This window comes from Thermoplasmata archaeon, from assembly GCA_035622275.1.
Classification (GTDB): domain Archaea; phylum Thermoplasmatota; class Thermoplasmata; order Lutacidiplasmatales; family UBA184; genus Lutacidiplasma.
This window is the reverse complement of sequence record DASPVQ010000015.1, coordinates 1-55510: the sequence shown is the minus strand read 5'-3', so window position 1 is coordinate 55510 and position 55510 is coordinate 1. Positions and strand designations below refer to the sequence as shown.

The window sequence follows — 55510 nt, the reverse complement described above, 5'->3', positions numbered from 1 at the left end:
GCGCGGTCTGGCGCACGATCTCGACCGCCCGCTCGCGATCGGCGCTCGGGAGGAACGGCAGCGTGTGGTCGCGTTGCGAGTAGGAGCCCATGCCGCCAGTGTTGCCGCCGCGATCGCCCTCCAGGGCGCGCTTGTAATCCTGGACCGCCGGCATCGGGTAGACGCCGTCGTCGGTCACGAACGCCATCTGGCTGAACTCCTCGCCCTCGAGCTTCTCCTCGAGCAGGACCCGGCCTCCCTGGATCAGAATCGACTTCGCGTACGTCGCGCCCTCGCGCGGCTCCGTGAAGTCCGCGCCCTGGACCCAGACCCCCTTGCCGCCGGTGAGGCCACTCGGTTTCACGACGAGCGGGGCCCCGAACTCCGCCACCGCCCGATCGACCTCCTCGACGCTCGCCGGAGCGATCCAGCGCGGCGAGACCGCGAGGTCGTGGCGTCGCAGCAGCTCGCGACAGAACAGCTTCGAGGTCTCGATCTGCGCGCCGTCCCGGGACGGCCCGACGGTCGGGATCTCCGCCGAGCGAAGCGCGTCGGCGACTCCCCGCGCGAGCGGGGCCTCGGGACCGATGACCGCGACCTCGGTCCGCTGCGCCCGCGCGAACGTCACGACCCGTTCCGGGTCCGTCGGGTCGATCCGGGCGCTCGCGCGGGCGAGGCGCTCGAGGCCCGGGTTCGCGTTCGCGCTCGCGACCGCGACCTCGGCCTCGGCCCGAACCAGCGCCGAGGCGATCGCGTGCTCGCGCGCGCCGCCGCCCACGACAAGGAATCTCATCCGGCCCGGGCTCGAGGAAGCGACCGCGGTTATAGCCGCGTCGGAACCGGACGCGCGGGCGAGCCCGCGCCGCCGTCGCACCCGTGCGCGAGGGCACGTACGCCGCTACCCTTAAGAACCGACCCCGGGTGGGCCCGCTTCCGGTGGCCTGATGGAGATCCGCGTCGTCGAGAAGTCGAACGATCTCCTCCGCTTCGAGCTGCCGCGCGGCGAGGAGACGCTGCTGATCCCGCTGGTCGAAGCCCTCCAGAAGGAGGAGAAGGTCGTGGAGGCCCGCTACTACCTGGGGCACCCGTACCTGGAGCGACCGACGCTCCTCGTCCGGACGAAGGGCGAGAAGCCGCAGCAGGTGCTCAAGCGCGTGCTCAAGGACCTCGCCGACCTCTACGGCGACCTGCTGACGGACTTCGAGAAGAAGGCGGACAAGGTCAAGGCGTAGTCGGAGAGCGCGGGCGATGCTGAAGGAGTGCGCCCAGCACGGATTCTTCCGGGCGGACTCGTGCCCGGTCTGTCAGCAGCCTGGGAAGTTCCTGATGAACGACCGGGAGCTCGACCACCTCGGCCGCATCCTCACCGGCATCCTCCGCCACTTCCCCGACCGCTACCAGCTGACGATCGACGCGCACGGCTGGATCGCGCTCAACCAGATCGTCCGGGCGATCGCGCAGAAGCATCCGGCCTACCACTGGCTGCGGGTCGTGCACCTGGTCGCCATCGCCGAGACCGACCCCAAGGGGCGCTACGAGGTCCGGGACGACCGGATCCGGGCGACGTACGCCCACACGGTCGAGGTCGAACTGGACCTGCCGACGCAGAACATCCCGGAGCACCTGTACTATCCCGTGACGGCGGACGAGGCGGCGATCGTGCTCGAGGTCGGGCTCAAGCCGTCCGACCGTCGCAAGGTCCACCTGTCGAAGACCGCCCTCGACGCCCACTCGGCGGGCTCGGTCCGCACCCCCTCGCCCGTGATCCTCGAGGTCGACGCGGGCCGGGCCCGCGCCGACGGGATCGTGATCATGCAGGCGGGCAAGACGGTCTACCTGGTCGACCAGGTGCCGCCCGAGTACCTCAAGCGTACCGAGTTCACCGCGCCGCCCGCGCCTCCCGCGGTGGACGGCCCGGCCGACTAGGCCGGGCGCGGAGCGGTCGTCAGTCCGCGAACCCGTCGTCGCCGACGTTCGACTCGTACTCCGTCGCGACGTAGACCGCCACGCTGAGGTGCGAGGCCGCCGGCAGCGGGTTCGTGATCACGAAGTAGTACATGTCCGTGTACGGCGCGCTGAAGACGATCCGGCCCTGCCAGGTCGGCGTGTTGTTCCACTGGACGCCGGGCGAGCCCTGGCCGGTGATGAAGTAGGAGAACTGGCTCGAGTTGTAGACCGAGATGGCGATGTTCATCCCGGGCGGGCTCACCGACGACCAGTTACCGATCACGAAGTCCCCGCCGGTGATGTTGCCCGCGATCACGGTGTAGTTGCCCGGCCCCAGGACGTAGGTCGCCGCGGTCGTGAGCGGGTCGGCCACGACCGGCGGACCGCTGATCGCCGCGGCGATCAGGGTGTAGGCGAGCGCGACGACGACGGCGATCACGATGACCGAGCGCAGCAGGCCCGTCAGCCGCAGCCGGCGACGCACGGACGCCGGCGCGCTCGGGACCCGCTCGGCGGGGACCGGGTCGGCCGCCCCGCAGATCCCGCAGCGCGCCGCGCCGGGAGCGACCGCGACGCCGCAGAACCGGCAGGCGCCCCAGGTGCCCGGGGACGGAGCGCTACCGGCCATCGGCGCCGCGCTCGACCCGGGCAGGGCCTTTTCGGCTTTCGTACGAACCGCGCGGCCGCGGAGCGCCCGCGCCGCCTACGCCTTCGGCCGGGTCTTCGGCGCTCCCAGGTTCACGAGGACGTTCTTGCGACGGGAGTACGCCTCGAGCGAGCGCGTGCCCTGCTCGAAGCCGAGGCCGCTCCCCTTGAATCCGCCGAAGGGCGCCTGCGGGAAGGTGACGGGCGCCTCGTTCACGACGACCATCCCGGCCTCGATGCGGCGGGCGAGGGAGTGGGCGAGGCCCAGCTCGCGCGTCCAGAGGGTGGCGAGGAGGCCGTACGGGGTCCGGTTCGCCTCCCGGACCGCCTCGTCCGGGTCCGTGAACGAGGAGACCGTGAGGACCGGGCCGAAGATCTCTTCCCGGACGGCCCGGGCGTCCGGGGGGACGTCCGCGAGCACGGTCGGCCGGACGAAGTGGCCGGCCGCGAGCGCGCCGTCGCTCGCCCGGGTCCCTCCGGTCACGACGGTCCCGCCGCTCGAACGCGCGTCGTCCACGTAGCCGAGGACCCGATCGGCCTGCTCGCGCGAGACGAGCGGTCCCATCTCCACCCCGTCCTCGAGCCCGGGGCCGAGCCGCAGCCCCTCGGCGATCGCTCGCACCCGTTCGACGAGCGGGGCGCGCAGGCTCTCGTGGACGATCAGGCGCGAGGCCGCCCAGCACATCTGCCCGGCATTGCCGAAGATGCCGTAGCCGATCGCCCGCGCGGCGCGCTCCACGTCGGCGTCCGCGAGCACGATCGCGGGTCCCTTGCCGCCGAGCTCGAGCGTGGCGGGGACCATGCGCTGCGCGGCGAGCTCGGCGATCCGCCGGCCGACCTCCCCGCTGCCCGTGAACGTCACGGAGCCGCATCGCGGATCTCCGACGAGCGCCTCGCCGACCTCCCGGCCGCGGCCGATCACGACGTTCAGGATCCCATCGGGGATCCCGGCCTCGTGCGCGAGCCGGGCGAACGCGATCGCGCTGAGCGGGGTCAGGCTCGCCGGCTTCAGCACCACCGCGTTCCCCGCCGCGAGCGCGGGCGCGACCGAGCGGACGGAGAGCAGCAGCGGATAGTTCCAGGGCGCGATATGCACGGTCACGCCGAGCGGCTCGCGGACCGTGTAGTCGAAGCGTGCGCCCGGCACCGGGATCGTCTCGCCCTCGATCTTGTCGGCCAAGCCCGCGCAGTACTCCAGGGTCCGCACGACGTAGCCGATGTCCACGCGCGACTCGCGCAGCGGCTTGCCTTCGTTGCGCGTCTCGAGGCGGGCGAACGCCTCGGACTGCGCTTCGAGCAGGTCGGCGAGCCGGCGCAGGGCGCGCGCGCGCCGGGCGCCGTCATCGGTCGACCAGTTCGAATCGCGGAACGCGCGCTCCGCGACCTCCATCGCCGCGCGGGCGTCGTCCGGGGTGCCGACGGCGACCGTGGCGACCGCTTCGCCCGTCGCGGGATCGGTGAGCGGCTCGCGCTGGCCGCTCGACGAGGGCACCTCGCGTCCCCCGATGAACAGCTCGAACGTCGCGTCCGTCGTCGCCGCCATCGTCGGTCCGCGCCGAGCACCCTCGAGGAGATAGCCCTTCGCGAACGCTCAGCGGTCGAGCGCGTACTGGCGGCCCTTCCAGGCCACCGGTCGGCCCCGGACGCCGCGCACGAGCGAGGTCGTCACGAGCACGACGTACCAGGCCACGGCGAGCGGGAACAGGAGCCCGTAGGCCGCCGAAGCCCCGATGCCGGCGTTGAAGGCGACGTGCTTGCCGAACAGCGCGACGTAGAGGAACGCCCCGACCGCGGTGAGCACGAGGCTCCCGCTCAGGAGGCCAAGCGGGAGCAGGCCGAGCGGAAGGAGGAAGAGCCCGACGAGCCCGGCCAGAAAGCCGACCATCCGCGCCGCGGAGAAGTCGAGCCCGTGTACGTTCTTGAGGAGTCCCTCGAACATCTCGCGCCGGTCGGTATACATGCGCGTACGGCCGAGCTCCGGCGTCCAGGCGAAGCGCAGTCGCCGCCCCGCGTCACGGTAGCGGCGGGCGATCGCGACGTCCTCGAGCACCCGACCGCGCACGGCCTCGTGGCCGCCGAGAGCGAAGTAGTCCGATCGCGGCGTCAGCCAGCACTGGCCGTTGGCCATCGCCGCGCGCGAGCCGGGCCGGTGCATCCGGGGGGTGCGGAAGTAGGTCAGCACCACCTGGACGTAGAACGGCAGGACGACCCGCTCCCAGAACCCGACCATCTCGATCTGCGGGCCGATCGAGGCGAGGTCCGCGTGCTCTCGCGTCGCCCAGTCGATCACCGTGCGCACGGCCGCGGGGGCGAGCCGCACGTCGGCGTCCAGGAAGAGCAGCCAGTCCCCGTGCGTCGCGTTCGCGCCGGTCCAGCACGCCCAGTTCTTGCCCACCCAGCCTGCGGGCAGCGACGGCTCCTCGACCCGGCGGACCCGCGGACCCCGCCGCTCGATGACCTCGCGCGTCCCGTCGGTGGATCCGCCGTCGACGACCACGACCTCGAGCGCGGGATAGTCCTGCGCCAGCAGCGCGTCGAGCGTGGGCCCGAGGTCGTTCGCTTCGTTCCGGGCGGCGATCACCACGCTGACCCGCCGGTCGGCGGCCCCCGGGCGCGCCGGCGCGGCCGGCCCGAGCCGGGTGATCTGGAGCGCGAGCACGATCGCCGCTCCCTGGTAGAGCAGGACGAGCGCCGCGCCGACGAGCAGGAGCACGACGACGAGCAGCGGGAGCATCGGCCCCGCCTAGCTGGCCCCTAATAAAGCCCCGGCCGCTCCAGCGGCGGCGGGGTCGGCCGGTGGCGACCGTCGAGCATGCGCGGATCCGCCCCGGCGTCCTGGAGGACCGCGCCTACCAGGAACGGATCGCCGCGACCGCCGTCGCCCACAACACGCTCGTAGTGCTGCCGACCGGTCTCGGCAAGACCGCGATCGCGCTCCGCGTCATCGCCCAGTCCCTGCTCGACGGCCCCACCCGCTCGGTCCTGTTCCTGGCCCCGACGCGACCCCTCGTGGTGCAGCACGCGCGCAGCGTCGCCGCGACCCTGTTCGCCCCCGAGCCGCTGACCCTGACCGGCGCAATCGCCCCGGCCCGACGGGCCGCGCTGCTGGCGCCCCCGCAGGTCGTCGTCGCGACCCCGCAGGTGATCGCGAACGATCTCACCGGCGGGACCTTCCCGCTCGACACGTTCGGGCTGATCGTCTTCGACGAGGCCCACCGGGCGGTCGGCGACTACCCGTACGTGGGGATTGGGAGGGCGAACCGCGACGGGCCCCGCGCCCGGGTGCTGGCGATGACCGCCTCCCCTGGAGGCTCGCTCGCTCGGATCCGGGAGGTGTGGAACCACCTCGACATCGAGCGATTCGAGTACCGGACCGATCGCTCGCCGGACGTGGTCCCGTACATCCACGGGATCGGCGTGGAGACGGTCGAGGTACCGGTGCCCGTGGAGGTCCGGGACCTCGCGATCCGGCTCCGCGCCGCGGCGCAGCGGCCGATCGACACGCTCCGCCGGCTCAACCTGGTGCCGGCCGGCGAGGTCGGCCGTCGCGCGCTCCTGGACGCCGGCAGCCGCCTGCACGCGGCGATCGGCGGCGCCCGCGCGAGCGGGAACCCCGCGCCCGAGCTCTGGCGCGCGGTCACCGCGCAGGCGACGGCGATGAAGTCCCTTCACGCCCTCGAGCTCATCGAGAGCCAGGGGGTCGCCTCGCTCCGGGAGTTCCTGGCGCGCCAGGCACCGGTGCCCGGCCGACGCACGACCCCGGCCCAGCGCGCGTTCCTCTCCGATCCGGATGTCGTGGAGGTCACGCGGCGGCTCGCGGGACTCACGCTCGAGCATCCGAAGCTGGCGACCGCCCAGCGGATCGTGGTCGACGAGCTCCGCCGGAACCCGCCGGCGCGCGCCATCGTCTTCGCCCAGTACCGCGACACCGTCGACCGTCTGGTCGATGCGTTCGCTCGCCTCGGAAATCCCGGGGTGCGGGCCGCCCGGTTCGTCGGGCAGGCCGCGCGGGGGGAGGAGGCCGGGCTGAGCCAGCGCGAGCAGATCCGGGTCCTCGACGGCTTTCGCTCCGGCGCCCTAAACGTGCTGGTCGCGACCTCGGTCGCGGAGGAAGGGCTCGACGTGCCGGCGACCGACCTCGTCATCTTCTACGAACCGACCCCGGACGTGATCCGCACGATCCAACGGCGGGGGCGCACCGGCCGCGCCCGGACCGGTCGCGTCGTGGTCCTCGTCGCCCAGGGCACGCGGGACGTCGGTCTCCAGCGCGCGGCCACCGCCCGCGAGCGACGCATGCACGCGATGCTCGAGGAGGTCCAGGAGGAGGCCGCCCGCGGTCGTGGCCTCCCGCCGCCGAAGCCGAAGACCGTGCAGACTACGCTCTATTCGACCGGCTAGCGGCCGGTGCTGCCAAACCCGCCGGTCCGGCCCCGTACCGCCCCCACGCGGCCCGGGCGGAAGCGGGTCGGTCGGTCGTCGACAAGCCGGACTTGGGCGATGCGGTCGCCGACCTCGATGCGGTAGGAGCCCGGGAACAGGTAGGTGAGCGGGACGCGTACCTCGCCGGAGTAGTCCCGGTCGATCGTACCGGGGGCGTTGACCATCAGGACGCCGCGCGCGCTCAGCCCGCTGCGGGGCCGCACCTCGAGGAACGTCCCGGGCGGGCAGCGCACCCGGAGGCCGGTCCGCACCAGCGACACCCGGTCGCGGACGAGCTCGACGATCTCCGCGGCGGCGAGGTCGAAGCCGGCCGACCCCGGCGTCGCCCGGGCCGGCTGCCCGACGTCGGGCGCGTCCGCGACGCGCTCGACGACGACGGTCGGTGGGGCGCGGGGCACGCTCGCGGGGAGCGGGGAGTTCTCTTTACGCTTCCCGGGCGGACCCGCCGGGGCCGTGCCCCTCCGCGGGCACCTCGCCCTCCGAGGCGAGCCAGCGGGCGACCAGGCGGCCCTCGGCGCGGCGGAGCACCTTTCCGAGGGCGGGCGGGCTCCGGCCGGTCAGTCGCGCGAGCCGGCTGAGGGTGACCCGGCGGGGGACCGCGTAGTAGCCGAGGACCCAGGCGCGGCCGAGGAGCGCCGCCTGCAGCGGGGTGAGCGCCTCGGGTGAGCCGCCCGGGGCGAACGGACGACCCGAAGCGCGCAGGACCCGGTACGGGAACTGTTCGCGGTCGAGCCGGCGCAAGACGCGGCGCAGCGCCCGCTCCTCGCCCCGGAACGACGCGATCACGCGTTCGGCGTCGAGGCGGAACGGGGCCGTCGGAGCGATCTCGCCGCCGGCCAGGCTCAACAGTCGCCGCAGCCGCTCGGGATTGCGCTGGCGCACCAGCACGATGTAGTCGCGGCTGCGCGGCCGTCGCTCCACGAGCTCGAAGCTCTCGAGCCCGTAGAGCGCGCGGATGCGGCGAGATTCCCGCTCCAGCTCCGCCGCGGTGCGCAGGGGCCCCCGACGGCGCACCCGCAACAGCTGCAGCCGCCAGCCCTGCTCGAGCCGCAGCGTCTCGAGGAGCTCGATCTCCTCGTACTTCGCGAAGAGCCCCGGCGGGATGATGCCGAGGAGTGCGAGATCCTCGCTGCGAAACTCGAGCGTGATCGACTGCATCGGCCGCCGGACCCGAGGTTCCGATATGAACCCTCGGACGGCGCGCTCGGTCGGTTAAATAAGCCGGACGGCTCGGCCGCCCCCATGACGTTCCGGGACCTCGGCGAGTTCCTCGAGCGGCTCGAGGGCGCGGGCGAGCTCGTCCGCGTGCGGCGCCCGGTCGCGCGCGACCTCGAGATCACCGAGGTCACGCAGCGGGCCGTCCGGGCGGACGGGCCGGCGCTCCTGTTCGAGTCGGTCCCCGGCGCGTCGATGCCGGTCGTCACGAACCTGCTCGGCTCCCCGCGACGCATCGCGCTCGCGCTGGACGCCCCCGACCTCGATCGGGTCGCCGATCGGATCGCGCGCCTCGTCCACCTGCGGCCGCCCGCGGGGATCGTCGCCGCGGTGCGCGACCTCTCCGGGACGATCGAGGCGCTCGCGACGTTGCGTTCGCTCGCGCCGAAGCGCGTGCGTTCCGGTCCGTGCCAGGAGGTGGAGGAGGCGAGCGTCGACCTCGATCGCCTACCGATCCTCAAGTGCTGGCCGAAGGACGGCGGGCGGACCATCACCTTCCCGATCGTGATCACCACCGACCCCGATACCGGCGAGCCCCACACGGGCATCTACCGGCTGCAGCAGTACGGACCGGACACGCTCGGCTTCCACGCCCAGCTGCACCGGGTCGGCCGGAACAACCTGCGCAAGTGGGCCGCGCGCGGCGAGCGCATGCCGGTGGCGGCGGTGATCGGCGCAGACCCGGCCACCGTGCTCTCCGGTCTCGCGCCGGTGCCCGAGGGCATCTCGAACTTTGCCTTCGCGAGCTTCCTGCGCGGCGAGCCGCTCGAGGTCGTTCCGGCACGGTCGGTCCCGATCGAGGTGCCGGCGCGGGCCGAGATCGTGCTCGAGGGCTACGTCGACCCCGCCGAGGAGCGGATCGAGGGTCCTTTCGGGGACCACACCGGTTACTACTCCTCGCCCGAGCCTTTCCCGGTCTTCCACGTCGGCCGGATCACCCGCCGGGAGCGGCCGGTCTACCTCGCCACCGTGACCGGCAAGCCCCCCACCGAGGACGCCGTGCTCGGCAAGGCGATCGAGCGGATCTTCCTGCCGGTCGTGCGCCTCGTCCTGCCCGAGATCGTCGACATGGACCTGCCCGTGCCCGGGTTGTTCATCAACGTCGGGATCGTCTCGATCCGCAAGTCGTATCCGGGACAGCCGCGCAAGGTGATGCACGCCCTCTGGGGCCTCGGCCAGATGATGTTCGTGCGCTACCTCGTCATCGTCGACGACGACGTGAACGTCCACGATCTCTCCGAGGTCCTCTACCGCGTCGGGCTCCAGGCGGACCCGGCCCGTGACCTCGAGCTCGTCGAGGGACCGGTCGACCAGCTGTCGATCTCCAACGCGATCCCGAACCTCGGGGGCAAGGTCGGCATCGATGCGACCCGCAAGCGGGCGGACGATGGCTTCCCTCGACCCTGGCCGGAGGAGATCCGCTCGGACCCGGACGCCGCCCGCCGCGCGGAAGCGGCGATACGGGACGATCCCGCGCTCGCCCGACTGCTGGGCGGGGCGCCTCGGTGAGCGCCCCCGACGCTCGGCCCCGGTCGGCGGTGCGGGAGCTCGCCCGCTTCCTCGAGATCCAGAACCTCGGGCTCAACCTGACCTTCGCGCTCGGCTTCCTCCTCCTCGCGGCGAACGGGCTTCCGAGCCTCCGGACCTTCGTCCTGGTCGTGATCGCGTTCGTCGCCGCACGGAACGCCGGCCACAGCTTCAACCGCTGGGCGGACCGCGTGATCGACGCGCGCAACCCCCGTACCCGTGATCGCCTGCTACCGGCGGGCCGCGCGCGCCCGGGCCTCGCGCTCGCGATCACGGCCGCCAGCGGAGGGGTCCTCCTGGGTGCGGCGTACCTGCTGAACCCGCTCGCCTTCGCGCTCGCGCCTCTCGCGCTCCTCCTGGTCCTCGGCTACAGCTATACCAAGCGGGTCACGTCGCTGACCACCGTGTTCCTCGGTCTGGTCGAGTCGATCACGCCCGCGGCCGCGTACGTCGCGGTCCGTGGCACGCTGCCGCTCCCCGCCCTCCTAGCGGTCGGCGCCCTCCTCGCGTGGGGGACTGCGTTCGAGACGATCCACTCCCTCGGGGACCTCGCGAGCGACCGGGAGCTCGGCCTTCGTTCGCTGCCGGCGGCCGTCGGCACCGCGACCGCCGCCCGGCTCGTTCCGCTCTTCCATGCGGCGGCGCTCGCCCTGCTCGCCCTCTTCGGCCTCGCGGTCGGGCTCGCTCTCCCGTACTACGTCGCGCTGGCCGCGATGGCCGGGCTCGCCGCGCTCACGGACCGGGACCTCGCGCGGCGCCCGACCGAGACCCGGCTGCCGTTCGAGCGGCACTTCGCTCTCGGGGCGATCTTCCTCGCCGGGGTCGTCCTCGCCGTCTTCGTCCCCTTCGGTCCGCGGCCCCTCCTCCCGTAACCGACCGCCGGCCTCGGGAAGGTTAAGCCGCGGGAGCGGGTGGCCGCCCTCCGCGATGCCCGGCGCCCGCTCGATCGAAGGACAGGACGGGCTCTGCCTTCTCGGCCGGGCCCCGCTCGGCGAGCTCTGGGTCCGGACGCCCGAGATCGCCGTTGCCGGCCCCCCGGAGGGGCCCTCGTCCCGGCTGCACCTCGAGTCCGCTCCGGCGCCGGCGGGCCTGCGGCGCCTGACGCTGTCGGCCGACGGGGCGCGCCTCCCTCTCGAGCTACCGGTCCTCGCCCCCGAGATACTCGGCCCCCCGAGCGATGCCCTTCGGGTCGCCCCCGGCGTCCGGCTGGTCCACGCCCCGTTGCCGCCCGGACCCCGGGAGGCTGTGGGCCGGGACGTACCCGAGCTCATCGTGCTCGGGAACGCCCGGGCCTTGTGGGCCGAGGGACGGCCGTTCGTCGAGGCGGTTCGCGCGATCCGGGAGCGCTGGGGCGGCCGGCCGGTCGTCTGGGCCCCGCGGGTCGCGCTCCCGCACCGGGTCGCATTCCTCGCGTACGTCGGCGTCGACCTCCTGGATGACACGGAGGGACGGTGGGTGCTCGCCGACGGGGGTCGGCTCGATCCGGTGTTCGGACGGCTCGACCCTTCCGCCGCCCGCTCCGAGCAGCTTGACGAGCCGGATCCGGCCGTCGGAGGAACCGTGGCCTCCGGTCGCGCCGGGCTCTCGGCCGCCTACGCTCGGGCCCTGGCCGAAGCGCGGACCGCGGCGCGCGTCGGCCGGCTGCGCGAGCTCGTCGAGTCCCGGCAGACGAGCGAACCGACGCTCGCCGAATTGCTCCGCTACGCGGACCGCGAGCTCGCCGGAGCGCTCGAGGAGCGAGAGCCCGTGGTCGGTCGGCCCCGCACGTACGTCCTCAGCGAGTCGTTCCGTCGGCCCGAGATGGCGCGGTTCCGGCGACGCGTGCTCGAGCGATACCGCCCTCCGCCGTCCAAGCGCGTCCTCCTACTCGTGCCCTGCTCGAAGACCAAGCCGTACCGGCGCTCGCACTCCCACCGGCGCTTCTCCTCGGCGCTCGAAGGGCTGCCGGCCATCGAGCGGGTCCACCTCGTCTCGGTGAGCGCCCCGATCGGCCTGGTCCCGCAGGAGCTCGAGGACGTCCCCCCCGCCCGGCACTACGACATTCCGGTGACCGGCGACTGGTCGGAGCCCGAACGGGAGGTCGTGCTCGCCGGGATCGCGCACCTGCTCTCGCACGGGCCCTACCGCTCGGTCGTCGTCCACCTGGACCCGCGCGAGTACGCGTTCCTCGCGCCGGCGCTCGAGGCCGCGCCCGGCGTCCGCTGGACGATCCCGGACGACCGGACGACGAGCGCGAGCGCGCTCGCGGCGTTGCGCGCCGCGCTGGAGGACGCCCTCGCCGCCGAGGCGCCGGTCGCCGGTGGACCGCTCGCGGTGGTGCGCGAGGAGCTCGCCGAGGTCGCGAGCGTCCAGTTCGGCCGCGCCGCCGCCGAGCGATTGTTCGCGCCGCCGCTCCGACTGGCTGGGCGGCCGTGGTTCCAGCGCCTCACGGACGGACGCTCGGATCTCGCCACGCTGCGCGAGGAGCGGGGGCTGTTCTTCCTCACGGCCGCCGGCGCGCGCCGGCTCTTCCCCGAGCCACCCCTCTGGGTCGACGTCGACCCGCGCCTCTCCCTCTCGGGAGACCTGTTCGCCCCGGGGGTCCGCGACGCCGACCCGGCGATCCGCCCCGGTGACAGCGTGGTCCTGCGGCGCGAGACCGAGCTCGCCGGCGTCGGCGAGGCCGTCCTCGACGGACGGATGATGACGGAGCTCGGCCACGGGCTGGCGGTCCGGGTCCGGCACCGGGCCGCCCGCCCACCGACACCGCCTTGACCGAGGTCCGCCCTCGCGGGGCGCGGGGCCGGTCGTCTAGCGGTGAGGACGCCGCGCTTACAACGCGGAGATCGGCGGTTCGAATCCGTCCCGGCCCAGTCGCCACGCGGCACGGTGCCCCTGGGCCTCCCGGCGGCCGTCGATGCTGCCGAGAGGGGCGCCACCCGCCCCGGGACGCGCGCCGCGACGACCGGTCTTAAAGCGCGGGGCGGCTGACCGGGCGACCGGATCACGGAGGAGCTCGCGGGATGGTGCCGCTCGCCGCGTGGGAGAACTTCTTCGTCGCCCAAGTCGGGGCGTCGGCCGCCCTCGCGGGCCTCCTGTTCGTCGGCATCTCGATCAACATGACCCGCATCCTGCAGTTCCCCGTCCTGGTCCTGCGCGCGATGCAGGCGCTGATCCTGCTCGTCACCATCCTCATCCTGGGCTCGCTGACCCTCGTGCCGGTCGCGACCTCCACCTCGCTCGGGATCGAGGTGGTCGGGGTGGGCGCGATCGCCTTCGCGGCACTGGCGCTCCTCGTCCGTCGCGTGCTCCAGCGGACCGAGCGGCAGTACCGGCGGGGCCGGCTCGTCGACGTCGCCATGTGCCTCGGTGCTTCGTCGCTCTACGTCGCCGGGGGCGCGACCCTCGCGCTGGTCGGGCTGGCCGGGCTGTACCTGGTCGTGCCGGGGATCCTGCTGAGCTACACGGAGGCGATCCTGAGCAGCTGGGTGCTGCTCGTGGAGGTCAACCGGTAGGCGCCGCTAACTATAGTCACACCTATAGTCTCAATCGGCATTCTATATATTCGGTGACGGCCCTCGTCGCTCCGATGAGACCGAAACGAGCCGACGGGGCGGCGGCCCGGGGGACCGCGCCGACCGATCCGCCTCCCTCCCCCCGAACGCGCAAGGCCGCCGGACCCACGGCACCGGCGGGGGGGCCGCCCCGGACCGAGCTGCCCGTGAGCCGGGTCGCGCCGCCGTACGGCGCCTTCGTCCTCGGCCGGCCGTCGATCGCCAAGGTCGTTGTCCGCCGCGGCGAGCTGCCCGAGCACCTCTTCCGCCGCCTCCTCGGCGCCTATCTCGGGGGTGCCCGGGAGTTCGTGATCCGGGAGGCGCCGCGCGTCACGCCCGCGACGCGGGAGGTCGTCCACACCTTCTGCCGACGCACCCGGCAGCCCGAGATCGTCTGGGACGACGACGGCCAGATGCGCCTCAAGGACCTCGCCTACGAGAGCCCGGTGCCGATCGCCCAGCGGCTCGGCCGCATGGGTCGCATCGTCGTCCAGTTCCACCGCGATGCGGTCGAGAGCTGGGGCCAGCTGCCCCTGGCCGACGACGGCCAGTGGGAGCGGCGGGACGACGAGATCGACCGCGAGGCCTGGTACGTGCAGCGGCTGGCCGCGCACCGCTTCGGTCCGGACGAGGCGGGTGCCTCGATGCTCGGCGTCTGGACGATCGCCCGGAGCCTGGAGCGGATCGCCGATCACGCGATCGTGCTCGGCGAGACGGGCGGCCGCCTGATCGAGCTGCCCCGTGGGTCCGCGCCGATCACCTCGCTCCGGCAATTCCACGAGCAGGCGATGGCCCACCTCGAGGGGGCCCTCTCCGCGCCGGACGACGCGAGCGCCAACGACCTGCTCGACCTCGGCGAGGCGCTGATCGCCTCCGGACGCTCGCTCTCCGATCGCCTCCTGCCGGCGGTCGGCGGCGGGGCGGTCCCGCCGGCGACCGCGGCCGCGGTCGCGCGCATCCTCGAGTCGATCGGCCGGACCGTCGCCTACTCCCAGGACATCGCCGAGGTCGCGCTCGACCGCGCGATCCCCGTCGCCTTCTCCGATCCGCTCCTGGCCGCCGAGAGCGCGAGCCCCGCGCGGGCCCGCTAGCCCACGAGGCTCGCGCGTGGCCCGACGCCCGTCGCGTCCGCGCCGCCCGCGGCGGGGGCGGTCCGTCCGCCCGGTCCGGATCGTGGTCCTCCGCCACGGTCCCGCCGAGACGCGCGACCCGGTGCGCTGGCCGGACGATCGGCGGCGCCCGCTCAGCGCGAAGGGCCTCGCCCAGACGCGACGGGTCGTCCGCGGGCTGGCGGGCCTGATCGGCCCCGTCCGACAGGTCGCGAGCAGCCCGGCGCTCCGCGCCCGGCGCACCGCCGAGCTTCTCGCCCGGAGCCTCGGCCGACCGGCGGCCCTCGAGCTGTGGATCGAGCTCGACGTCGACGGATCGGCCGAGCCGATCCTCGCGCGCGCCCGTCGGGTCGCGGGCCCCCGGGCCACGATCGTCCTCGTCGGCCACGAGCCGTCGCTCAGCGAGCTCGTCGGGCTCGCGGTGACCGGCGAGGGAGCGTCGATCGTCCGCCTGAGCAAAGGGGGGGCGGCCTGCCTCGAATTCCCGGTGGCGCTGCGTCCCGGCGCCGGCCGGCTGCGCTGGCTTCTCACCCGGAAGCAGCTGGCGGCCCGGGGCGCCGCGCGCTGATCGCGGGCCCCCGCGACGTCGCCGCCGCCGCGCGGCTCCCGTAGAGGGGCGCGACCAGCGCGCGCACGTCCGCGTGGACCTGCTCCGGGTGCCGGTTCGCGTCGACTCGGTGGAACCCGTACTCCTGGGCGACCCAGGCGAACTCCTGGCTAAGGCGCTCCTGGTAGAGGAAGAAGCTCTCGAACAGGTCGCGCGACAGCGAGAGATCCATCCCGCTCTCCCAGTAGTCGAGCGAGCCGTACTTCGAGATCGCGCGGTGCAGGAGGATCTCCGAGCGCGCCTCGAGGAAGACGACGAGCTCCGGACGCAGCGCGAAGCCGTAGAGGCGCCGGGCCCAGTCGCGCGACGCGCCGCGGACCACCGCCCGCGCCATCAGCGTGTAGACGTAGCGATCCGCGAGGACGGTCGAGCCGGCGGCGAGCGCCGGGACGATCTTGTTCTCGAGCTGATCGGCGAAGTCGACCGCATAGAGCAAGGCCATCGTCGTCGCGCCGAGGGTGTGGCCCTGCTTGGCGCGATCGATCTCCTGCGCGACCAGGGTCGAGCGCCGCAGCCCCGTGTCGACGACGGCGTGGCCCTCGATCTCGAGCCACTCCTTGAGCATCGCGACCTCGGTCGAGCGGCCCGACCCGTCCGCGCCCTCGATCACGATCAGCCGGCCGGGGAGGGGCTCGTCGGGTAGCCCCGGTAGGCGCGTCCCGTAGGTCCTAATCGTCATGCAGCAGGCGCTCCCCCGTCGGGAAATCCCGTAGGATCGGGTCCACGTGGCCGCGCAGGTCGGCCTGGATCGCCTCGACGTGGCGGGTGGAATCGATCACGACGAAGCCGTCGGACCGCGCGATGCGGTCGTACTCGCGCTTGAGCCGCGACTGGAATCGCTCGTAGCTGTCGTGCAGATCGTCGGAGAGGCCGAGGTCCATGCCGGCCTCGTAGTAGTTGATCTTGAGGCGGGAGGCGATCTTGCGCTTCAGCGTCACCGAGACCGGGACGCGGAAGTAGAAGACGCGGTCCGGCCGGGGCGCGAAGGAGTAGATGTTGCGCACCCAGGACGGGTCACAGCCGCGGGCGGCGTCCCGGACGAACGCGGTGTAGGCGTAGCGGTCGCAGACGACGACGTATCCGGCCCGCAACGGCGGGAGGATCTTGCGCTCGAAGCGGTCCGCGAAATCCGTGGCGTGCAGCAGCGAGAAGGTCGTCGGGGTGAGTAGGTTCTTCTTCTTGCCGCGGCGGATCACCTCGGCGGTGAGCTCCGAGGAGTTCCACTCCGTGAAGAACACGCGGTAGCCCCGGGCCTGCAGCCATTTCCCGAGGAGCGCCGCCTGGGTCGACTTCCCGCTCCCGTCGAGCCCCTCGAAGACGAAGAGGCGGCCGGGGAAGCCGTGGGTCGGGCTCGGCTGCTCAGGCATCACGGAACCTCACCTCCGAGTCGAGGACCCGCTCCATCGTCTTGCGGACCTTCTCCTCCCACGCCTCGTCGAGCGTCGTACGGGCGGAAGGAGAAAACGTCAGCGTCACACTGCGGCCGCTCCCGCTCGAGGAAAACCGCGGGCGCGCCCCGACGGTGAGCACCGCCACCTCGAGCACGCCGCCCAGGCGCCGGGCCGTGTCGAGGTCCCCGGGCCGCAGGATCGGCAGATAGCCCTTCTTCGCGGTCGACGGGAGCTCCCCGCCCGCGTGCAGCCGGGCGGCCAGCGAGGCGAGCAGCACCTCGCGCTGGTCGAGGCCCCAGATCGGGTAGTTCTGGATGAGGTAGGCCGAGTGGTTGGGGTGGCGCCACAGGTCGATCGCCGTGCCCGCGTCGTGCATCCAGGCGGCGACCCGCAGCGCGAGGCCCTCGCTCTCGCCCCAGTCGAAGCGCGGCGCGAGGATCGCGAAGAGGTCGATCGCCCGCTCCGCGACCTCCCGTCCGCGATCCAGGTCGAAGGCGAACGATTCGGCCGCGGCGGCGGCCGAGCGCGCGGCCAGCTCCTCGGCCGGCACCGGCAGCGGTGCCCCGATCGCTTCGAGCGCGATCCCCTCGCGGATCCCCGTTCCCGCGACCGTGATCCGCTCCGCCCCCGTCGCGCGCAGCAGCTCGCGCAGGACGACGAGGCCGGCGATCACGACGTCGGCCCGGTCGGGCCCGATCCCGGGCACCGCCCGGCGCTTCGGTGCCGGCATCTCGCCGAGCAGCTCGGCGAGCGACTCGAGGTCGTGATCCCAGAGCGGGTAGCCGTGGACCCGCTGGATCGGGTAGTCGCGCAGCTCGATCGCCGCCCGTGCGAGCGAGCGGACCGTGCCTCCGATCCCGAAGAGGCGGTAGCGCTTGCCGCCGAACGCGTCGAGCACCGACGCGAGCGTCTCGCGGACGTACTCCCGCAGCTCCTCGACCTCCTTGCGCTTCGGCGGATCGTGCTCGAGGTAGCGCTGCGAGAGGCGCAGAGCGCCCAGGGGCACGCTCACGGAGTTCTGCAGGCGTCCCCCGCGGGTCTCGGCCAGCTGCAGCGAGCCCCCGCCGAGGTCGCAGACGAGGTCGTTGTCGAGGACCCAGGCGCTCGCGACCCCGAGGTAGGCGTACCGCGCCTCCTCCGCGCCCGAGATCACCCGCAGCAGGACGCCCGTGGACCGCTCGACCCGGCGGACGAACTCGGCGCCGTTCGGCGCGTCGCGGACCGCGCTGGTCGCGACCGCGAGGGTCCGCGATATCCCGAGCGTGCGGACCGCCCGGGAAAACCGCTCGACCGCGGCGGCCCCTCGCTCCATCGCGCTGGACGAGAGCCGGCCGTCCGGGCCGGTGCCGGAGCCGAGCCGGGGCGCCTCCTTCGTCTCGTAGACCGGGCGCACGCAGCCCGAGGCGCTCGCCTCGAACGCGACGAAGCGCGCCGTGTTGGAGCCCACGTCGATGACGCCGATCGCCCGGCGCATCTGGCCCGGGCGGAGCTCCGAGGCACGGGCGACGTCCGCCGCCCGCGCCCGGTCCATGCGTCCCGGGAGGAGGACACCCTAATAGAAGGCGCGCCGCCCGCGGGCCTCGAGGGTGCCGCACCCGCTAAACCCCCGGCGGACTCCCCGCGCCGAGGCCCATGGCGTCGGACCGCGCCCGCACCGTTCCGGGGCTCGCGGGCCTCCTGCGCGACGTGCGGCGCTCGCTCGCCGCGGTGCGGGGCGAGCTCGAGGCGCTCGCGACCCGCCCGCACGCGACCCCGGAGAGCCTGCACGATCTCCACCGGGCGCTGCGCCGGCTCCGCCAGGCGCTGGCCCTGTGGGCGCGGCTGCTCGGCCCGGCGGACCGACGGGCCCTTCGACCGCTGGACCGGCGCGTCGCTCGCCTCGCGCGGCTCATCGGCCGGGTCCGGGACCGCGACGTGATGCTCGGGCTTATCGAGAGCGCCAACCTGCCTCGCCCGTCGGCCGACGATCTGCCGAGGCTCCTGCGACTGCGCGCCCGCCTTCGCGACGACGCGCGCACCGGCCGCGAGCTCCTCAAGGTATTCGCCCGCTCCGAGATCGACGGCCGTCTCGCCGAGCATCTCGAGACCCTGCTGCGCCGCCCGGCGCGCGCGGATCGGGTCCCGAGCGTCCGTCGGCTCCTGGAAGACGAGGACGAGCGACGCCGTCTGCGGGTCCGTGCCGCGCACCGACGCGCTCGCCGCAAATCGAGCGTGAACCGCCTGCACCGACTCCGACTGCAGATCCGCCGCCTCCGCCATCTCGACGAGCTGCGGGCCCGGCTCGATCCCGCGTTCCCGGTCCCGAACGCGACCGCGGTCCGCCGCCTTCAGGCCCAGCTCGGCCGGCTGCACGACCTCGACATCGTGCTCACCGGCCTCGACGCCGATCTCCGAGGCTCGAGGTGGGCGGAGGCGATGCGCGAGGAGCGCCGGGCGCTGCGGGCGGGGCTGCGGCGGGTCCTCCGGGCGAGAGACTGGCCCTGGCGCCGTGGGTCCCGTCGCACCGCGCGGGGCCCCCGCCGCTCGCCCGCAGCATCCTCATAGACCCGTAGACCTCTCGATCGGCGATGAGTCGCGCCGGGCCGAGCGCGCTCGGCGTGGAGCTACGCATCGCGCTCGGCGAGACCGGGGCGATCGGGGCGACCGTGCGACAGCTCGCGGCGCGCCTCGACGCTCCCGCGGGGCCGGTCGAGCGCGCGCTCGTCGCGCTCGCGCGCCGGGGGGCGGTGCTGCGGATGGGTCGGGGCCTCTACGTCCTGAGCGCCTTCGAACACCTGGACGAGCGCCGTGACTTCGTGGATCCGCGCGCCTACCTCGAGCGGTTCGAGCGCGAGGACGGGATCTCGCTCGGCGCGGCGAGGGGACCGATCACGTTCCGCGCCAACGAGACCTTGCCGGTCCATCGGTGGTGGCCGTACGTCCAGGGCTACTCCGCCGACTTCGTTCGGGGCGTGCTCGATTCGGCGGCCCTGCCCGCCGGCGCCCGCGTGCTCGATCCGTTCGCGGGGAGCGGCACCACGCTCGTCGAGGCGCGGCGGGCCGGCGCCCGGGCGCTCGGCACGGAGCTCCTCGCCCCGGCTGTCCTCGCCGCGCGCGTGAAGACCCGCTTCGAGCTATCGCCGCGGGCGCTGGCGCAGGCGGCTCAACGGACCCTGGGCGCCGCCGAACGGCGCGGGCCGGGGCCGCCACCGTTCCTGCGGGCGACGGACCGGCAGTTCGACGAACGATCTCGGGACGACCTCACCCGCCTGCGCGACGCCCTGCCGGCACCGGGAGGGCCGGTCTCGGACGCCCTGCGGCTGGCGTTCGGTCGCATCCTGGTGCCGTCGAGCCGCCTCCATCGGTCGCCCTGCCTCGGCTACGCGCGACGGCCCAGCGACGACGGCCGGTCGGTCTTCCAGCGCTTCGCCGCGGCGATCGAGGAGATGGGCCAGGACCTCGACGCGCTGCGCGAAACGCGTCCGGCCTGGGGGCCACGCGGGGAAATCCGCCTCGAGGACGCCCGGGCTGCCACGTGGCCCGCCGGCTCGGTCGACCTCGCGATCACGAGCCCGCCCTACGTCAACGGCATGGACTACGTGATGAACTACAAGCTGGACCTCGCCTGGCTCGGATACGCCCACTCGTACCGGGACCTCGCCGACGTGCGGCGGGCCCAGGTCGCCTGCGACAACCTCCCGCGCACCGAGACCCTCGCGTTCCGCTCGGTGGTCGGCACGCCGGATCCGTGGCTGGACGAACTGCTGCCCCGGCTGCGCTCGAACGTCGAGCGCAAGGGCTCCTACCGGCGCGATGACGTGCACGCGGTGGTGCACCGCTATTTCGCCGATCTCGCGCGCGTGCTGCGGGCGGTGCGTGAGGCGCTGGCTCCGGCTGGCCAGTTGGTTCTCGTCGTCGGCGACTCGCTGCTCGCGGGCACCTACGTCCCCGGCGACCTGCTCACGGCGCGACTCGGTGCCTCCCTCGGGTACCGGATCCTCTCGGTCAACGTGGCCCGCACCCGGCGCAGCGGCCAGCGGCGTTCCTTCCTCCTGCGCGAGTCCATCGTCACCCTCGAACGGGCGAGAGGGGCCTAGCCTCACGCCGGCGCCGGACGTGCGGTTCCGCTGGAGGCAAACGCTTACCTAACCGAGCGGCCCGTCTCGGGCGAGGGGAGATGACGCCCCGCGACGGCGCTCCGCACTTTCTCGAGCCCCTGCTCGGGGTCGTCTTCGACCTCGACGGCACCCTGGTCCTCTCGCACCACGACTTCGGGCGCATCCGGGCCGAGGTGATCCGCGTCGCCGAGCGCTACGGCGTTCCCCCGGGACACCTCTCGGTCTCCGAGCCGGTGCACCGGATCGTGGAGGCCGCCCGGACCGAGCTCCTGGCGTCCGGGGCCCCCGAGGGGAACCTGTTCCGATTCGAAGCCGAGTACGCGAAGCGGATCGACGCGATCGAGGCCGAGGCCCTCCCCCACACGGTCGTCCGGCCCGGAGCGGAGGGCCTCCTGCGCGCGCTCACGGAGCGCGGCTTCCGCCTCGGCATCCTGACCCGCAGCTCGGAGTTCTTCGCCCGGAACGCGCTCGCCCGCACCGGCCTCGACCCGTACTTCCCCTATCTGAGGACGCGCAGCGCGCCCGGGCCGCAGAAGCCGTCGCCCGAGGCGCTGCATCTCTTGCTGCGCGAGATGGGCATCCCGAGCGAACGCGCCCTGTATGTGGGCGATCACCTGATCGACGCGGAGTGCGCGACGCGCGCGGGGATCCGGTTCTACGGCGTCCTGCCGGATCCGTCCGAGGCGTCGGGGGAGGGGCTCACCGACGACCGGTTCCTCGCGGCGGGGGCCGCCGCGGTCGCGAAGGACCTAACCGAGCTCGCCCGCCATCTCGACGTCGGCGGGGCGCGCCACGCCGCTCCCGCCGAGTAGGCCGGCCCGCGACTCAGAGGTACTCGGCGTAGGCGTGGATGACCGCCCGTTCGGCGGTCGCCCACGCCTCCGGGATCTGCTTCCAACCGCTCGACTGGTCGCCGACGCAGTAGAGGCCCGGGATCGGCGCCCCGCCGTCCTCCGCGAGGGCCCGGGCGTCCGAGTCGGTGACGACGTAGCCGTCCGGGTCGAACCGACAGCCGAGCGCGCGCGGCAGGTCCTGGTGCAGGTCGTACCAGCCCAGGGCACTGAAGCCACGGTCGAACTCGCGGTGGCTGCCGTCGGCGAACCGCACGCCGAAGCGTCCCTCGCGGATCCCGTCGAAGCCGACGATCTCGAGCTCGGTCGCGGGAACGTGGGCCTCGGCGAGCGCCGTCGCGAGCGCGGCCCGCTCGGGCTCGGGCACGCCGTCGAGCAGCGGGCGGCCGTGTGTCAACATCTCGAGCGACGCTGGCCCGAAGTGGATCAGGTCGAGCGCGGTGCGCGCGGCGAAGGCATCGTGGCCGATGACGGCCACCGACCGGCCGGTGAGCTCGTGACCGTCGCACAGGATGCAGAAGTCGACGATCGCCTGGTTCGCCCACGGAAAGATCGGATCGATGCGTCCGCCGACCTCCGGGATGCGGTCGACCACTCCCATCGCGAGCACGACCGCCCGTCCCCGTGCGACCAGCGTCTGCTTCAGCCAGTCGAACGTCACGGCGAAGCCGTCGGCCGTCCGGTCGGCGCGCGAGGCCCGGGCCGGCGCGAAGTAGCTCACCGCCGCGTCGACCTTGCGGACCGCGGCGATCTGCTGGTCGAGCAGCTTGTGCCCGGAGATCCCCTCGGGGTAGCCCGGGATGTTGTCCATCTTCGGTGCGTAGTACGAGCGCGAGTACTTCGGGCCCCGGTCGATGATCGCCGCCGTGTGGCCGAGGAGCGCGGCCTTGAGTCCGGCCTGCAGGCCCGCGTGGCCACCGCCGACGATCACGACGTCGTAGGACGGCTGGAGCCGCGCCAACCCCGGCACGCGCGCTCCAGCCGGCGCGGGCCTAAGAGCGCTCCACGTGCGCGCCGGTCGCTCCGACGCGCGCTCGCGCGCGTCGTCCGACGGCAAATCTTAAGGTCGCCGCCCGGCCTGCTTCCCTTCGGGTTCCCGACGCCCGTGCCGGCTCGCGCCGACGAGGTCGCGCTCGGGGGGACTCTGTTTCTCGAGGACGGGACTCGCTTCGATGCCGAAGGAGTCGGCGCGGCCGGGCGCCGCGTCGGCGAGGTCGTCTTCACGACGGGGATGGTCGGCTATCCCGAGTCGCTGACCGATCCGTCGTTCCGAGGCCAGCTGCTCACGTTCACCTACCCGCTCCTCGGCAACTACGGCGTGCCGTCCGACGGCCGCGACCGCGACGGCCTTCCCCTCCTCGAGAGCGAGGAGATCCAGCCGCGCGGTGTGATCGTCCGGGGGACGACGTCGCCCGTGCACTGGTCGAGCGCGCGCAGCCTCGAGGCGTGGCTATCGGCCGAGGGCGTGCCGGGGATCCGCGGGGTCGACACGCGACGACTCACCGAGCACCTGCGCACCCGGGGCGTCGTCCCCGGCGTGCTGGACGTGGGGCCGGCCGACCGACGTCCGAGCGACGCCGAGCTCGCGAAGGCGATCCGGGCCGCGCCGCCCTACCGCGAGGAGTCGTTCATGGCCGAGGTCGCGCCGAAGCGCGCGAGCCTGATCGCCCGCGACGGCGGACCGATCGTCGCCGTCCTCGACTGCGGGATCAAGGCCAGCATCCTGCGCGCGCTGCTCGCGCGCCGGGTCTCGGTGCTGCGCCTGCCCTACGACCACGAGGTGCCGAGCCGGTGGGAAGGCCGTCGCGTCGCCGGGCTGCTCGTCGGCAACGGGCCGGGGGACCCGGCCGAGCTCGCGCCGGCGATCGAGGAACTGCGGCGCCCCGCGACCCGGGCGCTTCCGACCCTCGGCATCTGCCTCGGGCACCAGTTGATCGCGCTCGCTCGCGGGGCCCGCACGTTCAAGCTCAAGTACGGCCACCGCGGGCAGAACAAAACGATCGAGTTCCCCGACGGGCGCGCGCTGATCGTCAGCGAGAACCACGGCTACGCGGTCGACCCGGCGTCGCTCGCCGGCACCGGGCTCGAGGCGTGGGCCACCAACCCGGACGACGGGACTCTGGAGGGGCTGCGCGACCGGGCCGGCCGGGTCCTCGCGCTCCAGGGCCACCCCGAAGGCCACCCCGGTCCGCAGGAGGCGGGGTTCGTCTTCGACCGGTTCGTCCAGAAAGTGCGGCGGCGCGCATGACCCCCGCAGTCCCCTCCAAGGTCCTGGTCCTCGGCAGCGGAGCCCTCAAGATCGGAGAGGCCGGGGAGTTCGACTACTCCGGCAGCCAGTGCCTGAAGGCGCTCGAGGAGGAGGGCGTCTACGCGGTCGTGGTGAACCCGAACATCGCGACCCTGCAGACGGACCCCTCCCGGCACGGCCGGGTCTACTTCCAGCCGCTCGTCCCGGAGTTCGTCGCGCCGATCCTCGATGCGGAGCGGCCGGAGGGGATCCTGCTGTCGTTCGGCGGCCAGACGGCGCTCAACTGCGGCGTCCAGCTCGCCGACACGGGCGCGCTGCGCCGCAGCGGCACCCGCGTCCTCGGCACACCGCTCGCCGGGATCCGGGCGACCGAGGACCGCGCGAAGTTCGTGCGCACGATGGCGCGCGCCCGCGTGCCCACCCTCCCGAGCACCGCGGTGTACTCCTATGACGAAGCGGTCGCCGCGGCGGAGAAGCTCGGCTACCCCGTGATGGCGCGGGTCGCCTACACGCTCGGCGGCAAGGGCGGCGGCGTCGCGCGCACGCGCGAGGAGCTCGCCGAGGTCGTCGGCCGGGGGCTGCGCGCGAGCCCGGTCGGCCAAGTGCTGCTCGAACGGTACGTCGGATCGTTCAAGCAGCTCGAGTACGAGGTGGTCCGCGACGCGAAGGGCAACGCGCTCACCGTCTGCAACATGGAGAACGTCCTCGGCATGCGCGTGCACACGGGCGACAACATCGTCATCGCGCCGAGCCAGACGCTGACCGACCACGAGTACCAGATGCTGCGGCAGGCCGCGCTGCGCGCGGTCGAGGCGTGCGGGATCGTCGGGGAGTGCAACATCCAGTTCTGCCTCGATCCGACGAGCGAGGAGTACTACGCGATCGAGATCAACGCGCGGCTCTCGCGTTCGAGCGCGCTCGCGAGCAAGGCGACCGGCTATCCGCTCGCCTACGTCGCGGCGAAGCTCGCGCTCGGCTACACCCTGCCCGAGCTCAAGAACCGCATCACCGGCGTGACGACCGCCTGCTTCGAGCCGGCGCTCGACTACGTCGTCGTCAAGCTCCCCCGCTGGGACCTCGACAAGTTCCCCCGGGCCGATCGCCGCCTCGGCCCCACGATGAAGTCGGTGGGCGAGGTGATGGGGATCGGCGCCTCGTTCCCCGAGGCGATCGCGAAGGCGGTCCGGATGGGCGACCCCCGAGCCGACCTCCTGCCGCCGGAAGAGGTCCGCGCGCGCGACGCGATCCTCGAGGACCTCGCCGCGCCGACGCCCGAGATCCTCTACCGGATCCTCGAGGCACTGCGCGCCGGCGTGGACGCCGCGACCGTGAGCCGCACCTCCTGGGTCGACCGATGGTTCGTCGACTGCCTGGCGGAGATCGAGGCGACGCACCGCGCGATCGCGGGGCGGGCCGGCGCCGAGGTGCCGGCCCCGCTCCTGCGCCGGGCGAAGGAGCTCGGCTTCTCCGACCGCGCGATCGCCCGCACGGCGCACCAGGACGAGGAGGAGATCCGCCGGCGCCGGCTGGCCGAGGGGATCCGGCCGCGGGTGCGCATGATCGACACGCTCGCGGGGGAGTGGCCCGCCCGCACGAACTACCTCTACGTCACCTACCGCGCGGACGCGGACGACGTCCGGCCGATGCCCGGCGGCTCGGTGCTCGTGATCGGCGCGGGCCCGTACCGGATCGGCTCGAGCGTCGAGTTCGACTGGTCGACGATGAACCTCGTGGACGGGCTCAAGGCGGAGGGCGTGCCCGGCGTCGCGCTCCTCAACTCGAACCCCGAGACGGTCTCCACCGACTACGACCGGTCGGACCGGCTGTACTTCGAGGAGATCACCCTCGAACGGGTGCGCGATCTGGTCGACTTCGAGTCGTTCGGTGGGGTGGTGACGTGCGTTGGCAGCCAGCTCGCCCAGAACCTCACGCCGCTGCTCCAGATGTGCGGGATCCCGGTGCTCGGCACCGCCCCCGAGTCCATCGACACGGCCGAGGACCGCGCGCGCTTCGCGCGGTTGCTCGAGCGCCTTCGGATCCCGCAGCCGGCCTGGCGGGCGTTCACGACGATCGACGAGGCGGCGGCGTTCGCGGACGAGGTGGGGTACCCCGTGCTCGTCCGCCCGTCGTACGTCCTCAGCGGCCAGGCGATGCGAGTGATCGCTGGCCGCGCCGACCTCGGCCGCTTCCTCTCCGAGGCCGCGCGCGTCTCGCCCGAGCACCCGGTCGTGATCACGAAGTTCGTCGAAGGGGCTGACGAGGTCGAGCTCGACGGCATCTCGGACGGTACGCGCGTGCTCGTCGCGGGCATCCTCGAGCACGTCGAGCGCGCGGGCGTGCACTCCGGCGACGCGATCTTCTGCCTGCCCCCGCGGCACACGTCGGCCGCGGTGCAGGCGAGCCTGCTCGACGCCGCCGGACGCCTCGCGCGCACGCTCGCCATCCGGGGCCCGTTCAACGTCCAGTTCCTCGTCAAGGACGAGCGCTACCAGATCATCGAGCTCAACCTGCGGGCGAGCCGGTCGCTGCCGTTCCTCGCCAAAGCGACCGGGATCCCGCTCCTGCGCGAGGCGGCCCGGGCGATGCTGAGCCGCCCGATCACCCGTGACGGCCTCGCGCCGCTGCCGCCCGGTCGCTGGGGCGTCAAGGTCCCCCAGTTCTCCTTCCTTCAGCTCGCGGGCTCCGACCCGCTTCTGGGGGTCGAGATGCAGTCGACCGGCGAGGTCGCCTGCTTCGGGCCGACCTTCTCCGACGCGCTCGTCAAGGCCCTGGTCGCGACCGGCGTCCGCCTCGTCCCCCGCCGGGGCAGCGCGTTCCTCAGCGTCGGCGGTCCGGCGCTCAAGGAGCAGCTGCTGCCGATCGCAGAGCGGCTGCGCTCCCTCGGCCTGCGGATCGCCGCGACGGAGGACACGGGCGCGTTCCTCGCCAACCGCGGGCTGCGCGGCGTGCGGATCCTGCACAAGGTGAGCGAGCCGGACCGCCACCCGAACGTGCTCGGCGCGCTCGACCACGGCGAGATCGACCTGCTCCTCAACGTGCCGCTCTCGCTCACCCAGGAGAAGTTCGAGCGGATGCTCGAGGACGAGTACGTCCTGCGCCGGCGCGCGATCGAGCTCGGGATCCCGCTGTTCACGAGCCTCGAGGCATTCGCGGCGTACGTCGAGGGCGTGGCCTGGCTCGAGGACCACCCGCTGACCGTCGAGCCGCTCTACGGCTCGCCGGAGCCGGGGGCGGGGCCCGAGACCGCCGCGCGACAGCTTCCGGTCGTGCCGGGGCGACGGCGACGCCGCCGCCGCGGTTAGCCCCGTCCGCCGGGGGCGCGGCGGAGACGGACCGGCGCGGAGGAAGAGGTAAGGTCCGTGGCCCCCGTGCCACGGCCGTGACGGGCCCCTCGGAGTCCCGCGCCGCCGCCTCGGTCGCGGCCGCGCAGGCCCAGCTCCAGGAGGTCGACGACCGCGTGACGCGCCACGCGCAGCGGAGCCGGCGCTTCTCCACGTTCGCCTGGGCGTTCCTGTTCGCCGTCGCCCTCGGCGATGCCGCGCTCAGCCTGATCGACCTGTACGTCTCCGTCGTGACGACCACCACCGGCGCTGCCGGGACGTCGACGAGCTCGATGCCCCCCGAGTGGGGCCCGTTCGTCGCGTTCGCGCCCGCCGTGGCGCTCCTCGGCCTCGCGGTGCGCGAGGTCGTGCTCGGGCGGCGCGGGACCCCGGCCCGAAGACGAGGGACCGGGCCGGCCGACGCACCGGCCGCGGAGGAGACGACCCCCTGGATCGAGTCGATCCGACGCGCCCAGGAGCTCCTCGCGCGCGCCGGCCGGGACGCCGAGTGGTCGTTCGTTCCCCTCGCCCTGGGGCTGCTCTCCCTCGGCCAGATCATCGCGGGGGTCGCGGGAGCCTACGCCCTGGCCGCCAGCCTGCCGGTCGCGTTCCTCGCGGTGGCCGGCGCGGCCGCCGTGGCCTCCCTCGCCGTGCTCTGGCCCCTCTACCGCGGGGCGAAGCAGTGGCTGGAGGCCGACCAGGCGCTGCTCGAGCGGGAATCGCGCGAGCTCGGCGAGCTCGAAGCGGAGTTCTTCTGGCGGTTCGTCGGGACCGGCCCCACCCCATGACCGAGCGGCCCGACCTGTTCGTCGTCGGTCGGCTCCTCGAGGCGCTCGCGGCAGGTCCCCTGTTGAAGACACCGCTGCAGCAGCGGGCCGGCCTCAACTACACGGTCTTCCAGCGCTACCTCGACCTCCTGCTGCGGCTCGGTCTGGTCGCCGGCACGCCGACCGGCGACGGCCGGATCGCGCTGACCTCCAAGGGACAGGAGGCCCACCGCTTCATCGCGGAGGGGCTCGCCCGCATCTTCTCGCCCTCCGCGCCCCGGTCGGATCTCGCGGCGGCCCGCGTCCGCGCGACGCGAGACGCCCGCCGACCCTGACGCGAGGCCCGTCGGCGCCCGAGGCTAGGGGAGGGGGAACTTCGTGACGGAGAACTCGGGCACGACCGTCGAGGTGTCGAGCACCTCGGGGATCCCGCGGATCCGCTCGGTGACGAAGTCGAGCACGGTGCGCTTGCCGCCGGCGCCGGGGGCGAAGTCGAGGACGACGACGACGTCCCAGTCACCGGTGAGGAAGTGCAGCTCCTTGACCTCGTTCAGGTTCTCGAGGAGGTGCCGGATCCGGTCGAGGTCGCCGCCGCGGACCTTGATGTAGGAGAACGCGCGGACGCCCTTGAGCTCGGTCGGCATCAGCGCAGCCAGGTTCTCCTCCGTGAACGCGTCGCAGCCCTCGAGGCGCCCGCCCTTCGGGCTGATCAGCACGGGGAAGTGCTGGACCCCGCGCAGGTGCTCGGCGATCAGGCGCTCGACGCGACCGACCTTCTCGATGTCGACGACGTGCGTCGTGTAGCCCCGCCGGGCCGCGAGCTCCTCGACGAGCGCGACGCATCGGGCCTGGTCGTCGGAGAGGAAATGGACCGGCTCGTCCGCCCGGGTGTCGTACTCCGCGCCCGCCGGGCCCGCGGTCGTCGGATAGGGCCCCGGCACGTTGGAGGTCGGCGCATCGTGCGCGTACGGGGTCGAGCTCGGGGCGTGGTAGAACGAGGTGACCGCCCGCTTCGACTTCACGTAGAGCGCGAGGGTCCGGTCGTCGTCGGCCATCGGTGGGTCGGCCCAAGCGGAGCGGTCTATTTAATCAGATGCGGCGGGGCGCGCGCCGCGCCCCCGGCCGGGGGGAAAGGGTTCGACCGGCGCGCCGTGGGGCGACCGGGCCTAGTAGCGCTTGTAGTTGTCCGAGCGCTCGCGGCTCCCGCCGCCGCTCCCGCCACCGCCGGAGTAGCTGCGGCCGCCGTAGCCGCCGCCGCCGCGGTCGCGGAAGCCGCCGCCGAAGCTCCGACGCTCGCTCTCGAACTCCTGCTGGCTCATGTCGAGGGAGTTGTTGACCTCGGCGATTGCCTCGGTCGACTTCGACAGGTTGCCGTAGCGTCCGACGTTGAGGCGCATGTGGCCGCGCACGAGGGAGACGTAGCCGTTGTCGACGAGGACGACCTCGTCCTTGGCGATCGTCCCGATCTGCTCGTTCCAGAGGGAGAGCGTGATCACGGCGGTGTCGTCGCCGACGACCGCCTCGCACACTTTCCTCGGGTCGCCGAACTTGCCCATGACCTCCTTCGGCTCGCCCACGCTCAAGACCTTCGCGAGGACGTTCACTTGCTTCGAATTCGGCGTCAGGTCGCGCACTTTCGTCAGGGGTTTGTCTACCATCGCTCGTCGCCTTCTCGGTTCGCGTTTTGCGGAGGGAATCGGGGCTCGACTATCCGTGCGAACACTCGTCGAGAAAAGACGGGCGGGACGCTCGAACTGGCTGGGCTCGCGGATTCCTCAGGTAGCGGGACCGGACCGCGGATATAAAGACCGCGGCCCCGCGCGACGATGACGCACGCCGGTGGCCCGGAGCGCGGTGCGGCTGTGCCGTCACGCTTTTGGCCCGCCGGGCGCCTGCCGCCCGCGAGCGGCCCGTGTCCGAGCGCTTCGACAGTGGAGTCCAGCACTTCGGGCGGCGCGAGTTCGACCTCGCCGAGCAGGAGTTCCGAGACGAGGTCCGGGAGCACCCCGACCACTCGGGCGCCTGGTCGTACTACGGGATCTGCCTCGCCCACCTTGGCCAGGCGCGGGAGGCGGAGGGGGCCCTCTCGCGCGCGATCGCGCTCGACCCCCAGAACGCGGAGGCGTGGTTCCACCTCGGGGTGGCGCGCTCCCTGCGCGAGGAGTGGAGCGCCGCCGCGCTCGCCTACCGGCGGGCGGTCGCGCTGGCGCCGGGCGACATGGTCGCTTGGCACCGGCTCGGCGTCGCGCTCGCCGAGTCCGGCGACGAGACCGGGGCCGCCGCCGCCTTCGAGCGGGCGCTCGTGCTGTCGCGGGCCGAGCCGAGCCAGGACGCCGCGCTGCGCGCGGGCGGTCGCGCGCTCGGCGAGGACCACGTCGACGAGAGCGCGCAGCGCGAGGGGGGCCGCGAGGCGAAGAGCTGGCTCGAGCTCGCGTTGAGCCTCCTCACGCTCGGCGAGGAGGAGGAAGCGATCGCGGCCTACGATCGGGCCTACACCCTCGACCCCGAGCGCGCCTCGCGCTCGCTCTTCCGCCCGATGCTCAAGCTGCTCACGGCCGTCCAGGGCGCCGGCGTGCCCGAGCCCCCGACGACCCCGATCGAGGGGCCCGAGCGGCCGAAGCGCCCGCTCGTGCGTCCGGACGCGCCGGACGAGGGACGGCCCGAGATCCGCTAGATCGGCTTCGGCGCGCTCGTGACGATCACCGATTCGGCCCACTCCTTCGCCTTATCGCGCGCCGCCGCGTGCTGCTCGAAGAAGCGGTGGACCCGCTCGATCAGCTGGCCCTTGCAGTCCCCGCAGAGGAGCTCGCCCGATCGACAGGTCCGCGTGATCTCCTGGAAGTGGGCGTCCGACTCGGCAAAGCGCGTCCGCCACAGCGCCCAGATCGAACAGATCTCGGGGGTCGCTCCCTCGCGTCGCTGTTCCTCGACGGTCGCCCTTCCGCCGGTGAAGGCGTTGCGGAGCTTGCGCTCGACCTCCGGGGGCGGGTCGTTGAGGAAGAGGGCGTCGTCCGCCCGGGCGCCGGTCGTGCTCATCGCCCCCTCGCCGAGCAGGCCGGGGACCATCTTGGAATGCAGGAGCGCGGGCTTCGGGTAGCCGAGGCCCTCGGCGATGTCCCGGGTGAGCCGGAAGTGCGGGTCCTGGTCGATACCGCACGGCACGAGGCACGGCACGCTGCGTCCCTCCGCCCACGAGGGCCAGAAGCACGGCACCGACTGGAGCGCGGTGTAGAAGACGAGGCCGATGTTGGTGCTCGGAACGAAGCCGAAGACCGCCTTCACGTTGGAGAAGGTGATCTTGCGCGCCACCCGGATCGCGAGGGGGTAGAGCGCCGCGATCGATCGCGAGTCGAAGAAGACGTGCGTGCGCTTCGGATCGAAGCCGAGCGCGAGGATGTCGTAGAGGTTCTCGAGACCCCAGCGGGCGGTCTCCTCCCGCGTGAGGCCGCTCCTCGCCCAGAACTTCTCGTCGTCGGTGATCTGGAGGTACATCGGGAGCCCGAGCCGTTTCTGGAACCACAGGCACAGGTCGAACTGGATGAGGTGGGAGGTGTGCAGCGGTCCCGACGGTCCCCGGCCCGAGTAGAGGAAGAACGGCTGGCCGTGCGCGTAGCCGTCGAGGAGCGGCCCGAGGTCCCGGTGCGAGTAGTAGATGCCGCGTGTCAGGAGCGGCGGGAGCTCGCCGCCGGCGAGGTGGTGGATCCGCGCCAGCAGCTCCGGGGTGAGCGGCTCGGTGCCGAACTGCTCGCGCAATCGGTCGTAGTCGATCTTCCCCTTGACCTCGTACGGGGTGACGACGAACTCCTCGGGCGGCGACATCCGGGCCCCGGTCAGCCTTCGGGGAACGTGATCTTCGCGAGGATCGACTCGCGTTCGCTCAGCGGGACGCCGGCGGCGCTGAGCGCCTCGGCGACGCACGAGCGCGAATGCTCGTGGTGGATGCTGTGACCGCACGACGGGCACGTCGCCCATCCCTCGATCAGGCGGCGGAGCCCCTCGCGGCTGGTCGACGAGTCCCGCCGCGCGAACCGCTCGACCAGGATCGCTCCTCCGGCCTGGTTCTCCAGGTTGGAGAGGGGCACGCGGACCGGCTGGTTGCAGACCGGGCAGCGGGCCGGGTTGCGGCAGGTGCAGGTCATGGCCCTAGGGTACCTGCTCGACCGGTCTAAAAGACCCACGGCCGACGCCGGTGCGCCCGTGGACGCATAGCCTCAAGAGCGGGGAGCGCGCGAACGCTCTCCGATGTCCGCGACCGGGGACGAGCAGGCGCGCGAGTTCCACCTCGAGATGGTCGAGGTCCTCAAGCTGCTGAACCGGATCGAGGAGGAGCACGGCGGTGCGGACGGCTTCGAGCGGGAGGAGGTCCTTCACCTGCTCCCGCGGCTCGGCGTCGCGAACGCCACGCTCCAGGACGTCGACCGGACCTTGAGCGTGCTCGTCGCGAACGGGCTCGCCCGCGCGATCACCAACCCCGAGTACGCCTGGGACCGCGGCCGGATCGTCGGCGAGCGATACACGATCACCCTCGAGGGCAAGCAGCTACTGCTCAAGGAGATCGAGCGCGTCGGGCGTGTCTAGACGTTCGACGCCTCCTCCCGATTTAAGTAGGGGAAGCCCGCGTAGCTAACGCGCATGCCATCCCGGGACGCCCCGGACCCGGTCCGGGCGACGCTCGTCGCGATCCTGCAGCAGCTCAACCGCGCCGAGTCGATCAACGAGGAGCGCAAGGGCGAGCAGTCGCTCGAGCTCGCCGATCTCGACCGTCTGCTCTCCGACTTCTGGGCCGTCGACAAGGGGCTCGTGAAGATCCCGCTCGCACTCGGCCTGCTCGTGCGCAACGGTATGGTCGAGGCCCGGGCCAGCGGCGACTTCCCGGCGAGCGGCCGCGCCGCCGCGCCGGCACCGCGGGCCCGCTACCAGATCACCGCGGTCGGCAAGCAGTTCCTCGTCGATGCCCAGCAGCAGACCGACCGGATCCCCTGAGATCCGCCCCCGGAGCCGGCGCGATCTCGGGCGCGCTAGAACCGTTAAGTAGGCCCCGCCGGTGGGCGGACCCCTCATGTCGAGGATCCACTCGGGCCACAAGGGTCGTGCCGGCTCGCACCGGCCGTTCCCCCTCACGAAGCCCGACTGGGTGAGCGCGACGACCGAGGAGGTCACCTCCCAGTCCGTCCAGCTCGCAAAGGCCGGCACGGGCCCGGCGCTGATCGGGCAGACGCTGCGCGACAGCTACGGCGTGCCGCTCAGCCGCCTCGTCACGGGTAAGCGCCTGACGCAGCTCCTGCGCGAGAACGGGGTCACGCCCGACCTCCCGGACGACCTCCAGGCGCTGCTGAAACGCGTCGTCCATCTCCAGCGCCACCTGCAAGCCCACCCGAAGGACCGGTCGAACCGTCGGGGGCTGACCCTGATGGAGTCGCGGATCCGACGCCTGGCGCGGTACTACCGGCGCCGGCACCGCCTTCCCGAGGACTGGCGGTACTCGGCCGCCGGGGCGGCGCTCCAGGTGGAGTGATGCCTTCGGGCCCGGACGGCTTCGTCGCCGATCCGGCCTACCGGACCGAGTTCGAGCGCGCGCGCGGCCTCGTCCTCGGCCACCCCGGCCGCTGGCGCGTCATCTACCACTACGACGCGGACGGGATCGCGAGCGCCTCGTCGATCCTTCGGGCGTTCTCCCGCCTGGGCTACGCGGCCCAGGCGACCGCGCTTTCCGGCGTCGAGCGGGAGCGGATGGCCGAGCTCCTGCGGGCGACCGCGAGCCCCGTGCTCGTCGCCGACACCGGCGCGAGCTGGCTCGACCTGTACGGTGGCCACCCCCACCCCGTGGTCGTCCTCGACCACCACCAGTACCCGGGCGTTCCCACCCCGCCGGCCCTGCCGTCGCACGTCGCCCTGGTCAATCCGCTCGACTGGGGGGTCGATGGGATGTCGGAGATGTGCGCTGCGACCCTGAGCTGGCTGTTCACGATCTTCCTCGATCCGAGGAACTGGGACAACGCGGCCTGGGGCCTCTCGGGCGGCATCGGCGACCGCCAGCACGTCGGCGGCTTCCGCGGGCTCAACCGCCTCCTCGTCGACGAGGCGGTCCGCCGCTCGCTGGTCGTGCGGCGCGCCGGTCTCCCGCTCTTCGGCGCGAGCGTCGGAGCCGCGGTCTCAACGAGCATCGACCCGTTCGTCCGCGGCCTCTCGGGACACCCGTCCGAGACGGCGGCGTTCCTCGCGAGCGTCGGCGTCGAAGCGGACCGATCGCCCGCGTCCCTTTCCCCCGAGGAGAGCGCGCGCCTCGCCTCGGCGCTGCGAGATCGCCTCGTCGCCACCCGCGTCCCGCCCGAGGCGCTCGAGCTCATCGACCAGGAGCGCTGGTTCCTTCCGGCGCTCGGCCTCGACGCCGAGGAGGTGTCGAATCGGCAGAGCGCCGCCGGGCGGGCGAGGAGCCCCGGCCTCGGCATCGCCTTCGCCCTCGGCGATCGCGCGGCGGCCGAACGCCTCCGGCGCGCCGAGGAGGGCTGGCGGGGCGGCATCCTGAAGGGGTTGCTTCGCCTCGAAGAAGAGGGTGTAAATTCGATGAGCTTCCTGCAGTGGTTCGAGAGCCCCGACACCACGCTCGCGGGCACCCAGGCCGGTATGGCGATCCTCTACCTCCTCGACCCGAACCGGCCCGTCTTCGTGCTGTCCCACGGCGAGCGCGGGCCCAGCAAGGTCAGCGCCCGCGCGACCCGCGGGCTCGTCGAGCGAGGGCTCGACCTCGCCGCCGCCTGCCGCGAGGCGGCCCGGAGCGTCGGCGGCGAGGGCGGCGGGCACCGCATCGCGAGCGGGGCGACGATCCCGGCGGGCGCGGCGCCGGCGTTCCTGGAGGCCGCGGACCGCGTGATCGGTGGGCAGATCGCCCCCGTGGCCGGGGTCCCATGAGCGCCGCTCCGGACGCGAGCCCGCCCGCGCCGGTCGACCGCGTGCACGACCGCCCGCTCGAGCGGGAGATGCACGCCTCGTACATCGATTACGCGATGAGTGTCATCGTCGGGCGCGCGCTGCCCGATGGCCGCAACGGTCTCAAGCCGGTCCAGCGGCGCATCCTCTGGTCGATGTGGGAGTCGGGCGCGACCCACGACCGACCCTACCGCAAGAGCGCGCGCACGGTCGGCGACGTGCTCGGCAAGTACCACCCGCACGGCGACCTCGCCGTCTACGACGCCCTCGTCCGGATGGCCCAGCCGTTCAGCCTGCGCTACCCGCTGATCGACGGCCAGGGGAACTTCGGGTCGATCGACGGCGACGCGCCGGCGGCGATGCGGTACACCGAGGCGCGCCTGAGCGTGTTCGCGGAGGAGCTCCTGCTCGATATCGAGCGGGAGACCGTCGACTGGATCGACAACTTCGATGGGACCCTCAAGGAGCCGCTGGACGTCCCGGCGAAGGTCCCCAACCTGCTCGTGAACGGCTCGGCCGGCATCGCGGTCGGCATGGCGACGAACATGCCGCCGCACAACCTCAACGAGGTCGCGGACGCGCTGCTCCTCCTCCTCGCCCGGCCCGACGCGGACCTGGACGCGATCCAGGAGGTCCTGGCCGGCCCGGACTTCCCGACGGGCGGCTACCTCTCGAGCGAGGGGATCCGCGAGGCCTACGCGACCGGACGCGGGACGCTCCACCTGCGGGGCGCCGCCGAGATCCGGGAGCGCGACGGACGAGACGAGATCGTCATCACGGAGATCCCCTACGAGGTCAACAAGACCGCGCTCCTCGAGCTGATCGCCGACCTCGTCAAGACCAAGCGGATCGACGGGATCACCGACCTGCGGGACGAGTCGGACCGCACCGGCACCAGCATCGTGCTCGAGCTGCGCCGGGATGCGCCGGCGGAGATCGTGCTCAACCGGCTCTACGAGCACACGCCGCTCGAGACGAGCTTCGGCGTGATCAACCTGTGCCTCGTGGACGGGCGCCCGCGGGTCCTGCCGCTGCGCGAGCTGCTCGTCCTGCACCTCGAGCACCGGCGCACGATCCTGACGCGACGCTCGCGCTTCGACCTGCGGAAGACCGAGGAGCGGCTCCACCTGCTCGAGGGGTTCCTCACCGCCATCGATCACATCGATGAAGTGATCCGGATCATCCGCCGCTCTCGGGACGCGCCGCAGGCGGAGGCGAGCCTGATGGGCAAGTTCCTGCTGTCGGGCGAGCAGGCGAAAGCGATCCTCGACATGCGTCTCGCGCGCCTGACGGCGCTCGAGCGCGAGTCGGTCGAGCAGGAGAAGACCGAGAAGGAGGCGCTCGCGCGGTCGCTCCGCGAGATCCTGGCCTCTCCCGAGAAGCTCGACCGGCTGATCGTCGACGAGCTCACCGACCTCAAGGCGCGGCTCGGCGACGCCCGGCGCACGCGGATCGTGCCGGCGTTCACCGAGCGGACGCTCGAGGACCTGATCCCGGACTCCGACGTCGTTGTCCTCGTCACGCGCGACGGCTACATCAAGCGCCTGCCGCTCGAGCAGTACCGCCGCCAACGTCGCGGGGGCCGGGGCTTGAGCCGGATCGAGACGAAGGAGGAAGACTACGTCATCCGGACGTTCGTGACCCGGACGCACGACGAGGTGCTGTTCTTCACGAACCAGGGCCGCGTCTACCGCCTGACCGCCTACGAGCTGCCCGAGGGAAGCCGGCAGTCGAAGGGCAAGGCGCTGATCAACCTGCTGCCGCGCCTCAAGGACGGCGAGCGAGTGCAGACCCTGCTTCCCATCCACGACCTCTCGAGCACGGGCTCGCTGTTCTTCGCGACGCGCCGCGGGGTCGTGAAGCGGACCACGCTCGACCAGTTCCAGAACATCCGTACCACCGGCATCCAGGCGATCCTGCTGGAGGAGGGCGACGAGCTGATCGGCGTGGCCCACCTCGACGACGAGGCCACCGAGGTGCTGCTCGCGACGCACGCGGGCCAGCTCGTGCGCTTCCCGGTCGGGGAGGTTCGCCCGATGGGCCGCGCGACCTACGGCGTGATCGGGGTCCGTCGGAGCGATGCCGCGGACGACCGCGTGGTCGCGATGGCGCCGGTCAGCCCGAAGTTCCCGACGCTGTTGTCGATCACGTCGACCGGCTTCGGCAAGCGCAGCCGAACCGAGGACTACCGTCGCACCCGCCGGGGCGCGAAGGGAGTCCGGACGATCCGCACGGGGGGCCGCAACGGCACGGTCGTCGCCGTCCTGCCCACCACCGATGCCTCCGAGGTGCTCGTCACGACCCACAAGGGGGTCACGATCCGCGTCGCGGCGAAGGGAATCCGCTCGCAGGCCCGCAACACGCTCGGCGTCCGGGTGATCCGCCTGGACGAGGGCGACAGCGTGCGCGACGCCGTCCTGATCGAGGACCGGGAGGGGAGCGACGACAGCGCCCCGCCGGACCCGTCGGACTCCTCGACCGCCGGCGACCTCCCGACGCCCGACGACCTTCCCGAGCCCGCGCCGCCGGAGCCGGACGACGAACCCGACGACGAGCCCGACGACGGTCCCGACTTCGCTGCCGAGGATGACGATGCGCCGCCGGGACCGGGGTAAGCGGATCCTGCGCTGCCCGAGCTGCGGCTCGATCCGGATCGTCCTCAGCACCGGATCGATCACGGGCCAGGTCTACCACTGCCTGGACTGCCACTACCTCGGCTCGCTCGTCCTCGAGGTCGAGGTCGGCGCGGACGGCACCCCGCGGCCCGAGGGATAGCTCAGTCGTCCGGTCCGTCCGGGCCCAGCCGGGCGTCGGCCGCCCTCGCGCCGGCGCTGGCCGCGACGAGCGCGAGCGCGCGGAGCGTCGGCGCCACGTCGTGGGTGCGCACGAGGGCGACGCCCCGCTCCGCGGCGAGCACGGCGGCGGCCAGCCCGGCCTCCCGGCGCTCGGCCGGGGGAGCGCCCGCGAGCGCCGCGCCGAGGAACGACTTGCGCGAGGCGCCGAGCACGACCGGGAAGCCGAGGCTCCGCAGCTCGCCCGCGTGGAGGAGGAGCTCGAGGCTCTGCTCGGGGGACTTGCCGAAGCCGAGGCCGGGGTCGATGAGCAGCCGCTCGGCGCTGACGCCGTCCCGGATCGCCCCGTCGGTCGCCGCCGCGAGCTCGCGGAACACCGTCGAGCGGATGTCCGGGTCGTCGGTGCGCTCCTGCATCGTCGCCGGCGTGCCGCGCATGTGCATCACCACGGCCGCCGCGCCCGTGCGGGCGACGACGCGTCGCATGTCGGCCGAACGCAGTCCCTCCACGTCGTTGACGACGTCCGCGCCCGCCTCGATGGCCTTCGCGGCGACCTCGCTGTGGCGCGTGTCGATCGAGATCGGCACCGGCAGGCGGCCCCGCAGGGCGTCCAGGACCGGGGCGACCCGGGCCCACTCGGCCTCGGCTGACACCGGCGTCGCGCCGGGTCGGGTCGACTCGCCGCCGACGTCCACGAGGCTGGCACCCTCGGCCGCGAGGAGGAGCGCCCGCTCGACCGCCGCCTCGGGCGCGAGGAAGCGGCCGCCGTCGCTGAAGGAGTCCGGCGTGACGTTCACGACGCCCATGACGCGCGGTCGGTCGCCCACGACGAACGCGGCATGCGCCCCGGGCACGGTCCGGGGGCCGCGCGCGGCGTAGGCGCGCAGCGCACGGTCGAGCTCGCCCGCGAGCTCCGCGAGTCCGAAGGGCTGGCGACGGAGCTTCGGAAGGAGCCGTCGGTACTGGCCCCAGGTCGCGAGCAGCACCACCGGGCTTTCGGCCACGGAGTGGTCCGCGATCCCTTTCGCGTGCGCGGCATCCCCGCCGACCGAGAGCAGTTCCTGCTTCAGGAGGGGCGAGGCCCTGAGCGACACCGCGTCGAGCCGGACGGGAAAGATCCGACCCTTCCGGGTCATGATCCCTACGCCCTCGGGATCGCTATCGGTCCGCTCGATCTCCCGGGCGATCTCTGCGAGCTGCTGGCTCTCCAGCACCCGCGCGTTGAATCGGTGGCCCGAGCGCTCCGATGCGGACGTAGGGCCCTCGACGGCGGGACCCGCCCGCCCGATAAAACGGACCGCGTAGGCGCCCAGACGGTTTAGGCGCGGGAGCGGTCCGGGCGCTCGGGGGGGAGGCCACGCCGCGGGGCGCCATCGTTGCCATCGAGGGACCGTCCGGGGCCGGCAAGTCCACCGCCGCGCGCCGCCTCGCGAGCGCCGTGGGCGCGCCGTTGCTGGCCGAAGCGTACTGCGATCTGCGGCCGCGACCGTCGCTCGCCGTGCGCTCCGCGTCGGAGCTCGAGCGTCTGGAGCTTCGGCTCCTGGACGCCGAGGCCCGGCGGTTCCGGCGCGCCGTGCGCCGGGCCCGCTCGGGCCAGGACGTGCTGCTCGACACCGGCTTCCTCGGCCCGCTCACCTACACGGCCGCCCTCGTCCGCCGGGGGCTCGCCTCCCTCCCGCTGCTCGAGCGCCTCGGCGCGCGCGCGGAGCTCCTCCTCGGGGAGGGTCGCTGGGGTCTGCCCGACCTGATCCTCTACCTCGAGACCCCGGCGGGCGAGCGAGCCCGTCGGGTGGCCGGCGACCCGGTCGGGCACCCGAGATCCCTCGCCGCGCGGCACGAGGCGGCCGGACGCCTCGAGCACGAGCTCTATCGTCGCCGGCTCGCGCCCCGACTGGGGCGCCGGCTCCGGTGGGTGCCCGGCGGGGGCCCTCCGGGCGCGGTGACCGAGCGGCTCCTCCGCGCCCTGGCACGCCGCCCGATCCGTCCCACCGGCCCGGCGATCGCGCGCGCGATCCTGCGCGCGCTCGCCCCTCGGGACCGACCCCGTGCGACCGGAGGCGGGCGACGCGGCGCCCCCCCTCGTCCGCCCGGCTCCCGTGCTCGCGAAAAGGGTTAAGAAGCCGTCCTCGTGTCGCTGGCCCCTCCCGATGCGGCCGCTCGACGTCCTCCAACAGAGCCTGCACAAGCGCGTCCTGGTCGAGATGAAGGGCGGGCGCTCGTACCGCGGCGTGCTCGACGCCTACGACCAGCACCTGAACCTCGTCCTGTCCTCCGCCGAAGAGGTCGTGCGGGACGTCGTGACGCCGCACAGCGGCCTCACGCTGCTGCGCGGCGACTCGATCATCTACATCTCGCCGTAGGGAGGGCATCCGTGACGAAGGGGACCGCATCGAGCCGCGGTGGCAAGATCGTCCACATCATCTGCCGCCGGTGCGGCCGACACTCCTACCACCGGCAGAAGAAGGTCTGCGCGTCGTGCGGCTTCGGGGCCTCCGCCCGCCGGCGCGGCTACGACTGGGCGAAGCTGCGGCGCTAGGCGCGCGCGAGACCGCCGGCTCCCCGAGCAGCACGAAGCGCAGTCGGCGCCGGCGCGCCCGCCGGATCCCGATCCGGGGCGTGAGCGCGATCCGGCCGACGGGTCCGTCGCGCGGTCGGAGCGCGACCCGCCGGCTCCGCACCGCGTCGAGGCCGTCATCCTCGATCGAGATCCCGAGCGCGCGCGCGAGGCGGCCCGGCCCGCGCCCGGCCCCGGGCGCCAGCCCCTCGACCGCCCCGGCGCGCAGCAGGACGGCCTCGCCGACCCGCGCGACCAGGTTCGCGCAGACGACCTGGTGGATCCGGAAGACGTAGAGCGTCCCGGGGCCGACGAACATCGAGCGGTTACGGCGGGTCGGTCCGTGGAATGCGTGGCTCGCCGGGTCGCCGCGGGGGTAGGCCTCGGTCTCGACGAGCCGGGCCACGCGACGACCCGTGCGCGATCGTAGCTCGAGGCGCGTGCCGAGGAGGGCGCGGGCGAGGACCGCGGCACGGCGGTCGAAGAACCCACGGCCGAGGCGGCGGACGGCGGCGCTCAGAGGACCTTGCCCCGATCGAGCAGCGGGTGGCCATCGACCGCGACGCTCGCCTCCCCGATGGTGATCCAGGAGAGGTAACGGCACCGGTTCCGCCCGCCGTAGACCACGTTGCCGCCGATGGCGAGCGTGGCCGCACCGGCCTCGAGGTCCTCGGCCTGGGGCACGCCGCCCGGCAACGCCGCGTTGAGGCCGATCGCGAGCAGCCCGACCACCTCGCGCCCCCGCGGTGCGGCCGCGAACCCTGCCTCGAACGGAGCGGCCCCCTCCGTGTACCAGTAGTTCCTCAGGCGACCCCGATCCACCTCCCACTGCCCGCCCTCGGTCCGGCCGCTGCTCAGGAAGCTGGGGCGGTTCGCGACCAGCGTTCCCGTGGCGCTCGCCTCGTCGATCGCGACCACCACCGAACCCGCCGGCGCGCTCGCGAGCGTGCGACCCCGACGCCGGTCGTCGGCGTCGACGACCCCGTCGTCGGCCCACGGCCGTCGGCCGCGCAATCGCAGCTCGAGATCGGTGCCGTTCGCGGCCGTGACCCGGACCTGCCGCCCCCCACGGAGCCGCTCGCTCACGCGGCGGGCCTCGCGGCCGAGCTCGGCGTAATCGACCTCGGCGATCCCGCGGATGAGCTGGCTGCGCCACATCGCGCCGGGCACGCCCCAATGGTCGGCCTGCGCGTCGGAGGCGTAGCCGAGCAGGCACCGCACGGCCCGCACGTGCGCCCGGCGGGTGCGCCGCAGCCACTGGTCGTCGGCCGAGAGGAACGGGGCGAGCTGCGCGGGCGGGAGCGCGTGCAGCCGGGGTCGGTCGGCCGGACCGGGGAAGTACAGGAGCGCGTCGGCGCGGGCGACCGCGCTCGCGAGCGGCGCGGACGGACCGGCCCAGCGGGCCGTGGCCGGCGCGAGATCGACGCTCCGCCAGAACGCAGCCTCGTCCTCGACGACGAGGAACGGGACCCCGCCGACGCGGCGCGCCTCCGCGACGCACGCGGCCGCCCAGGCCAGCGTGTGGCTCCAGCTCAGGATCGCGAGGTGCTCCCCCCGCTTGAGCCGGACCGCGCTGCCGACGAGGGCGCGCGCGACGGCCGCGGGGCTCGCCTCCAACGCGGGCATCCAAGGCGCAGGGAGAAGGGCTCCCCTTAAAGGGCCCGGCCGGCCCGGACGTCGGCCACGATCCGTGCGGCCTCGCCGGGTCGGCGCGCGAGCGCGTGCGCGACCGCCACGATCAGGCGGCCCGCGTCGTCGTACGGCGGCCGGAAGCCGCGCGCCCGCAGCCCGGACGGGAACCGGCGCCAGCCACCGGCGCGCGCCGCCGCGCGCGCGACGACCGCCCCGATCCGGCGGCCGCGGGAGAAGTCGTCGAGGTCGCGTACCAGGTCCGCCGGGGCGCCCTGCTCCCGCGCGAGCGATAGGAGCTGCTGGATCTTCTCCGGCCGGTGCCGTCGGCGTCGGGCCCCGCGCCCCAGGACGCCGTTGAAGTAGAGGAACGGTCCCCCGAGCTCGATCGCCTCGAGCAGCGTGCGGCTGCCCGTCACGATCCGCAGCTCGGCGCGCGCGAAGCGGCGGTGCCAGGCCGACGCCGGCATCGGTCGGCGCGCGAGCTCCACCACCTCCGGGCGCGGGCGGTAGGCCCAGGGGCGGTCCGTGCGGACGAGCAGACGGACCGCCGGTCGGCTCGCCGCGAGCGCGTCGACGACCGCCGGCGCGATCGCCTCGGCGCTCGACGGGCTCGCGTACCAGATCCATTCGCGCGGTCCGCGCCGGCGCGCCCAGGTCGGTGGACGGAAGCGCCGCGGCCACAGGGGCCCGGCGACGATCGCGGGCGGGAACGCCCGCACGAACCGCGGGTCGGGCCGGAACGCGCAGAACAGATGGAGGACGTTGGCCCGGTCGAGCGCACGGAAGCGCGCGAACGCGGCACGGAACTCGGCGACCTCGCCGGACCGTCGGGCCCGGGCGAGGCGAGCGCCGATCGCACGGCTCGGGACGCCGCCTTCGCGAAAGCGCTCGCGGCTCTCGGCGCCCGCCGCTAGCGTTCGGGCGAACTCCTCGAGGCTGATGTGGATCGTGGCGCCCGCGCCGTAGGCGCGTTCGATCGCGGCCGCCTCGGGCTCCCACGGGCCGGCGCGCCCGAACGCCTCCGCCCGCCCGGGTCCGGCGCTGACGCCCCAGGCCGGGGCCACCGTCAGGGCGGCGGGAGCCCGACGGCCCACGGACCGGACCCGCCGCAGTGGGGGCCACGCCCAGGGTCCGTCGACGCTTCGCGGCAGCGCTCGGCCGGGAGCGCGGAAGAGGCGCAGCCGTACGCCCGAGCGCGAGAGCGCGCGGCCGGCGGCGAGCACCTCCTCGATGTCGCCGAGCCCGCCTCCGATGACGGCCGGGAACAGGTAGACGTCGAGCGCGACTCGGTCCCGGGCGCCGCTACCCGCTCGGCCGGTAGAGCGTCCAGAGCGCGAGCGCGTCGCGGAAGCCACCTCCCTCGAGGGCCGCGCGACCGCGCGCGTTCGCGACCGCGACCTCGGCGAGGACCCGGGGGGCGCCGCGGGCGGTGCACCAGGAAAGGCCCATCCCCACGAGCGCCGCGACGTCGTTCGGGTCCGTCGACTCCGCGACGATGGGGGCGGAGCAGTGCATCGCCGTCGTCGCCTCCGAGCGGACGACCGACAGGTACGCCTCCGGGCCCCGACCGCGGTCCACGACCCAGCCCGCCTCCTCGCTCAGGAGAGCGCGCGCGACGCCCCAGCCGCCGATCGACCGGGCCGAGACCGGCAGGACCTCTTCGACCGCCGGCGGCGCGCTCCGCCGCAGGATCTCCGCGAGCGGGGCCGCGTCGGCCCGCCGGAACGGCCGCACGTGCGGGGAGCGGGCGGTCGGCACGCCGCGGTCCGGCTCCCAGGCCATCCGCCGCAGCTCGCGCAGCGGTCGGTAGCCGAGCGCTTCGTAGAGCGTCCGGGCCGGCGTGTTCGCCTCGAGCACGTCGAGGGCGACGTACGGGCGACCCGCCCGCGCGCTGAACGCCCGCGCCCGCTCGACGAGCGTGCGGGCGAGGCCCCGGCGCCGGTAGGCCGGATCGACAACGACCATGCTCACGAATCCCGCCCGCGCAGGCAGCGTGAGCAGCGTGGTCGCGACGAGGTGACCGTCCTCCTCGATCACGAGGAACCGGAAGATCCGGCGGCCGAACAGCGCGAGGAGGCCGAGCACGAACCGGGCGTCCCAGCGGTAGATCCGCCGCACGGTCGCGAGGAACCCCTCGGGCCGGGTGCCGCTGAGCGCCTCCTCCTCCGGGAAGTTCGCCTGCAACAGGCGCAACAGGTCGGACGCGTCGGAGGCCCGGAAGTCCCGGATCATGGGGACTCGTCGTCCGCGATCGAGCCGGGGAGGGCGGCGTCGAAGAGCGCCCGCAAGGTCGGAGGCGCCGCGTCGACCCCGAGCTCGGGGAGCGGCAGGCGGGCGACCCGGTCGAGGTCCTCCTCGCTGAGCGCCCCGCGCGCGTCGCGCAGGGCCCGCGCGACGTAGAGGTCGTCCGCGCCGATCGCGATCCGCCCGAGCGCCTGCACCGCGGCGTCGAACAGACGGCTCTCGGCGTCGGAGACGAGGCCACCGGCGGAGTCGGCCGCCGCTGGCCGTCCCGGGCCGGCGGCCGCGCGCCACTGGACCAGTCGCCGGACGAGGGCCTCGCGGGCACCGTCGTCGCCGAGCCGGCCCAGCGCCCAGATCGCGGCGAGCGTGACCTCGGCCGCCGGGTCGGCGAGCTCGTCGCGGATCCGCGGCGCGGCCTCCTGGAGCCCGAGCCGGCCGATCGCGTAGATCGCGCCGCGACGGGGCCAGGGGTTCTCGTCGCGCAGCAGCTCGAGCAGGAGGGCCAGGTCGTCCGGCCCCCCGACCGCTCCGAGGGCGAGCGCACACGCCCCGCGCACCGACCAGGCCGGATCCCGGGCGTGGGCGCGTGCGACCCGGCCCGCGGCCTCGCCTCCGAGCTCACCCAGCGCGTGGACCGCGCAGACCCGGACCCACGGCGCCGGGTGGTCCGCGGCCGCGACGAGCGCCGCCCCGGCCGACGGATCGCCGATGCGACCGAGGGCGACCAGGACGGCCGGCTTCTCCCAGGTCTCGGGCTGCGCGAGTCGCGTGAGCAGGGCGGGCACGCTGTCGCGGTCGCGGTGACGGCCCAGGACGACCGCCGCGGCGGCGCGCACCCGGCGGGCCGGATCGGATAGGAACGGGCGGATCGACCGCGCGACCTCCTCGCCGCGACGTCGTCCGAGGCCGAGCACGGCCTCGCGGCGGACCCGGTCGGCCGGATCGGCGAGCAGCCCGCGCAGGCCAGCCTCGGCCTCGGGCCCCTCGAGGCCCCCGAGCGCAATGGCGATCGTCTGGCGGACCTCGACCGAGGGGTCCCCCACGCGAGCGGCGAGCGCGCCGGCGCTCCGGGCGTCGGCGAGGGCCCTCAGCGCACCGGCCGCTCGCGCCCGGACGTGCGCGACGGGGTCGTCGAGCGCTTGCTCGAGCACCTCCCGGCTCTCCGCCCGGCCGATCGCCCCGAGCGCCTCGGCAGCGCACGCGCGCACGGCGGGATCCGGGTCGCTGAGCGCGGTCGACACCGTGCTGCGCGCCCGCGGGTCCTTCAGGATCCCGAGGGCGATCGCCGCCGTCTGGCGGACGCCCGCGGTCGGATCGCTGAGGGCGGCGAGGAGCGGCGTGAGGTCGTCGAGCCGTCCGCGGGCGACGCTCGCGCGGATCGCCGCGGCCCGGCGCGCGGGGCTCGGGGCCGCCCGTGTCCCGGGCCGTCGGCGCCCGCGCCCGGTCGGTCGGGGGGCGCGGGCTCGTCGCGTCGCGGCCATGCTCGAACGACACGGCGGGGGCTAAAAGGTCCCCGCTCCCGCGCCCCGCTCACGAGGCGTCGAGGGCGCCCTGCTCGATCGCCTCGGGGGACCGGTACGGCTCGCGCTCGGGCGGCGGGGCGACCCCCCAGCGCGCGAGGAGATCCTCCCGATCGACGCCGAGCGGCGCGAGGAGCGTCTCCGCCGACCGCGCGAGGAGCTCGAGGTAGGCGTCCCGGTCGTAGCGCTCGTCGCCGGTGAGCGCCTCGACGATCCGCACGCGCGCGCGGAACGAACGGCTCGTCCGGTCGAGGACGACGTAGCGCACGGTCTCGCCGGCCCCGCGCGGTGCCCCGGCCTCGGCGAGCTGGCGGAGCGCCGCGACGCTGTCGGTGAACGTCACGAACGCCTCCGGTGCCTGGCCGAGCCGGTGGGCGATCACGAGCTCGTCGACCGGCCAGGCGCCGTCGCGCACGCGCTCGGCGAACAGGTCCGCCCGGGCGAGCGCCCGGGGGAGGAGCGCGCGCACGCCCGCGGCGTCCCGGGCCCCGCGGAAGAGGCTCAGCACCTCCCCCTCGAAGCGGCGCAGGAGCAGCGGGGTGTCGTGCCGGCGCGAGCCGATCCCGCGGAGCTTGAACTCCCCGTGCTCGTAGAGCCCGTAGTAGCGGTTCGGCACGCCCAGCCCGTGCGTCGTCGCGGGCAGGAAGACGATCCACCGGTACCGACCCTCGTAGCCGAGCGGCAGGTCGAAGCGCTCGCTCATCGCCCGCGCGAACGCCTCCGGGTCCGGGCACCGGTCCGGAACGAGCGGCCTCAGCCAGAGCGAGTCGACGATCCCGTGGACGACGCGGTAGCCGGCGGCCTCCGCGGCCGGCACGAGGTCGGCGAGCAGGCGCCGCGCGTAGGCGTTGATCGCCTCGTGGCACTCGATCCGCCCGAAGCGGGCGTTGCGATAGCCCTGGTAGCCGAAGGCGGTGACGAGGATCCACTTGAGCATCTTGACCCGCCGCTTCAGGCGCACGACCTCCTCGGGGGGCGTCCCGGGCCGCTTCATCGCCGCCTTGTAGGCGTGACGGCGCGCGAGCAGCGGCGCGAGCGTCCGGGGGATCAGGCCGACCCGGCGCACGCACGAGCGGTAGCCGAGCCCGGGGGCGCGGATCGGGCTCGCCGGGCAGCACCGGCACTCGAGCGTTTCCGCGGACAGGTTGTTCCGCACCATGATCGACGGGTAGAGGCTCGCGAAGTCGAACTCGTCGATCCGGTCGAACACCCCGACCGGCGGCAGGAAGATCACCCCGCCGCGATCGGCGTTCACCAGGTGGTCGCCGCGCCGGAACATCTCGGGCCGGTTCTTCTTCCACGGGACGTGGGCACCGAGGGCGAGGGCATGGGCCATCTCCATCGCGGTGAAGCAGGTCCCCGGCGACTGGCGGACGACCGTCGAAAGGGACAGGCGCGAGAGCCGCGCCGCGTCGACGAGGCCCGGGATCTCGGTGTCGTCGTACAGGAACGAGTTCTCCCGATCGAGGTGGAAGCGGCCCGGCACCGGGTAGGCGGCCGCGCGGTGGTAGACCCGGCCGTACGACTCGAACGTGCGCGCCCCGCGGGACGGGCGGAACGACGCGCGCTCCCGGCCGAGACCGAACTCCTCGGGCCCGAGGCCGACGGCGCTCGCCCGTCGGTAGAGCCACGGCAGGTCGAAGGCGTCCCCGCCCCCGGTGAGGAGGACATCGGGGTCGCTGCGCGCGAGCTCGTCGACGAGCGCGCGCAGGATGGCCCCCTCGTTCCCCTCGATCGTCACCTCCCCGAGCCGGATCGCGCCGATCCGCGCGTCGGCCGGCGGCAGGCGGCCCCGTCGCGTCCCGGCGAGGCGGACCTCCAACCGCGCGACGCGCAAGGGGGGCGTCGGGTAGTCGATCGTCTCGGCGGGCTCGGTCGCACGGAGGTCCGCGCCCTGGCCGACGACCGGGGCGAACGGGTAGAGGTCGTGCCCGAGGTGGTAGAGCTGCGGCGCCCCGAGGTCGACGTCGTAGAGGCGGTAGCGCTCGAACCCTCCGAGCGCGTCGACCGTGCGCGCGAGGGCGCGCCGCAGCGGGTGGCGCGCCGGGGTCAGCGCGAGGACCGTGCGCGGCCGCCGGTCGTAGAGGGACGGCGCGAGCACCCGCCGCTCGATCCGGGCGACGGACGCCTCGGGGGCGAGGCGGCGCTCGAGCGCGGCGAGGTCGGCCCGGGCGCCGGCGACGAGGAACGGCGGGCGGAACTCGACCGCGGTGCGCCGGACCCGCGCCGTCGCGCGCTCCTTGACCCAGAGCACGACCGAGCGGCCGTCGTCGCTCTCGGTGATGTCGAGCAGCCAGCCGTCCGGCGCCGCGCTCCCCACGGTCAGCGGGGCAGCGCCCGGGCCGGCGGCTCCGCGGGGAGCCGGCGCGCGAGGTCCAGGAGGACGGAGAGGAGGATCGACTCTAGGAGGTCCGGGCTCCCGACGTACGTCGCCTGGGCGGCGTAGCGTCGGGCGCCGGTGCGCAGCGTCTCGAACGCCGCGCGCTCCTCCGGCGTCGTGAGGAGACGGGCGAACTCGTCCCAGCGCTTCATCCGCTCCTCGAGCGCCTGGCGGTACGTCGGGGCGGTGCGCCCCACGCGATCACCTCCTCGTTGGACGGGCTCCCGAACTCCTCGATGCCGCGCTGGCCCCCGGCCCGCGGGATGAGCGTGAGGCGGCCGTCGTCGCGCAGCGCGTGCACGCGCACGGTCGACGGCCCGCGGACGAACGAGAGGTAGTCGCACCAGCGCGGACCCTCCTCGGCGAGGCCGGGGAACCGGGCGAGGCCGCCCGGGGCGAGCGTGACGAGGAGCGGCGCGCGGACACGGTCGGCGAGCGCGCGCAGGACCCGGGCGACGTGGCGCAGGAGCGCCACGCGCTCGTCGTCGGGGACCTCGTCCGCGGCAAAGAGCGCGGGGAGCTCGTGGGCGACCAGGAGCGTCGGCCGGTGCCGGCGCACCTCGGCGGCCCAGCCGTCGACGAGCGCGACCATCTGGTAGGCCGTGAACGCGCGGGCAAGGCGGATCCGCCGGAGCGTCTCGGTCGCGTCGACCCCCAGCGACCGCCCGAGCTCGCCGACGCGGTACGGATGGAAGCGGTTCGCCCCCTCGAGCAGCGAGATCCGGCCGCGGGCGCGCGCGCTCCCCGCATACAGGAGCTCGAGGATCGGTTCGAGCGCGGTCCGCGGGCCGGTCCAGACCGTCGCCTCGCCCGGTGCGAACCGTCGGGCGAGCCAGGGGAACAGCGCGGGCTCGCGCGGAAGGATCGCCGGCGAGCGCGATCGCCGGGGCCGCGGCGCGAGGCGGATCCGTGGGAGCGGGGCGTCCGGGATCGGCCGGGGCATCGCCGGTGCGTCGCGCCCGGGGAGCGCGAACGGCTCGGCGTCCTCCGGCGCGAGCGCCGGCTCGATCTCGACCGCGTACGCCATCGAAGCCACCGCTTCGACCGAGGGGCCGGTGCGCTCTAAAGCGGCGGCTCGGGAGACGTTGAAACAGGGCCGGGAACGAAGCGTTTCCAGCGCCCGACATCCCGAGAGAACGCGCCGGATGGCGCGCGCCATCGGCCGGTGGTCATCCCTCGGTGGGGGAGGCGGCGCGCGCCGGCCGCGGTGCGACTACGGGTCGAGTCGCGAGCTCCCCGGAGGTGGGGGGAGCCCCAGCAGCTCGCCGAGCGAGCGGGCGTTCACCGCCGCGTCGCCGCGGAAGTGGTTGTTGAAGAACCCGTAGACGACCTCCGCCCGTTCGGCGAGCGTGCGCACCCGCGGGACCCAGGCGGCGACCTCGGCCTCCGAGTAGGTGTAGTCGTACCACGTCGGGCTGCCGTGGCCGTGCCAGCGCACGTAGGCGAACGGCGCGGTCACCCGCAGGTCGATGGGCAGGTGCGGCCCGTCGATCACGACGTAGGCGAGCCCGAACTCCTCGAGGAGCCGGTACGACTCGGGCACCAGCCACGAGCGCTCCCGGAACTCGACCGCGACCGGCAGATCGCGGGGCAGCGACTGGTAGAACGTGCGCACGGTGCCCGGCTCGAACGGGAGCGAGGGCGGAAGCTGGAGGAGCGCGACCGCGAACTTGCCGGCCTCCCGGATCGGCCGGAGGACCGCGAGGAAGCGGGCGAGCTCCTCGTCGGTGCCGACCAGGCGCAGGTCGTGGGTGATCGTCTGCGGGAACTTCGCCGCGAAGCGGAAGCCGGCGGGCGTGCGACGGACCCACGACCCCGCGACGGAGACGAGCGGCAGGCGGTAGAACGTCGAGTTGACCTCGACGATCGGAAACAGGCCCGCGTAGTAGCGCAGCCGGTCCGACGCGCCGTGCGGCGGGTAGACGCGCCCGACCCACTCCGGATAGTCCCAGCCGCTCGTCCCGAGTCGGATCTCCCCCACGATCGCGCTCGCGGACGGAACCGCCGGGTCCCGTTAACGGCTGCCGCTTCGTGGGTCGACGATTCCCAGGCGAGGGAACGGCGTTCCGGATTCTTAACCCGGGCTTCGCGTGGGGCCGCCATGAGCCCCCGACCCCGCGGACGAGGCGGGCCGGCGTTCGCGGCGGGCCTCGGCGTCGCTCTCCTCCTCGCCTTCGCGCTCGGGGGCCCGCTCGCCGTCGCCGCCCCCGCGGCGGGGACCTCGACGGCGACCGACGCGGCGGTGTTCGTGAACGTCAGCGCGACCTCCAGCCTCTCGTTCTCCCCGGACGCCTTCACCGTTCCCCCGGGCGCCTTCGTGCACCTCATCGTGACCCAGCTCGCGGACTTCGCGCACACCTTCACGCTCTCGCCCGTCGCGAACCGGACGATCCCGTCCGGCGACTCCGCGAGCGAGCTCAACGCCTACTTCACCGCCCACCCGCCGATCGTGAACCTGACGCTCGGCTCGACCGTCGGCGAGCCGTACTTCGCGAACTTCAGCGCGCCCGCGCCGGGGACCTACGAGTTCGTCTGCCTGATCCATTTCTCCAGTGGGATGATCGGAACGATGACCGTCGGATCGAGCCCGTCGCCGTCCGGCTCGATGCCGCTCTCGCTCGCGCTCGAGGTCGGGATCGCGATCGGGGTCCTCGTCGTGATCGCGGTCGTGGTCCTGGTACTCTCGCGCCGGCCGCGCCCTCCGACCCCGTCGAGCCCGCCCGCCGGACCCGGCACCCCCTCCGCCGCACCGAGTGGGGGTCCGCCGCCGGGGAACGGCTAAGAGCCCGGGCCGCTCCTCTGCGGTCCGGTCGCCATGGTCCAGGTCGACATCGACATCGCGAAGTGCACCGGCTGCTCGCACTGCAAGGACGTCTGTCCCGTCAACGTCTTCGAACTCCGTCCCCGGGACCAGGTGCCCGACGTGGTGGACGATCCGACGGTCGCAGCAAAGTTCCAGTTCCGCGGCGAGAAGTCGCTCGCGGTCCTCGGCCCGGAGTGCATCGTCTGCGAAGCGTGCCTCTTCGAGTGCGAGGGTGAGTGCATCCTGATCACCGACGAAGAGGGCCACGTCCACCACTCGACCTACAAGTGAGCGGGCGGACCGCTCCGGTCCTGCGCGACGTCGGGTCCGGTCGGCCCGCGTACGGCTCCGAGAGCGTCGACCGCATCGCCGCCCGAGCAGCCGTTAAATAGCCGGCGGCCCCGCCAGAGGCGCCGTGCCCGATACGCCGACCGGAGGAGGGCGCACCGTCGTGCTCGGGGAGCGCGAGCTCGCCATCGGATTTCGCCTGATCGGCCTCAAGGACGTGGTCGAGGTCCGTCCCGACAACGCGGTCAGCGAGTTCCAGCGCGTGATGGGCGATGGGCGGTTCAACCTGGTGATCGCGAGCCAGTCGATACGTCCCCGCCTGTCCGAGCTGCAGCGTGCGCACGCGGACGCCTCGCTCGCGCCGCTGGTCGTCTTCGTCCCGACCCCGAGCGGGGACTACGAGGTCGAAAGCCTGAGCGCGCTCGCCAAGCGCGTGCTCGGCGTCACCCTCGCGGTGACGAACTAGGAGCGACGTCGATGGGGGTCGTCGGACGCGTCACGGGTCCGGTCGTCCTCGCCGACGGCCTCGAGGGCGCCAAGATGTTCGACGTCGTGCGTGTCGGATCGATGGGCCTGGTCGGCGAGATCATCCGGCTGGTCGGAGGCACCGCCACGGTCCAGGTGTACGAGGACACGACCGGCATCCGCCCGGGCGATCCGGTCGAGAACACGGGCCAGGCGCTCTCGGTCGAGCTCGGGCCGGGTCTGCTCAAGTCGATCTACGACGGCGTCCAACGTCCGCTCGATGTGATCCAGAAGAGCCTCGGGGACTTCATCACCCGCGGATTCGTCGCGCCGCCGCTCGACGAGAAGGCGACGTGGGCGTTCACGGCGGGCGCCCAGCCCGGGGACGCCGTCGCCGCGGGCAGCATCCTCGGCACCGTCCAGGAGACACCCCTCATCCTGCACAAGATCCTCGTCCCGCCCGGCGTCGAGGGGACGATCAGCAAGCTCGCGAGCGGCACCTACACGATCCGCGAACCGATCGGCGCGCTCACGACCGCGTCCGGTGCCCGACCCCTCTACCTGAGCCACCGCTGGGTCGTCCGGATCCCGCGCCCCGTCCAGCAGAAGCTCGCACCGGGCATTCCGCTCGTGACCGGCCAGCGCGTGGTCGATTCGTTCTTCCCGGTGGCGAAGGGAGGGACGGCGTGCGTGCCGGGACCGTTCGGGAGCGGGAAGACGGTCATCCAGCAGCAGCTCGCGAAGTGGGCGGACTCGGACATCGTCGTCTACGTCGGCTGCGGCGAACGGGGCAACGAGATGACCGAGATGCTCACGCTGTTCCCGACGCTCGTCGACCCGAAGAGCAAGCGCCCGCTGATGGAGCGGACGGTGATGATCGCCAACACCTCGAACATGCCGGTCGCCGCCCGGGAGGCGAGCGTGTACACGGGGATCACGATCGCGGAGTACTACCGCGACATGGGCTACGACGTCGCGCTGATGGCCGACTCGACGAGCCGGTGGGCGGAGGCGATGCGCGAGATCTCCGGCCGCCTCGAGGAGATGCCGGGAGAGGAGGGGTATCCGGCGTACCTCGGCCGGCGGATCGCCGAGTTCTACGAGCGGGCGGGGCGGGTCATCACGCTCTCCCCCGACCAGCGCCCGGGCTCGGTCACGGTCGTCGGGGCCGTCTCCCCGGCCGGCGGGGACACCTCTGAGCCGGTGAGCCAGAACACGCTCCGGGTCGCGCGGGTCTTCTGGGCGCTCGACGCGTCGCTCGCCTCGCGCCGGCACTTCCCCTCGATCAACTGGCTGCAGAGCTACTCGCTCTACGTCAACGACCTCGCCGCGTGGTTCGCCGCGAACCTCGCGAAGGAGTTCGTGCCGCTCCGGCAGAGGGCGCTCGAGGTCCTCCAGAAGGAGGCGGAGCTCCAGGAGATCGTCCAGCTCGTCGGCGTGGACGCGCTGCCCGAACGGGAGAAGGCGATCCTCGACCTCGCGCGCATGCTGCGCGAGGACTACCTCCAGCAGAGCGCCTACGACGACGTCGACACCTATTCGTCGATCCAGAAGCAGTACCGGATGCTCCGCGCGATCCTCTCCTTCGGCGAGCGGGAGCAGGAGGCGATCGGCAAGGGCGCGACCGTGGCGCAGATGCAGAAGCTCCCGGTCCGCACGAAGCTCTCCCGGATGAAGTGGATCCCCGAGGCGGAGCTCGCCCAGCAGTTCGACCAGCTCGAGCTAGAAATGGGCGAGGCCGTGGGCCAGCTCGCCGCGGCGGGAGGCTCGTAGCGATGGCGGTCAAGGGCGCGGCGCCCCCGTCCTCCGCGGCCGACGTGCCGGTCGACTACCGAACGGTCGACCGCGTGACGGGACCGCTGCTCTTCGTGCGCGACGTCTCGAACGCGGCGTACGGCGAGATCGTCGAGATCAGCCTCCCGAGCGGTGAGCGCCGGCAGGGCCAGGTGCTCGACTCGCGCAAGGGCCTCGCGATCGTGCAGGTGTTCGGCCCGACGATGGGGATGAACATCGAGGCGACGAGCGTGAAGTTCCTCGGCGAGGTCGCGACCCTCCCCGTCTCGGACGAGCTGCTCGGCCGCGTCTTCAACGGGCTCGGCGAACCCCGCGACGGCGGGCCGAAGATCGTCAGCCAGACGGAGCTCGAGATCGTCGGGAACGCGATGAACCCGTACTCGCGCGAGGAGCCGAGCGAGTTCATCCAGACCGGCATCTCGACGATCGACGTCAACAACACGCTCGTCCGCGGCCAGAAGCTTCCGCTGTTCTCGGGCGCCGGCCTGCCCCACAACCAGGTGGCGGCCCAGATCGTCCGTCAGGCGAAGCTCCGGAACTCCAGCGAGGGGTTCGCCGTCGTCTTCGCGGCGATGGGGATCACTAGCGAGGAGGCGAACTACTTCCTCAAGGAGTTCGAGACCACCGGCGCGCTCGAGCGGACGGTCGCGTTCCTCAACCTCTCGAGCGATCCGTCGATGGAGCGGGTCGTCACCCCGCGGATGGCGCTCACCGCCGCGGAGTACCTCGCCTACGAGGAGGACCTCCACGTGCTCGTCGTCCTCACCGACATGACGAGCTACTGCGAGGCGCTCCGCGAGGTCTCGGCCGCCCGGGAGGAGGTGCCGGGCCGCCGGGGGTACCCGGGCTACCTCTACACCGACCTCGCGACGATCTACGAGCGGGACGGCAAGATCCACGGCCGCAAGGGCTCGATCACCCAGCTCCCGATCCTGACGATGCCGGCCGACGACGTCACGCACCCGATCCCGGACCTCACCGGCTACATCACCGAGGGCCAGATGTACCTCAGCCGGGACCTCCAGCGCAAGGGGATCTACCCCCCGATCGACATCCTGCCCAGCCTATCGCGGCTGATGGGCCAGGGGATCGGCAAGGACCGGACGCGCGACGATCACCGCGGCGTCTCTGACCAGCTGTTCGCGGCCTACGCCACCGGCAAGGACCAGCGCGCGCTGTCCGCGATCGTCGGCGAGGAGGCGCTCAGCGCGGTCGACCGGCTCTACCTCAAGGTCGCCGACCGCTTCGAGCGCGAGTTCGTCACGCAGCGGCCGGACGAGGACCGGACGATCGACGAGAGCCTGAAGATCGCCTGGGACATCCTGTCGGACTTCCCGGACTCCGAGCTCAAGCGGATCCGCCCGGAGTTCCTCCAGCAGTACCGCGCGCACCCCCCGGTCGCCGGCGTGTAGGGCGGGAGCGTCCCGTGGCGGTCGAGAACGTACGGCCGACACGGCTCGAACTGCTGCGTACCCGGCGGCGGATCGTCGTCGCGAAGCGCGGGCTCAACCTGCTCAAGCTCAAGCGGACGGCGCTGATCGCCGAGTTCTTCCGCATCTCGAAGGAGGCGATGCGCCTGCGGGGGGACCTCCGCTCGCGGATCGCCCAGGGCTACGAGGCGATCCGCCTCGCCGAGACGACCGAGGGGCCGACCCGCCTCGAGAACATCTCGATGTTGCTGCCCGACGTGCCGGCGGTCGCGGTCGGGACGAAGAACGTGATGGGGGTGCGGACCCCGCGGGTCGACGGCGGGAACTATCAGCCGCTCCCGACGATCTCGCTGCTCGACCTGCCGACCTCGATCGGCGAGGCGGTCCGTCGGTTCCAGGAGATCTACGACGTCGTCCTGGAGATCGCGGAGAAGGAGAACGCCCTGCGCCGGCTCCTGCGCGAGATCGAGAAAACGAAGCGCCGCGCGAGCGCGATCGAGAACGTGCTGATCCCCCGGCTCGACGGGATCGTGCGGTACATCAAGTTCCGCTTCGACGAGATGGAGCGCGACTCGTTCAGCATGCTGAAGACGGTCAAGCGCAAACTGGAGCAGGAGGGCGAGGGTGTCGCTGCCGCTTAGCCCGTCCGTCCGACGGTTCGCGCTCCTCCTCCAGCTGAGCGTGCTCTGGAAGGTCGCCGCCCTCGTCGTCTTCCTGGTGCTGGTCGTCCGGCTCACCGGCGGCGGGGGACTGTGACCGATACCCCCACCACGGCGGCCGCCGCGGCCCCTTCCGACGTCGCGACGGTCGAGGCGCTCCGCCGCGTCAAGGCCGTCGAGAGCGAGTGGGAGCTGAAGCTTCGCGCGGCGCGCGGTGAGGCCGAGGACGCTGTGCGCCGGGCGCGCGACGAATCCGAGGCTACCGTGAAGGCGGTCGGCACGGAGGCCGAGGCGGAACGCGCTCGGCGACTCGAAGCGGGCGAGGCCGCCGCCGAGAAGGAGGCGG

The 55510-nt window shown here is 73.4% G+C and carries 57 protein-coding genes, 1 tRNA gene and 1 pseudogene (1 of these 59 cut by a window edge); 35 read left to right on the top strand and 24 right to left on the bottom strand.

Going from position 1 to position 55510, the window contains the following annotated elements; genetic code table 11:
- Positions 1-772 carry the 5' portion of a phosphoribosylamine--glycine ligase gene (gene purD, locus VEL82_04495; GenBank protein ID HXW67119.1) on the bottom strand. It extends 635 nt beyond the left edge of the window, so 772 of the gene's 1407 nt are visible here — the first part of the coding sequence; it begins with the start codon at positions 770-772; its stop codon lies off the left edge, out of view.
- A 151-nt stretch (positions 773-923) separates the two neighbouring features.
- Between purD and VEL82_04490 the strand changes: the two genes are divergently transcribed.
- Positions 924-1211, top strand: coding sequence for a DNA-directed RNA polymerase subunit L (locus VEL82_04490; protein ID HXW67118.1), 288 nt, complete (start codon positions 924-926; stop codon positions 1209-1211).
- Between the two features lie 16 nt (positions 1212-1227).
- Entirely contained in the window at positions 1228-1905 is a 678-nt protein-coding gene (locus VEL82_04485) for an RNA 2'-phosphotransferase (protein HXW67117.1), read from the top strand.
- 19 nt (positions 1906-1924) lie between these two features.
- On the opposite strand, the gene VEL82_04480 is transcribed toward VEL82_04485, so the two are convergent.
- The 3 genes from VEL82_04480 to VEL82_04470 form a co-directional block, all read right to left on the bottom strand.
- Positions 1925-2554 (bottom strand): hypothetical protein, encoded by a 630-nt coding sequence (locus tag VEL82_04480; GenBank protein HXW67116.1) that lies wholly within the window; start codon positions 2552-2554, stop codon positions 1925-1927.
- Between the two features lie 75 nt (positions 2555-2629).
- Entirely contained in the window at positions 2630-4114 is a 1485-nt protein-coding gene (locus VEL82_04475) for an aldehyde dehydrogenase family protein (GenBank protein ID HXW67115.1), read from the bottom strand.
- A gap of 48 nt (positions 4115-4162) precedes the next feature.
- Positions 4163-5305, bottom strand: a complete 1143-nt coding sequence (locus VEL82_04470) for a glycosyltransferase family A protein (protein HXW67114.1) — start codon at positions 5303-5305, stop codon at positions 4163-4165.
- Between the two features lie 62 nt (positions 5306-5367).
- Here VEL82_04470 and VEL82_04465 point away from each other — a divergent pair, with 62 nt between their 5' ends.
- Complete coding sequence (locus VEL82_04465) at positions 5368-6969, top strand: helicase-related protein (GenBank protein ID HXW67113.1); 1602 nt, start codon at positions 5368-5370, stop codon at positions 6967-6969.
- On the opposite strand, the gene VEL82_04460 is transcribed toward VEL82_04465, so the two are convergent.
- Together VEL82_04460 and VEL82_04455 are read right to left on the bottom strand one after the other, a co-directional pair.
- On the bottom strand, positions 6966-7409 hold the full coding sequence (locus VEL82_04460) for a dUTP diphosphatase (protein ID HXW67112.1): 444 nt from the start codon (positions 7407-7409) through the stop codon (positions 6966-6968). The two genes, VEL82_04465 and VEL82_04460, sit on opposite strands and share 4 nt — an antisense overlap.
- A 25-nt stretch (positions 7410-7434) precedes the next feature.
- Positions 7435-8169 carry a helix-turn-helix domain-containing protein gene (locus tag VEL82_04455; GenBank protein HXW67111.1) on the bottom strand — a complete coding sequence of 245 codons (735 nt, stop codon included), beginning with the start codon at positions 8167-8169 and terminating at the stop codon, positions 7435-7437.
- Positions 8170-8253: 84 nt separating this feature from the next.
- Between VEL82_04455 and VEL82_04450 the strand changes: the two genes are divergently transcribed.
- The 7 genes from VEL82_04450 (at position 8254) to VEL82_04420 (ending at position 14963) form a co-directional block, all read left to right on the top strand.
- A complete protein-coding gene (locus VEL82_04450; protein ID HXW67110.1) occupies positions 8254-9735 on the top strand; it encodes a menaquinone biosynthesis decarboxylase in 1482 nt (493 codons plus the stop codon).
- Positions 9732-10625 (top strand): UbiA family prenyltransferase, encoded by an 894-nt coding sequence (locus tag VEL82_04445; protein ID HXW67109.1) that lies wholly within the window; start codon positions 9732-9734, stop codon positions 10623-10625. The genes VEL82_04450 and VEL82_04445 overlap by 4 nt, the downstream gene beginning before the upstream one ends.
- A gap of 55 nt (positions 10626-10680) precedes the next feature.
- Positions 10681-12507 carry a DUF5591 domain-containing protein gene (locus tag VEL82_04440; GenBank protein ID HXW67108.1) on the top strand — a complete coding sequence of 609 codons (1827 nt, stop codon included), beginning with the start codon at positions 10681-10683 and terminating at the stop codon, positions 12505-12507.
- Positions 12508-12532: 25 nt separating this feature from the next.
- A tRNA-Val gene (locus VEL82_04435) sits at positions 12533-12605 on the top strand.
- 150 nt (positions 12606-12755) lie between these two features.
- Positions 12756-13247 carry a hypothetical protein gene (locus tag VEL82_04430; protein ID HXW67107.1) on the top strand — a complete coding sequence of 164 codons (492 nt, stop codon included), beginning with the start codon at positions 12756-12758 and terminating at the stop codon, positions 13245-13247.
- 74 nt (positions 13248-13321) lie between these two features.
- Positions 13322-14377 carry a PhoU domain-containing protein gene (locus VEL82_04425; protein ID HXW67106.1) on the top strand — a complete coding sequence of 352 codons (1056 nt, stop codon included), beginning with the start codon at positions 13322-13324 and terminating at the stop codon, positions 14375-14377.
- Between the two features lie 16 nt (positions 14378-14393).
- Complete coding sequence (locus tag VEL82_04420) at positions 14394-14963, top strand: histidine phosphatase family protein (GenBank protein HXW67105.1); 570 nt, start codon at positions 14394-14396, stop codon at positions 14961-14963.
- Here the strand turns inward: VEL82_04420 and tmk (VEL82_04415) are convergent.
- From tmk (VEL82_04415) to VEL82_04405, 3 genes are read right to left on the bottom strand one after another with little or no spacing between them, the layout of a single operon-like run.
- The gene (gene tmk / locus VEL82_04415; GenBank protein HXW67104.1) at positions 14923-15681 is read right to left on the bottom strand and encodes a dTMP kinase; all 759 of its coding nucleotides are present in this window, start codon (positions 15679-15681) and stop codon (positions 14923-14925) included. The genes VEL82_04420 and tmk (VEL82_04415) overlap by 41 nt on opposite strands.
- Positions 15671-16369, bottom strand: a complete 699-nt coding sequence (gene tmk, locus VEL82_04410; GenBank protein ID HXW67103.1) for a dTMP kinase — start codon at positions 16367-16369, stop codon at positions 15671-15673. Before tmk (VEL82_04410) ends, tmk (VEL82_04415) begins: the two co-directional genes overlap by 11 nt.
- Positions 16362-17924 (bottom strand): Ppx/GppA phosphatase family protein, encoded by a 1563-nt coding sequence (locus tag VEL82_04405; protein HXW67102.1) that lies wholly within the window; start codon positions 17922-17924, stop codon positions 16362-16364. The genes tmk (VEL82_04410) and VEL82_04405 overlap by 8 nt, the downstream gene beginning before the upstream one ends.
- A gap of 101 nt (positions 17925-18025) precedes the next feature.
- On the opposite strand from VEL82_04405, the gene VEL82_04400 reads away from it, so the two are divergent.
- From VEL82_04400 to VEL82_04390, 3 genes are all read left to right on the top strand, one after another.
- Complete coding sequence (locus VEL82_04400; protein ID HXW67101.1) at positions 18026-18937, top strand: CHAD domain-containing protein; 912 nt, start codon at positions 18026-18028, stop codon at positions 18935-18937.
- Between the two features lie 23 nt (positions 18938-18960).
- Positions 18961-20469 carry a hypothetical protein gene (locus VEL82_04395; GenBank protein HXW67100.1) on the top strand — a complete coding sequence of 503 codons (1509 nt, stop codon included), beginning with the start codon at positions 18961-18963 and terminating at the stop codon, positions 20467-20469.
- A gap of 80 nt (positions 20470-20549) precedes the next feature.
- Positions 20550-21302: an HAD family hydrolase gene (locus VEL82_04390; GenBank protein HXW67099.1), complete on the top strand. Its 753-nt coding sequence runs from the start codon at positions 20550-20552 to the stop codon at positions 21300-21302.
- 13 nt (positions 21303-21315) lie between these two features.
- Here VEL82_04390 and VEL82_04385 read toward each other — a convergent pair whose 3' ends face one another.
- Positions 21316-22311 carry an NAD(P)/FAD-dependent oxidoreductase gene (locus VEL82_04385; protein HXW67098.1) on the bottom strand — a complete coding sequence of 332 codons (996 nt, stop codon included), beginning with the start codon at positions 22309-22311 and terminating at the stop codon, positions 21316-21318.
- Positions 22312-22446: 135 nt separating this feature from the next.
- Between VEL82_04385 and carA the strand changes: the two genes are divergently transcribed.
- The 4 genes from carA (at position 22447) to VEL82_04365 (ending at position 28011) form a co-directional block, all read left to right on the top strand.
- Complete coding sequence (carA, locus tag VEL82_04380; GenBank protein HXW67097.1) at positions 22447-23589, top strand: glutamine-hydrolyzing carbamoyl-phosphate synthase small subunit; 1143 nt, start codon at positions 22447-22449, stop codon at positions 23587-23589.
- Positions 23586-26891: a carbamoyl-phosphate synthase (glutamine-hydrolyzing) large subunit gene (gene carB, locus VEL82_04375; GenBank protein HXW67096.1), complete on the top strand. Its 3306-nt coding sequence runs from the start codon at positions 23586-23588 to the stop codon at positions 26889-26891. The genes carA and carB overlap by 4 nt, the downstream gene beginning before the upstream one ends.
- 77 nt (positions 26892-26968) lie before the next feature.
- The gene (locus VEL82_04370; protein HXW67095.1) at positions 26969-27697 is read left to right on the top strand and encodes a hypothetical protein; all 729 of its coding nucleotides are present in this window, start codon (positions 26969-26971) and stop codon (positions 27695-27697) included.
- Positions 27694-28011, top strand: a complete 318-nt coding sequence (locus tag VEL82_04365; protein ID HXW67094.1) for a winged helix-turn-helix domain-containing protein — start codon at positions 27694-27696, stop codon at positions 28009-28011. Before VEL82_04370 ends, VEL82_04365 begins: the two co-directional genes overlap by 4 nt.
- Positions 28012-28035: 24 nt before the next feature.
- Here the strand turns inward: VEL82_04365 and VEL82_04360 are convergent, their stop codons facing one another.
- The gene (locus VEL82_04360) at positions 28036-28731 is read right to left on the bottom strand and encodes an Lrp/AsnC ligand binding domain-containing protein (GenBank protein HXW67093.1); all 696 of its coding nucleotides are present in this window, start codon (positions 28729-28731) and stop codon (positions 28036-28038) included.
- A gap of 111 nt (positions 28732-28842) precedes the next feature.
- Positions 28843-29334 (bottom strand): single-stranded DNA-binding protein, encoded by a 492-nt coding sequence (locus VEL82_04355; protein ID HXW67092.1) that lies wholly within the window; start codon positions 29332-29334, stop codon positions 28843-28845.
- Between the two features lie 254 nt (positions 29335-29588).
- Here VEL82_04355 and VEL82_04350 point away from each other — a divergent pair, with 254 nt between their 5' ends.
- Positions 29589-30350 carry a tetratricopeptide repeat protein gene (locus VEL82_04350; protein ID HXW67091.1) on the top strand — a complete coding sequence of 254 codons (762 nt, stop codon included), beginning with the start codon at positions 29589-29591 and terminating at the stop codon, positions 30348-30350.
- Here VEL82_04350 and trpS read toward each other — a convergent pair.
- Together trpS and VEL82_04340 are read right to left on the bottom strand one after the other, a co-directional pair.
- The gene (gene trpS, locus VEL82_04345) at positions 30347-31495 is read right to left on the bottom strand and encodes a tryptophan--tRNA ligase (protein ID HXW67090.1); all 1149 of its coding nucleotides are present in this window, start codon (positions 31493-31495) and stop codon (positions 30347-30349) included. The genes VEL82_04350 and trpS overlap by 4 nt on opposite strands.
- Positions 31496-31506: 11 nt before the next feature.
- A complete protein-coding gene (locus VEL82_04340; protein ID HXW67089.1) occupies positions 31507-31815 on the bottom strand; it encodes a hypothetical protein in 309 nt (102 codons plus the stop codon).
- Positions 31816-31918: 103 nt separating this feature from the next.
- Here VEL82_04340 and VEL82_04335 point away from each other — a divergent pair, with 103 nt between their 5' ends.
- From VEL82_04335 to VEL82_04310, 6 genes are all read left to right on the top strand, one after another.
- Positions 31919-32254: a hypothetical protein gene (locus VEL82_04335; protein ID HXW67088.1), complete on the top strand. Its 336-nt coding sequence runs from the start codon at positions 31919-31921 to the stop codon at positions 32252-32254.
- Between the two features lie 54 nt (positions 32255-32308).
- Positions 32309-32659, top strand: a complete 351-nt coding sequence (locus VEL82_04330) for a hypothetical protein (protein HXW67087.1) — start codon at positions 32309-32311, stop codon at positions 32657-32659.
- Between the two features lie 76 nt (positions 32660-32735).
- Entirely contained in the window at positions 32736-33191 is a 456-nt protein-coding gene (locus VEL82_04325; GenBank protein ID HXW67086.1) for a 30S ribosomal protein S15, read from the top strand.
- Positions 33191-34585: a DHH family phosphoesterase gene (locus tag VEL82_04320; protein HXW67085.1), complete on the top strand. Its 1395-nt coding sequence runs from the start codon at positions 33191-33193 to the stop codon at positions 34583-34585. Before VEL82_04325 ends, VEL82_04320 begins: the two co-directional genes overlap by 1 nt.
- Positions 34582-37218 (top strand): DNA gyrase subunit A, encoded by a 2637-nt coding sequence (gene gyrA / locus VEL82_04315; GenBank protein ID HXW67084.1) that lies wholly within the window; start codon positions 34582-34584, stop codon positions 37216-37218. The genes VEL82_04320 and gyrA overlap by 4 nt, the downstream gene beginning before the upstream one ends.
- Complete coding sequence (locus tag VEL82_04310) at positions 37196-37378, top strand: hypothetical protein (protein ID HXW67083.1); 183 nt, start codon at positions 37196-37198, stop codon at positions 37376-37378. The genes gyrA and VEL82_04310 overlap by 23 nt, the downstream gene beginning before the upstream one ends.
- 1 nt (position 37379) lies before the next feature.
- Here the strand turns inward: VEL82_04310 and folP are convergent, their stop codons facing one another.
- Complete coding sequence (gene folP / locus VEL82_04305) at positions 37380-38609, bottom strand: dihydropteroate synthase (GenBank protein HXW67082.1); 1230 nt, start codon at positions 38607-38609, stop codon at positions 37380-37382.
- 158 nt (positions 38610-38767) lie between these two features.
- Between folP and VEL82_04300 the strand changes: the two genes are divergently transcribed.
- Genes VEL82_04300 through VEL82_04290 form a run of 3 tightly spaced genes read left to right on the top strand, consistent with a single transcriptional unit; the run spans position 38768 to position 39931 of the window.
- Positions 38768-39511, top strand: coding sequence for an AAA family ATPase (locus tag VEL82_04300; protein HXW67081.1), 744 nt, complete (start codon positions 38768-38770; stop codon positions 39509-39511).
- 31 nt (positions 39512-39542) lie between these two features.
- Positions 39543-39755, top strand: coding sequence for an LSm family protein (locus tag VEL82_04295; protein HXW67080.1), 213 nt, complete (start codon positions 39543-39545; stop codon positions 39753-39755).
- An 11-nt stretch (positions 39756-39766) separates the two neighbouring features.
- The gene (locus VEL82_04290; GenBank protein ID HXW67079.1) at positions 39767-39931 is read left to right on the top strand and encodes a 50S ribosomal protein L37e; all 165 of its coding nucleotides are present in this window, start codon (positions 39767-39769) and stop codon (positions 39929-39931) included.
- A 79-nt stretch (positions 39932-40010) separates the two neighbouring features.
- Here VEL82_04290 and VEL82_04285 read toward each other — a convergent pair.
- The 9 genes and pseudogenes from VEL82_04285 to VEL82_04245 form a co-directional block, all read right to left on the bottom strand.
- Positions 40011-40553, bottom strand: a pseudogene (locus tag VEL82_04285) (DNA-3-methyladenine glycosylase).
- Positions 40466-41575, bottom strand: coding sequence for a hypothetical protein (locus tag VEL82_04280; protein ID HXW67078.1), 1110 nt, complete (start codon positions 41573-41575; stop codon positions 40466-40468). Before VEL82_04280 ends, VEL82_04285 begins: the two are co-directional and overlap by 88 nt.
- Positions 41576-41601: 26 nt before the next feature.
- Positions 41602-42936 carry a hypothetical protein gene (locus tag VEL82_04275; GenBank protein HXW67077.1) on the bottom strand — a complete coding sequence of 445 codons (1335 nt, stop codon included), beginning with the start codon at positions 42934-42936 and terminating at the stop codon, positions 41602-41604.
- On the bottom strand, positions 42884-43813 hold the full coding sequence (locus VEL82_04270) for a GNAT family N-acetyltransferase (protein ID HXW67076.1): 930 nt from the start codon (positions 43811-43813) through the stop codon (positions 42884-42886). The genes VEL82_04275 and VEL82_04270 overlap by 53 nt, the downstream gene beginning before the upstream one ends.
- Positions 43810-45306, bottom strand: a complete 1497-nt coding sequence (locus VEL82_04265; GenBank protein ID HXW67075.1) for a HEAT repeat domain-containing protein — start codon at positions 45304-45306, stop codon at positions 43810-43812. Before VEL82_04265 ends, VEL82_04270 begins: the two co-directional genes overlap by 4 nt.
- 49 nt (positions 45307-45355) lie before the next feature.
- Positions 45356-47665: a DNA polymerase domain-containing protein gene (locus VEL82_04260; GenBank protein HXW67074.1), complete on the bottom strand. Its 2310-nt coding sequence runs from the start codon at positions 47663-47665 to the stop codon at positions 45356-45358.
- A 2-nt stretch (positions 47666-47667) separates the two neighbouring features.
- Positions 47668-47922 carry a hypothetical protein gene (locus VEL82_04255; GenBank protein ID HXW67073.1) on the bottom strand — a complete coding sequence of 85 codons (255 nt, stop codon included), beginning with the start codon at positions 47920-47922 and terminating at the stop codon, positions 47668-47670.
- Entirely contained in the window at positions 47874-48752 is an 879-nt protein-coding gene (locus tag VEL82_04250; protein HXW67072.1) for a hypothetical protein, read from the bottom strand. Before VEL82_04250 ends, VEL82_04255 begins: the two co-directional genes overlap by 49 nt.
- A gap of 186 nt (positions 48753-48938) precedes the next feature.
- The gene (locus VEL82_04245; GenBank protein ID HXW67071.1) at positions 48939-49706 is read right to left on the bottom strand and encodes a DUF72 domain-containing protein; all 768 of its coding nucleotides are present in this window, start codon (positions 49704-49706) and stop codon (positions 48939-48941) included.
- A gap of 120 nt (positions 49707-49826) precedes the next feature.
- Between VEL82_04245 and VEL82_04240 the strand changes: the two genes are divergently transcribed.
- The 8 genes from VEL82_04240 to VEL82_04205 all read left to right on the top strand — a co-directional run.
- Positions 49827-50507: a cupredoxin domain-containing protein gene (locus VEL82_04240; protein ID HXW67070.1), complete on the top strand. Its 681-nt coding sequence runs from the start codon at positions 49827-49829 to the stop codon at positions 50505-50507.
- 33 nt (positions 50508-50540) lie between these two features.
- Positions 50541-50819 carry a 4Fe-4S dicluster domain-containing protein gene (locus tag VEL82_04235; GenBank protein ID HXW67069.1) on the top strand — a complete coding sequence of 93 codons (279 nt, stop codon included), beginning with the start codon at positions 50541-50543 and terminating at the stop codon, positions 50817-50819.
- Positions 50820-50943: 124 nt separating this feature from the next.
- Positions 50944-51282 (top strand): V-type ATP synthase subunit F, encoded by a 339-nt coding sequence (locus VEL82_04230; GenBank protein ID HXW67068.1) that lies wholly within the window; start codon positions 50944-50946, stop codon positions 51280-51282.
- An 11-nt stretch (positions 51283-51293) separates the two neighbouring features.
- Complete coding sequence (locus VEL82_04225) at positions 51294-53054, top strand: V-type ATP synthase subunit A (GenBank protein HXW67067.1); 1761 nt, start codon at positions 51294-51296, stop codon at positions 53052-53054.
- A 2-nt stretch (positions 53055-53056) separates the two neighbouring features.
- A complete protein-coding gene (locus VEL82_04220) occupies positions 53057-54487 on the top strand; it encodes a V-type ATP synthase subunit B (protein ID HXW67066.1) in 1431 nt (476 codons plus the stop codon).
- A gap of 14 nt (positions 54488-54501) precedes the next feature.
- Positions 54502-55146, top strand: coding sequence for a V-type ATP synthase subunit D (locus VEL82_04215; GenBank protein HXW67065.1), 645 nt, complete (start codon positions 54502-54504; stop codon positions 55144-55146).
- Positions 55130-55261: a hypothetical protein gene (locus VEL82_04210; protein HXW67064.1), complete on the top strand. Its 132-nt coding sequence runs from the start codon at positions 55130-55132 to the stop codon at positions 55259-55261. Before VEL82_04215 ends, VEL82_04210 begins: the two co-directional genes overlap by 17 nt.
- Positions 55258-55510: hypothetical protein (locus VEL82_04205; protein ID HXW67063.1), on the top strand; the 253-nt coding region annotated here is incomplete at its 3' end. The genes VEL82_04210 and VEL82_04205, both read left to right, overlap by 4 nt.

Coding starts and splice junctions, on each gene's coding strand:
- VEL82_04490 (HXW67118.1), top strand. CDS start 924: ATGGAGATCCGCGTCGTCGAGAAGTCGAACGATCTCCTCCGCTTCGAG.
- VEL82_04485 (HXW67117.1), top strand. CDS start 1,228: ATGCTGAAGGAGTGCGCCCAGCACGGATTCTTCCGGGCGGACTCGTGC.
- VEL82_04480 (HXW67116.1), bottom strand. CDS start 2,554: ATGGCCGGTAGCGCTCCGTCCCCGGGCACCTGGGGCGCCTGCCGGTTC.
- VEL82_04475 (HXW67115.1), bottom strand. CDS start 4,114: ATGGCGGCGACGACGGACGCGACGTTCGAGCTGTTCATCGGGGGACGC.
- VEL82_04470 (HXW67114.1), bottom strand. CDS start 5,305: ATGCTCCCGCTGCTCGTCGTCGTGCTCCTGCTCGTCGGCGCGGCGCTC.
- VEL82_04455 (HXW67111.1), bottom strand. CDS start 8,169: ATGCAGTCGATCACGCTCGAGTTTCGCAGCGAGGATCTCGCACTCCTC.
- VEL82_04450 (HXW67110.1), top strand. CDS start 8,254: ATGACGTTCCGGGACCTCGGCGAGTTCCTCGAGCGGCTCGAGGGCGCG.
- VEL82_04440 (HXW67108.1), top strand. CDS start 10,681: ATGCCCGGCGCCCGCTCGATCGAAGGACAGGACGGGCTCTGCCTTCTC.
- VEL82_04430 (HXW67107.1), top strand. CDS start 12,756: ATGGTGCCGCTCGCCGCGTGGGAGAACTTCTTCGTCGCCCAAGTCGGG.
- VEL82_04425 (HXW67106.1), top strand. CDS start 13,322: ATGAGACCGAAACGAGCCGACGGGGCGGCGGCCCGGGGGACCGCGCCG.
- tmk (HXW67104.1), bottom strand. CDS start 15,681: ATGACGATTAGGACCTACGGGACGCGCCTACCGGGGCTACCCGACGAG.
- tmk (HXW67103.1), bottom strand. CDS start 16,369: ATGCCTGAGCAGCCGAGCCCGACCCACGGCTTCCCCGGCCGCCTCTTC.
- VEL82_04405 (HXW67102.1), bottom strand. CDS start 17,924: ATGGACCGGGCGCGGGCGGCGGACGTCGCCCGTGCCTCGGAGCTCCGC.
- VEL82_04400 (HXW67101.1), top strand. CDS start 18,026: ATGGCGTCGGACCGCGCCCGCACCGTTCCGGGGCTCGCGGGCCTCCTG.
- VEL82_04395 (HXW67100.1), top strand. CDS start 18,961: ATGAGTCGCGCCGGGCCGAGCGCGCTCGGCGTGGAGCTACGCATCGCG.
- VEL82_04390 (HXW67099.1), top strand. CDS start 20,550: ATGACGCCCCGCGACGGCGCTCCGCACTTTCTCGAGCCCCTGCTCGGG.
- carB (HXW67096.1), top strand. CDS start 23,586: ATGACCCCCGCAGTCCCCTCCAAGGTCCTGGTCCTCGGCAGCGGAGCC.
- VEL82_04365 (HXW67094.1), top strand. CDS start 27,694: ATGACCGAGCGGCCCGACCTGTTCGTCGTCGGTCGGCTCCTCGAGGCG.
- VEL82_04360 (HXW67093.1), bottom strand. CDS start 28,731: ATGGCCGACGACGACCGGACCCTCGCGCTCTACGTGAAGTCGAAGCGG.
- VEL82_04355 (HXW67092.1), bottom strand. CDS start 29,334: ATGGTAGACAAACCCCTGACGAAAGTGCGCGACCTGACGCCGAATTCG.
- trpS (HXW67090.1), bottom strand. CDS start 31,495: ATGTCGCCGCCCGAGGAGTTCGTCGTCACCCCGTACGAGGTCAAGGGG.
- VEL82_04340 (HXW67089.1), bottom strand. CDS start 31,815: ATGACCTGCACCTGCCGCAACCCGGCCCGCTGCCCGGTCTGCAACCAG.
- VEL82_04335 (HXW67088.1), top strand. CDS start 31,919: ATGTCCGCGACCGGGGACGAGCAGGCGCGCGAGTTCCACCTCGAGATG.
- VEL82_04330 (HXW67087.1), top strand. CDS start 32,309: ATGCCATCCCGGGACGCCCCGGACCCGGTCCGGGCGACGCTCGTCGCG.
- VEL82_04325 (HXW67086.1), top strand. CDS start 32,736: ATGTCGAGGATCCACTCGGGCCACAAGGGTCGTGCCGGCTCGCACCGG.
- VEL82_04320 (HXW67085.1), top strand. CDS start 33,191: ATGCCTTCGGGCCCGGACGGCTTCGTCGCCGATCCGGCCTACCGGACC.
- gyrA (HXW67084.1), top strand. CDS start 34,582: ATGAGCGCCGCTCCGGACGCGAGCCCGCCCGCGCCGGTCGACCGCGTG.
- VEL82_04310 (HXW67083.1), top strand. CDS start 37,196: ATGCGCCGCCGGGACCGGGGTAAGCGGATCCTGCGCTGCCCGAGCTGC.
- VEL82_04295 (HXW67080.1), top strand. CDS start 39,543: ATGCGGCCGCTCGACGTCCTCCAACAGAGCCTGCACAAGCGCGTCCTG.
- VEL82_04280 (HXW67078.1), bottom strand. CDS start 41,575: ATGCCCGCGTTGGAGGCGAGCCCCGCGGCCGTCGCGCGCGCCCTCGTC.
- VEL82_04270 (HXW67076.1), bottom strand. CDS start 43,813: ATGATCCGGGACTTCCGGGCCTCCGACGCGTCCGACCTGTTGCGCCTG.
- VEL82_04265 (HXW67075.1), bottom strand. CDS start 45,306: ATGGCCGCGACGCGACGAGCCCGCGCCCCCCGACCGACCGGGCGCGGG.
- VEL82_04250 (HXW67072.1), bottom strand. CDS start 48,752: ATGGCGTACGCGGTCGAGATCGAGCCGGCGCTCGCGCCGGAGGACGCC.
- VEL82_04240 (HXW67070.1), top strand. CDS start 49,827: ATGAGCCCCCGACCCCGCGGACGAGGCGGGCCGGCGTTCGCGGCGGGC.
- VEL82_04235 (HXW67069.1), top strand. CDS start 50,541: ATGGTCCAGGTCGACATCGACATCGCGAAGTGCACCGGCTGCTCGCAC.
- VEL82_04225 (HXW67067.1), top strand. CDS start 51,294: ATGGGGGTCGTCGGACGCGTCACGGGTCCGGTCGTCCTCGCCGACGGC.
- VEL82_04220 (HXW67066.1), top strand. CDS start 53,057: ATGGCGGTCAAGGGCGCGGCGCCCCCGTCCTCCGCGGCCGACGTGCCG.